This is a genomic window from Streptomyces sp. SX-6 (assembly GCF_059089585.1).
In genome coordinates, this window is the sequence record NZ_JBTHHU010000003.1 from 1 (window position 1) to 56,540 (window position 56,540).

Consider the following 56,540-nt stretch of genomic DNA (forward strand, 5'->3'; position numbering starts at 1 on the left):
CGGGGGACCAGGGGGCGAAGCCCCCGGACAACCGCGCGGAGCGCGGGCCCGGGGGCCCGGGGGCTTCGCCCCCGGAGGAAACGGTGAAAGGGCGGGGCAGGGGCTACTTTCCCTCCCCCGCCCACTCCACATACCCGTCCGGCCGGACGAACAACTCCGTACGGTCCGCATCCGCCCGCGTCACCACCGTGACACCGTCCTCCGCCGCCCCCTCCCCCGCCCGCCCCCGCGGCAGCACCCGCACATACGTCCCCACGCGCAGCGCCTCGTACAGCCGCGTCGGCCCGCCGTCGCGCTCGGCGAGCGGCAGGTCGGGCGCCCGGTGCCCGGTCAGCGGGTGGGAGCCGGGCGGGGCCGGGTAGGCGATGCCCAGGCCCGTCACCGCGAGCAGCGTGCGCCGCGTGACGAACGGCAGGTGCCCGACCGTGGTGAGAGCCGCGGAGAACACGGCCCGCTGAACCGGCGAGGCGATCAGGAACCCGCGCAGAAGCGCACCGCTGAGACGCAGCACCTGCGCCCCGACCGGGTGGCGCTCCCGGTGGTAGCTGTCGAGGAGCGCGCCGTCGGCCCGCCCCTGGAGCACAGCGGCAAGCTTCCAGCCGAGGTTGGCCGCGTCCTGGATCCCGGTGTTCATCCCCATGCCGCCCGCCGGCGAGTGGACGTGCGCGGCATCGCCCGCGAGGAAGACCCGGCCCTCGCGGTACCGCGGCACCTGCCGCTCGTCGCTGTGGAAGCGTGAGGTCCACCGCGCGTCACGCATGCCGAAGTCGGTGCCGAAGAGACGGCGGACGAGACTCCGCACTTCCTCGGCCTCCACAGGCGCACCGGCGGGCTGCGTACTGCCGCGCTCCCACGCGATGACACGGTGCCAGCCGTCGCCGAACGACACGATGAGCGCGAACCCGGCCTCACCGCCCCGGAAGGCGGGCGACAAGGCCGGCGGCGCGTCCAGCCGGACATCCGCGAGCACGACGGATGTGAGGACGGACTTCCCGGGGAAGGGAATGCCGAGCGCCTCCCGCACGGCACTGTGCACGCCGTCCGCCCCGACCACGTACCGCGCGCGCAGCGTACGCGCGGTGCCGTCCGGCTCCTGGACGTCCACGTCGACGCCGTCGGCGTCCTGCCGCAGGCCGGTGCACCGGACGCCACGGCGGATCTCGGCGCCGGCCTTGACCGCGCGCTCCTCCAGGACCCGCTCGGTGTGGTACTGCGGGGTCATCAAAATGCCCGGGAAGCGGCTCGGCAGCCGGCTGAGATCGATGCCCGGCCCGCCGAAGATCCGGACGCTCCCCAGGAACTCGCCGGTGGCGATCAGCTTCTCCGCGAGGCCGCGGGCGTCCAGCTGCTCCAGGGTCCGGGCGTGGACGCCGAAGGCCCGGGTGAGGTTGGAGTCCTCGGCCCGCCGCTCCAGCAGCACGACGCGGACTCCGGCGGCGGCGAGATCCCCGGTCAGCAGCAGGCCCGTGGGGCCGGCGCCGACGACGAGGACATCTGCGGTGACGTCTGCAATGGATTCGGTGCGAGAGGACATGAGGACTCCCGTTGGCTCGCTTGCTGTGCGTCTGCCTGTATCCAGTGCACACCTGCGGCCCCGTTATGTCAACGGGCGTTGAATTTCCGCGCACGTCCCCTCGCCTACGCCGGCACCGCGGCCTCCAGGAACGGCTCCGCCGCCCGCCGCCAGGCGCGCGGCTGGTCGTAGTGGACGAGGTGACCCGCATCCGGCACCTCCGCGTACCGCCCGAGCGGCAGGACGCGGACCATCTCCTGGGCCTCCGCCCGGCCCAGCTCGCCGTCCAGCCCGCGCATGACGAGCGTGGGGCACTCCACCCGCGCCAGCTCCTCCCAGTGCGCGTCATGCGCGTAGCCCTCGCGGGCTTGGAGCATCTGGCGGCGGAAGAAGAGCGGGCGCCAGCCGTCCGCCCGTTCGGCCATGACCTCGGCGTAGAAGTCGCCGCGGCCCGGAACCGGCCGCTCCAGCGTGGGGTCGTCCTCGCCGAACCACTTGCGCACATCCGCGAGGGTGGCGAACGGAACCGGCCAGGACCTGAGCCACTCGCCCCACTGGCGCTGCGTGGCGGCGCCCAGCGCGGAGGCCCGCATGTCGCAGATGACGAGCGCCCGCACGAGGTCGGGCCGGCGGGCGGCGAGCTGCCAGGCCGTCAGCGCGCCCATGGCATGGCCGATGAGAGTGACGGGAGCGAGGCCGAGCTGCTCGATCGCGGCTTCCGCATCGGCCACATACGCCTCACGGGCATACGGACCGCCGACGGGCTTCTCGCTTCGGCCGTGCCCCCGCTGGTCGAGGGCCACCGTGCGGCTGCGCGCGGAGAGCCAGCGCGCGATCTCCGCCCAGTGCGCCGCCCGCCCCATCAGCCCGTGCAGCAGCAGCACTCCGCCCGGACGGCCGCCCCCGGCCCCGACCCCGGCCCCGCCGAACCGGCCCGCCCGCTCTCCCGACGCCCGCTCTCCCGACCCGTCGGCGAACTCCCAGGCGGCCAGCCGCACTCCACCGCTTCCACTGACTTCGATCCGCCGCGCCATGACTCCAGACACCCCCACTTCACCCCCGGACAATTCCACCTTATGGAACCCTCTTTCGAATGAGACGGCTGTCACGCGCAACACCCCTCGTTCGAGTGACCGGGCTCGAGGATTGGCCGTCGGCCCCCAGGGGAGGAATCGACCTGGGCGCGGACCGCTCGGGGAAGAAGGTCCGCGAGGCGCACCTTGGGAGCTCGGGGCCCCGGGGCGCCACGGGGGAAATCCGGGGAGGCGGAGCCCCGGTGTCCGAGAGGGCACCGGGGCTCTTGTCACACCTCATGTGGAGCCCCCTCCCTGGTCGGTGGCGTGTGCGCATATGCCACAACGCCAGCCTGACACGCTCCGCGGACGTCCGCGCCGTTTCCGCCGACTCCGGTCACCGTCACGGCAGTTGACCACACATTCGACCACCGGGAGCCCCGGGCGTCACCGTCGGGTGAACGGCAGCAGGGGCCGGGCGGCGGCTGCCACCCGGCCCCTGCGGACCTCGAACGCGCCGGTCAGCGCTTGGCGACGAAGACGTGCGCCGCGATGTCGGCGGAGAGCTCGGCGGCCTCCCCGCTGCTGCCCACCATCACCCCACCGGGCGACTCCGTCACACTGACCACCGAACCCGGCTGCACCCCGGCCCGGCGCAGCGTGTACATCAGCTGGGCGTCGGTCTGGATCGGCTCGCCGATGCGGCGCACGACCACCGTCTTGCTCTCGGCGCCCGGCGCCAGATCCATCAGGCTGAGCATGTCCTCATTGAGGAACGGGTCCGCCTCGGCCTTCTCGCCCAGCTCCTCCAGGCCCGGGATCGGGTTGCCGTACGGCGACTCCGTGGGGTGGCGCAGCAGCTCCAGCACCCGGCGCTCCACGGCCTCGCTCATCACGTGCTCCCAGCGGCACGCCTCGGCGTGGACCTGCTCCCACTCCAGGCCGATCACATCGACCAGCAGGCACTCGGCCAGGCGGTGCTTGCGCATCACGCGGGTGGCCAGCCGACGGCCCTCCTCGGTGAGCTCCAGGTGACGGTCGCCGGCGACCGTCACCAGGCCGTCGCGCTCCATGCGCGCCACCGTCTGGCTCACCGTGGGGCCGCTCTGATCGAGCCGCTCCGCAATGCGGGCGCGCATGGGGACCACACCTTCCTCTTCCAGCTCCAGGATGGTGCGGAGATACATCTCCGTGGTGTCGATCAGTCCGGACATGCGTGCCCCTCGATACGTAGTGCGCTGGCCCTGGCATCAATTCTGACGCATACCACCGACAACAGCGGTGCCGATCGCCCGGACTCCCCCGGCGTGCGCTCCCCGTATTGACAGGGCGCAGGTCAACAACGCAACGTGAGCCGCGCGCCACCAGACCACCCACCGACGCGAGGGAGCCCCGTGCGATGAGCGGGAACAAGCTGGCCGGGCAGTTCTTCGACGCCGCGATCGGGCTGCTCGAGCGGGCGCGCGACGAGGAGGCGGAGCGCATCGCCGCCGCCGGGTCGATGATCGCCGCCACGGTCGCGGACGGCGGGCGGCTCTTCGCCTTCGGCGCCGGACACTCCTCGCTCCCCGCCCAGGACGCCGTCTACCGCGCGGGCGGGCTCGCCCTGATGAACCTGCTCGCCGTCCCCGGCACGGTCGGCGTCGACATCACGCCCGCCACCCTCGGCAGCGCGCTGGAGCGCGTCGACGGGCTCGCCGGGGCGGTCCTGGACACCAGCCCGGTCGAGGCCGGGGACGTCCTGATCGTCATCTCCGTGTCCGGCCGCAACTCGCTGCCCGTGGAGATGGCCATGAACGCCCGGGCGCTCGGCCTCAAGGTCATCGGCATCACCTCCCTCGCCTACGCCGAGCACACGAAGTCCCGGCACGTGTCCGGCACCTTCCTCAAGGACCACTGCGACCTGGTCCTCGACAACAAGATCGGCATCGGCGACGCGGAGCTCACCGCCGAGGGCATCGCCGCACCCTTCGCCCCCGCCTCCACCGTCGTCACCAGCGCCCTGATGCAGGCCGTCGTCGCCGCCGCGGCGGGCGAGCTCGCCGAGCGCGGCATCGACCCGCCCATGCTGCGCTCCGGCAACGTCGACGGCGGCCACGAGTGGAACGGCCGCGTGCTGCGCGAATACGGCGACCGGATCTTCTTCCGGCACTAGTCGGTTAGTCGGTCGTCGTCACAGCGAGGTCGACCGAGGCCGCGACACGGGTGGCGATGTCCTCCGCGTACGTCGCGTCGGACCGGTCGAAGGCCCGGCGCGAGGGCCCGCGCAGGAAGGTCACCACGCCCATCGTGCGGCCCCTGCTGCGCAGGGCGGTGGACAGCGCGTGCTGGGTACCGGCGGGCCAGCGGTGGCTCGCGGCCCAGTCCCGCGAACGGTCCGAGGCAGCCCGTACGGAACCGCAGCGCTCGACCGCCTGCAGCGCCGGGTGCCCGTCCGCGTACGGCACCGGAAGCGCGCAGCCCGCCGGGGACGGGCTCGTTCCGGCGGGGGTCGTCGCCACCCGCAGCAGCCGCACCGGCAGCCGGGGTTCGGACTGCGGGTCCGGCAGCAGGTCGATCAGGGCGTGGTCGGCGAAGCCGGCGAGGGCGAAGTCCATGTAGAGCGCCGCCGCCTCCATCGGGTCCTCGCACTCGGCGACCGCCCGGCCCGCGCGGTGCAGCTGGCTGCCGCGAAAGCGCAGCCGGGCGCTCTCCTGTTCCGCCAGGCGCGACTTGGTCACGTCCAGGAACAGCCAGGCCACTCCCAGTGGCACCGGTTCCTCCACCAGCGGGGTGGCCAGCCGCATGAACCCGCTGCGCCAGCAGCGCCGTTCGGGGCCGGAGCCGGTTCTGCCCTCGTCGCCCCGCAGCGAGACCCACAGTTCGGACGGCGCGGGCGGGGAGCCCGCGGCCAGGACGTGCTGGAGCGCGCCCTCCAGCTCCTCCACCCCATGCTCGAGCAGGTCGCCCAGGGGGCGGCCGAGCAGGGCCGTGCGGGTCGTCTTCAGCGCGCGGGCGGCCTGGGAGTTGGCGAGGGCCGGGCGCAGGTCGGCGTCGACGAGGACGACGCACCACGGCGCGTCGCCGAACAGCGCCTCGCTCAGCGCGACGGACCGCTCGAGGTCGATCTGCGTGTGCACCTCGCTGAACGCGCAGTACACGCCGGCCGGCCTGCCGTCGGCGCCCGGCACGGCCGAGGACTGGATACGGACGAGGACCCGCCCGCCGTCCTTGGTCACCAGCGCGAATTCGTCGACCTGGCGGCCGGGGGCCTGCATCGCGCCCAGCAGCCGCTTGGTGACCTCCTCGGCGTCCGCCTCGCGCACGGCCCAGCCGGACAGGCCGTGCCGGCCGACGGCCTCCTTCTCCGACCAGCCGAGTATCCGCTCGGCCTCGCGGTTCCAATGGGTGACGGTGCCCTCGGCGTCGAAGGCGCAGAGCGCGGCGTCCATGCCGTCGAGGAGGGCGACGAGGAGGTCGCGGTCGTCTCTGTCCCCGGCAACCGTGTTCGCGTCTGCGTTGCGGGCAGGGCCGGGCTGATGTGGAGCGGTCACGAGATACCCCCAGCTGGACGCGTCTGCATGTCCTGCACGGCGGTCATTCAACTCGACCGGGCGGGGCGGGGCATGGGGTTCCGGGAAATCCATGCGGGTGCGGTGCGGGTGCGGTGGGGGGTGCCTGTGCCCCGGTCCCACCCTTTCACCGTTTCCCGGGGCTCCGCCCCCGGACCCCGTTTCGGGGGCAAGCCCCCGGACCCCCAAACCGCGCTGCGCGCGGTTGTCCTCAAGCGCCGGACAGGCTGACTTTCAGCCCGTCCGGCGATTGAGGACGAGCGGCGAAGCCGCGACAAGCGGGGTCTGGGGCGCAGCCCCAGGAGACGGCGAGAGGGTGGGGCCGGGGCACATCCGCACCCCCACCGCAACCGGCCTACGGCCAGAGCCGCTCCACCCGCCACGCACCCGCGTCCACACCCACACCCGCCCCGCGGACATACCGCAGGCGGTCGTGGAGCCGGTTCTCCCGCCCCTGCCAGAACTCGACCGACTCCGGCGTCACCCGGAAGCCGCCCCACTCCGGGGGAACCGGGACCGGTTCGCCCTCCGGATGCCGGGCGGCCAGCCGCTCGTACGCCGCCTCGATCTCGGCCCGCGACGACGCGACCGCGGACTGCGAGCTCGCCCACGCACCGAGCTGCGAACCGTGCGGCCGCGAGTGGAAGTACTCGGCGGTCTCCTCCCGGCCGACCCGCTCCGCGCGGCCCACGACCGTGACCTGACGGGCGATCGGATGCCAGGGGAAGACCATCGCCACGAACGGGTTCCGCGCGATCTCCATGCCCTTGCGCGAACCGTAGTTGGTGAAGAAGACGAAGCCGCGCTCGTCGAAGCCCTTCAGCAGCACCATGCGCGAACTGGGCCGCCCCTCCGCATCCGCGGTCGAGACGACCATCGCGTTCGGTTCGTGCAGCCCGCTCTCGACGGCCTGCGCGAACCAGCGCGCGAACTGCTCGTACGGACCGGCGGCGAGGTCCGCCTCCACGAGGCCTTCGGAGCTGTACTGCTTGCGCATCGCTGCGAGATCGAACTTTTCGGCGTGGGACACGGCCCCAATCTTGCAGGAGGGGCGACCATTCTGCCCAGGGGCCGTCCCCCGTAACCCTCTCCCCGACGAGATGCACTGTGTGCCGGACATCACCCTTCCCCCCACCCCCACCTCACCGGATATCGTTTCCCGCCCGGCGGGCAGGGTGAACTGCTCCGCCACGGGGCATGACCGGGTAGACCGATACGGACCGCGAGCCGCGACACGCAGCCGCGTAGCCGGTTCGGCCCAGCCACAAGCAGCCGCAGAAGCAGCAACGGACAACGCCAGACATCCCGCTGACCACCGGCCGGGGACACCGGCAGGTCAGCAGTCGCTTTGTCGAACACATCACGAGGAGCCGCCTGATGTCCGACTTCGTACCCGGGCTCGAGGGAGTCGTCGCGTTCGAGACGGAGATCGCCGAACCCGACAAGCAAGGCGGTTCGCTCCGCTACCGAGGCGTCGACATCGAGGACTTGGTCGGCCACGTGTCCTTCGGCAACGTGTGGGGCCTGCTGGTCGACGGATCGTTCAACCCCGGGCTGCCGCCCGCCGAGCCGTTCCCGATCCCCGTGCACTCCGGCGACATCCGCGTCGACGTCCAGTCGGCGCTCGCCATGCTGGCGCCCGTCTGGGGTCTCAAACCGCTCCTCGACATCGACGAGGCCACCGCTCGCGACAACCTCGCCCGTGCCGCCGTCATGGCGCTGTCCTACGTGGCCCAGTCGGCGCGCGGCCAGGGTCTGCCGATGGTGCCGCAGCGCGAGATCGACAAGGCGGACACGATCGTCGAGCGCTTCATGAAGCGCTGGCGCGGCGAGCCCGACCCCAAGCACGTGGCGGCCGTCGACGCGTACTGGACCTCCGCCGCCGAACACGGCATGAACGCCTCGACGTTCACGGCCCGCGTCATCGCCTCCACCGGCGCCGACGTGGCCGCCGCGCTCTCCGGCGCGGTCGGCGCCATGTCCGGCCCGCTGCACGGCGGGGCGCCCTCCCGCGTGCTCGGCATGATCGAGGAGATCGAGCGCAGAGGCGACGCCACGGCCTATGTGAAGCAGCAGCTCGACAGCGGCGAGCGCCTGATGGGCTTCGGCCACCGCGTCTACCGCGCCGAGGACCCGCGCGCCCGCGTCCTGCGGCGTACGGCCAAGGAGTTGGGCGCGCCGCGCTACGAGGTCGCCGAGGCGCTGGAGAAGGCCGCGCTGGAGGAGCTGCACAACCGCCGCCCCGACCGGGTGCTGGCCACGAACGTCGAGTTCTGGGCCGCGATCGTGCTGGACTTCGCGGAGGTCCCGGCCCACATGTTCACCTCGATGTTCACGTGCGCCCGCACGGCGGGCTGGAGCGCGCACATCCTGGAGCAGAAGCGGACCGGCCGCCTGGTGCGGCCGTCCGCGCGCTACGTGGGCCCCGGCCCGCGGACCCCGCGGGAGATCCCGGGCCACGCGGAGATCTCTGGCTGAACGGGCTGAACGGGCTGATCCGGCGCCGTCACGAGCTGATCCGGCGCCGTTCGAGCGCCGCGGCGAGCACCTCCGCGAGGTGTCGGCCGCGGCGCCCGGCGAGCTGTCCGAGCTGCGTACGGCAGGAGAAACCGTCCGCCAGCAGCTCGGCCCCCTCGGGCGCCCGGCGCACCGAGGGCAGCAGCTGCTCCTCGGCGCAGGCGACCGAGACGGCGTAATGCCCGCGTTCGAAGCCGAAGTTGCCGGCCAGGCCGCAGCAGCCGCCGCTCAACTCGCCGCTCAGGCCCGCCTTCTCGCGCAGCCTGCGCTCCGCCCCGTCGCCGAGCACCGCGTGCTGGTGGCAGTGCGTCTGCCCGACGACCGGCCGGTCGAGGCGCGGCGGCTCCCACTGCGGGGCGAGCTCCTCGAGGGCCTGGGCGAAGGTCCGTACCGACGCGGCGAGCCGCGCGGCCCGCGGGTCGCCGGGGAGCAGCTCGGGCAGGTCGGTGCGCAGGGCGGCGGCGCAGCTGGGCTCCGCCACGGTGACGGGCAGGCCCGCGTCGAGCACGGGCCGCATCACGTCGAGCGTGCGCCGCATGACCGTACGGGCGTGGCCCAGTTGCCCCGTCGACACCCATGTCAGCCCGCAGCACACCTGCCCGGGCGGTGTCACGACCCGTAGCCCCGCGGCCTCGAGCACGGTCACGGCGGCCCGGCCGACCGACGGGGCGAAGTGGTCGGTGAAGGTGTCGGGCCACAGCACCACGGCCTGGCCGGTGGCCGCCAGGTGGTTCGTACGCGTCCGTTCCCGCGCCGCGAACCAGCGGCGGAAGGTCTGTGGTGCCAGCGGCGGGATGTCCCGCTCGGGCGCGATGCCGCCCAGCCGTTTCGCCAGCGCCGCCAACGGGGCGTTGCGCATCGCCGAGTTGACCAGCGGGGCGAACGGCTCGGCGGCCCGCAGCCACACCGGCAGCCGGCCCATCGCGTAGTGCGCGGCGGGCCGCAGCCGGCCCGCGTAGTGGCGGTGCAGAAACTCGGACTTGTACGTGGCCATGTCCACCCCCACCGGGCAGTCGCTGCGGCACCCCTTGCAGGACAGGCACAGGTCGAGCGCGTCGCGCACCTCCTCGGACCGCCATCCGTCCGTCACGACCTCGCCCGCGAGCATCTCGTGCAGCAGGCGGGCGCGCCCGCGCGTGGAGTGCTTCTCCTCGCCGGTCACGCGGTAGGACGGGCACATCACGCCCGCATCGGCCGTCGTGTCACGGCACTTGGCGACGCCCACGCACCGCCGTACGGCCGCCGAGAAGTCACCGCCGTCGCCGGAGTACGAGAACTCCCCGTGCACCGGCCGCTTCGGGAGCACCGCGAAGCGCAGGTTCTCGTCGAGGCGGTACGGGCGGACGAGCATCCCCGGATTCAGGCCGCCCGCGGGATCCCACAGGTCCTTGAACTGCCCGAAGAGCCCCACCAGTTCCGGCCCGTACAGCACCGGCAGCAGCTCGGCGCGGGCCTGTCCGTCGCCGTGCTCGCCCGACAGCGAGCCGCCGTGCGCGGCGACCAGGGCGGCCAGCTCGCCCGAGAACTCCCGGTACCGGCGCACCCCGTCCGCGCTCACCAGGTCGAAGTCGATGCGTACGTGCACGCACCCCTCGCCGAAGTGCCCGAACGGCACGCCGCGCAGCCCGTGGCTCCGCAGCAGGGCGCGGAACTCCCGCAGGTACGCGCCGAGCCGGGCGGGCGGGACCGCGCAGTCCTCCCAGCCGGGCCAGGCCTCGCCGCCGTCCGGCAGGCGGGTCGCGGTGCCGGCGGCGTCCTCCCGCACCCGCCACAGGGCGCGCTGCGCCCGGGCGTCGTCGACGATCACGTGGCCGAGGGCGCCGCCCGCCCGGCACAGCGCGGCGGCGTGCGCCCGCGCCTCGGCGGCGCTCGCCCCGCCGGCCTCCACGAACAGCCAGGCGGCCCCGTCCGGGAGTTCCGTGCCCTCCCCGACCAGGTCGGCGGCCATGCCCTCGACCGTCAACGGCCCGTGCGGCAGCAGCAGATGGGCGGCGTCGGCCGCGTCGCTCTCGTCCGCGTATCCCAGCACCGCCAGTACCCGGACCGCCGGCGGCGCCACGAGCCGGACCGTCGCCCGCGTCAGCACCCCGAGCGTGCCCTCGCTGCCCGTGAACGCGCGGGCCACGTCGGTGCGCCGCTCCGGCAGCAGCGCGTCGAGGGCGTACCCCGAGATACGGCGCGGGAGTTCGGGGAAGCCGGTGCGCAGGAGGGCGAGGTTCCCGGCGGTGAACGCCCGCAGCCCGTCGGCGAGTACGCCCGGCACGCCCTCGAGCCCCTGCCCGAGCCGCGCCCGCTCGCCGCCGTAGGTGAGCACCTCCAGTTCGTGGACGTTGTCGGCCGTGGTGCCCCAGGCCACCGAGTGCGCGCCGCAGGCGTTGTTGCCGATCATCCCGCCGAGGGTGCAGCGGGCGTGTGTGGACGGGTCGGGCCCGAAGGTCAGCCCGTGGGCGCCGGCCGCCGCCCGCAGCGTGTCGAGGACCACCCCTGGTCGCACGACGGCGGTACGGGCCTCGGGGTCGACCGCCTCGATGGCGTCCATGTGCCGGGTGAAGTCCAGCACGACCCCCTCCCCCGTGGCCTGCCCCGCGATGGACGTGCCGCCGCCGCGCGCCACCACCGGCACCCCGTGCGTCCGGCAGACCTCCAGGACCGCCGCCACGTCGCCGTCGTCGCGGGGTGCCACGACACCCAGCGGTACGCGCCGGTAATTGGACGCGTCCATGGTCGCGAGCGCGCGGGCGGAGGAGGAGAAGTCCACCTCGCCCCGCACGACGGCCCGCAACTCCTGCCGCAACTCGGCCTGCAATCCGTCAAGATCAGCCATGTTCCGAGCCTGCCGTGCGCCGCCGCCGGCGGCCAGTGCAAAAGGTTGGTCTCATCGGGTGGACACGTCTCGGCCGCCGCTTGACGCAACGTTTAGGCTGCCTGCGTGGCTGATATCCAGATCCCCGCTGACATCAAGCCCGCCGACGGTCGCTTCGGCGCGGGCCCGTCCAAGGTGCGTCCGGAGGCGCTCGCCGCCCTGGCGGCCACCGGTACGTCTCTTCTCGGCACGTCTCACCGCCAGGCTCCGGTCAAGAACCTGGTCGGCCAGGTGCGCGACGGCCTGCGCGAGCTGTTCTCCCTCCCCGACGGCTACGAGGTGGTCCTGGGCAACGGCGGGTCCACCGCCTTCTGGGACGTCGCCACGCACGGCCTGATCGAGTCGAAGTCCCAGCACCTGTCCTTCGGCGAGTTCTCCTCGAAGTTCGCGAAGGCCGCCACGACGGCGCCCTGGCTGGCGGAGCCGACCGTCATCTCCTCCGCGCCCGGCACGCACCCCGAGGCGAAGGCCGAAGCGGGCGTCGACGTCTACGCGTTCACCCACAACGAGACCTCGACCGGTGTCGCGATGCCGATCCGGCGGGTGGAGGGCGCGGACGCGGGCTCGCTGGTCCTCGTCGACGCCACGTCGGGTGCGGGTGGCCTGCCCGTGGACGTCGCCGAGACCGACGTCTACTACTTCGCCCCGCAGAAGTCCTTCGCCTCGGACGGCGGCCTGTGGCTCGCCCTCTTCTCCCCCGCCGCCCTGGAGCGCGCGGCCCGTGTCCACGGCTCCGGCCGGCACGTTCCCGAGTTCTTCTCGCTGCCGACGGCGATCGACAACTCCCTGAAGAACCAGACCTACAACACCCCTTCGCTCGCCACCCTCTTCCTGCTGAACCAGCAGATCGAGTGGCTGAACGGCCAGGGCGGCCTGGACTGGGCCGTCCGCCGGACCGCGACCTCGGCCCGTGCGCTCTACGGCTGGGCCGAGGCGTCGAAGTACGCGACGCCCTTCGTGACCGACCCGGCCAAGCGGTCCGCTGTCATCGGCACGATCGACTTCGCGGACGAGATCGACGCCGCGGCCGTCGCGAAGACGCTGCGCGCGAACGGCATCGTGGACACGGAGCCGTACCGGAAGCTGGGCCGCAACCAGCTGCGGGTGGCGATGTTCCCGGCCGTCGACCCGGCGGATGTCGAGGCGCTGACGGCCTGCGTGGATTACGTGATCGAGCGGCTTTAGGTCGTCGGTAGGGGTTACTGCCCCGGTCCCGCCCTTTCACCGTTTCCCGGGGCTGCGCCCCCGGACCCCGCTGTCGCGGCTTCGCCGCTCGGCCTCAAGCGCCGGACGGGCTTGATTTTCGCGCCCGCGCCGGATTTCGCGCTTGCGCTGAAATCCGGCGCGGGCCGCGAAAACCAGCCCGGCCCAGCACCATCCAGCGCGGCCCGGCGCAATCCAGCCCGTCCGGCGTTTGAGGACCAACGCGGCGGAGCCGCGTTGCGGGGGCCAGGGGGCTTGCCCCCGGATACCGCGCGAAGCGCGGTGCGGGGGTCCGGGGCGGAGCCCCGGTTGTGGGAAGGGGCGGGGTGGGGGAGGAGACCTACCGCGCCGGGACCACGCGGCCCGTCACCTCGCCCAGGCCCACCCGGGAGCCGTTCGGGCCCGGGGCCCATGCTGTGAGGGTGACCTCGTCGCCGTCCGCGAGGTAGGGACCCTTCCCCTTCGTCAGTTCGAGCAGGCAGCCGACCTGGCCGTCCTCCGGGCCGCTGACCGTGCCGGAGGCGAAGAAGTCGCCCGTGCGCAACGAGGCGCCGTTGACGGTCATATGGGCCAGCTGCTGGGCCGCGGTCCAGTACATGGAGGAGAACGGCGGCCGGGTGACCGTCTTGCCGTTGACGGAGACCTCGATGCGCAGATCGATGCCGCCGGGCTCGGCGGCGGAGTCGTCGAGGTACGGCAGCAGCGGATACGTCCGCTCCGGCGGCGCCGTACGCGCGGCGTCGAACGCCTCCAGCGGAGTGATCCACGCGGAGACGGACGTCGCGAAGGACTTGCCGAGGAACGGACCCAGCGGCACGTACTCCCACGCCTGGATGTCGCGCGCCGACCAGTCGTTGACGAGGCACACGCCGAAGACGTGCTCCCGGAAGTCCCCCAGCGGGACAGCCGTGTTGGCGGCCGCCGGGGTGCCGACCACGAAGCCCACCTCGGCCTCGATGTCCAGCCGGAGCGAGGGGCCGAAGGAGGGGCGCTCGTCGGAGGGCGCCTTGCGCTGCCCCTGGGGGCGCACGATGTCGGTGCCGGTCACCACGACCGTACCCGCACGCCCGTGGTAACCGATGGGCAGATGCTTCCAGTTGGGGGTCAGCGGCTCGCCGTCGGGACGGAAGATCCGGCCGACGTTGGCCGCGTGGTTCTCGCTCGCGTAGAAGTCGACGTAGTCGGCGACTTCGAAGGGGAGGTGGAGGGTCACCTCGGCGAGAGAGTAGAAGTGAGGCTCGGAGAGCCAGCCGCGGATCTCCGCGCGCACCGCCTCCCACACCGGCCGTCCCGCGGCCATCAGCGGGTTGAGGACCGGCTGGTCCAGCAGGTCCGCGTACGCGGAGCCGCGCGCGGCGGCGACGGCCGCCACGTCGAGTACGTGGGCGCCGTAACGGACGCCGATCCGGGGGTGGTCCGGGGCGTCGGGGGTGGTGAAGACGCCGTACGGAAGAGTCTCCGCGCCGAAGGGGTCGCCTTCGGGCACGGTGGGAATGTGCTCGGGCATGGGTGTCACTGCCTCGCCTTCTCCTGGACGCTCCTGGCGGCCTGTGGACGGGTTCCACTCGGGTTGCACGCGAGCCACACACTACGTGTCCACGGCCGCCGGGCAAGAGATGTTCGGCTGCTGCCCCTCAGGGCGGAAAAGGGTGGCCAATGTCCGGTAACTCCTTGCTGGAAGCGTCGGTTCCGAAGTAGCGTCCTTTGTCGGGTCACACACAGTGGGGGGCCGCTGAGGCTGGGTGGCCATGGGGGTTGCTGGTGGCGAACAGCAGGAACACGCCCGCGGCGGACCGATCCGTCCCAGGGCTGATTGTCAAATTCGGCGACTATCCACTCCACCACGGCGGCGTCGGAGCCATCCGCAGCCTCGGCAGACTCGGCGTTCCCATGTACGCCGTCACCGAGGACCGTTGGACTCCCGCCGCCCTGTCGCGCTATCTGACGGCCGGCTTCGTCTGGCCGACGACCGGCACGGAGCCTGCCGAGGAGCTGGTCGCCGGCCTGCTGAGGGTCGGGGAGCGGATCGGGCGCCCGGCCGTGCTGCTGCCCACCGACGAGGAGGCCGCGGTCCTGATCGCGGAGCACTCGGCGGAGCTGGCGGGCCCCTTTCTCTTCCCGCCCGTCGAGCCGGAGCTGCCGCGCAGACTCGCGAGCAAGCAGGGCCTGCACGAGCTGTGCGTCGAACACGGGGTGCCTTCGCCGTCCGCGCTGGCCCCGCAGTCGTACGAGGAGATCGAGAAGTTCGCGGCGACCGCGGCCTTCCCGCTGGTGGCCAAGAACCGCGAGGCGTTCGAGCGGCGCCTCCGCCCGGCCGTGCCGGGCACGACGCGGATCGCCGGCCCCCGTGAACTGCTGGACATGGCGCGCGACTGGGGCTCGCCGCCCGGAGTGATCCTCCAGGAGTACCTGCCCCGCGAGGAGGCCGAGGACTGGATCGTCCACGCCTACTTCGACAAGGACAGCTCCCCCCTGGCCCTGTTCACCGGGGTCAAGGTGCGCTCGTGGCCGCCGCACGCGGGCATGACGGCCAACGCGTACATCGTCGACAACCCCGAACTGGCCGCCATGGCCGCCCAGTTCATCAAACAGATCGGGTTCAGCGGCATCATCGACCTGGACTGGCGCTTCGACCGGCGGGACGGCCAGTACAAGCTGCTGGACTTCAACCCCCGGATGGGCGCACAGTTCCGCCTCTTCGAGAACGAGGCGGGCATCGACGTCGTACGCGCCCAGCACCTCGACCTCACCGGGCGCAAGGTGCCCGAGGGGGAGCAGCTCGCGGGCCGGCGCTTCATCGTGGAGAACATCGACCTGCCCGCGCTCGCCGCCTACCGGCGCAGCGGCTACACCACTCCGCACGCGCCGGCGCGGGCGAGCGGCACGGAGCTGGCCTGGGCCGCCCGTGACGACATGAAGCCGTTCTTCACCATGCTCGCCCGGTTCGTGCGACCGGGCGCGCGACACCTGTGGCAGATGTGGCGCTCGCGGCGGCGTGCCGCGGCGGCTGCCGCCGCACGGCGCTGACGATCCGGTACACCCAGTCGAGTCGGCCGACGGGCCGAGCAACGCCCTGGGAGGGGACACGTGACACTTCCGGTAGCAGTCATCGGGGCCGGTCCGTACGGCCTGTCGACCGCAGCGCATCTGCGGGCACGCTCCATCCCGACCCGGGTCTTCGGCTCGCCGATGGTGAGCTGGCGCGAGCAGATGCCCGCCGGAATGCTGCTGAAGTCCACCCCGATGGCCTCGAGCATCGACGCCCCGCAGCCGGGGCACACGCTGTTCGACTTCTGCCTGGACGTGGGGGAGCGGCGGTTCGAGTCGGACTGGGACACCATCCCGGTGGAGACGTTCGCCAGTTACGGCCAGTGGTTCCAGCGGCGCCTGGTCCCGGACCTCGAGGAGGTGCGGGTGGTGTCCGTGGAGCGCCGCGACGCCGGCGGGGGCTTCGAGCTGAAACTCGACTCCGGCGAGCAGTTCGCCGCCCGCGCCGTGGTCGTCGCCACCGGGCTGAGCGGATTCGCCCGGGTGCCCGCCGAGCTGGCCTCGGCCGTACCGGACGGACCGTCGGCGACCGGGCCGGTCTCGCACAGCTCGCACCACCGCGACCTGTCGGGCTTCGCCGGCAAGGACGTGGTCGTGGTGGGCGCCGGGCAGTCGGCGCTGGAGACCGCGGTGCTGCTGGCCGACGCCGGGGCGGCGTCGGTGCGGGTCGTCGCCCGGCGGCGGGGCGCGGTGCGCTTCGGCGCGGCCCCGGACGGGCAGTCGGCGCTCAAGCCGGACACGCCCTTCGGGCGCGCCTGGTCGCTGTACGCCTTCTCGTACCACGCCGACCAGTTCCGGCGGCTGCCCCCGCGCACCCGGGAGTACTTGGTGAAGCGGGTGCTGGGGCCGCTCGGGGCGTGGTGGCTGCGGGACCGGTTCGTGGGGCGGATCCAGGTCACCGAGGGCAAGCGGATCGCGCGGGCGCGGATCGTGGAGGGCCGGCCCGTGCTGACGCTCGCGGACGCCTCGGGGGCCGAGAGCGAACTCGGCGCGGACCATGTGATCGCCGCGACCGGCTACCGGGTCGACATCGCCGCGCTGGACTTCCTCGGCGCGGGAGTGCGCACCCGGGTCGCCGTCGGGGCGGGCGGCCCGCGGCTCGGGGCCGGTTACCGCTCGTCGGTTCCCGGCCTTTTCTTCACCGGGCTCCCGGCCGCGGCGAGCTACGGACCGGTGATGCGGTTCGTGTGCGGGACGGAATACGCGTCACCACGGGTGGCACGGGGGGTGGCAGGGATGTAGCGGGTGAAGGAAGGCGGTAGGCGGCCACGGTGATCGACAGTCGACCGGATACGCTGACTTTCGGTAGAGACAGCGACACATCGACAATCCCCGTGTTCGCAGGCAGACAGGAGTACCCCTCGTGACCGTCGTCGGGCCCTTCGGGCTGAGCGTGCGGGACCAGGCTCTTGAAGCCGATGTCCAGGCCGGGTTGGCCGCTGTCGAGGAGGGCCTCCTGGAGGCCTGCAAGAGCGATGTGCCCTTCATCACCGAGGCCGCACAGCACCTCGTGCGCGCGGGCGGCAAAAGATTCCGCCCGCTGCTGGTGATGCTCGCCGCGCAGTTCGGCGACCGGTACGCCCCGGGCGTGGTGCCCTCCGCGGTCGTCGTGGAGCTCACCCACCTGGCGACGCTCTACCACGACGACGTCATGGACGAGGCCGACGTGCGCCGCGGCGTGCCCAGCGCCAACGCCCGCTGGGACAACTCCGTGGCCGTCCTCACCGGCGACTTCCTCTTCTCCCGCGCCTCGCGGATCCTCGCGGACCTCGGCCCGGAGGCCGTCCGCATCCAGGCCGAGGCGTTCGAACGCCTCGTCACCGGGCAGATCCTGGAGACGGCGGGCCCGCGCGACGGGCGCGACCCCATCGAGCACTACCTCGACGTCATCGCGGGCAAGACCGGCTCGCTGATCGCCGTCTCGGGGCGGTACGGGGCGCTGATGTCCGGCGCGGACGAGCGCGTCGTCGACATCCTCACCCACTACGGGGAGCGGCTGGGCACCGCCTTCCAGCTCGCGGACGACGTGCTCGACATCGCCAGCGACTCCCACGAGTCCGGCAAGACCCCCGGCACCGACCTGCGCGAGGGCATCCCCACGCTGCCCGTTCTGCACCTGCGCGCCCGGGCCGCCGCCGGGGGCGACCCGGCGGACCTGGAGCTGTGCGAACTGCTCGACGGCGACCTCACGGACGACGCCCGCCACGCCGAGGTGCTGCGCCGTCTGCGTGCCCACCCGGCGCTCGAGCAGGCGCGGCGCGACACGATCCGCTACGCCCAGGAGGCGCGGGCCACGCTGGCGCCGCTGCCGGAATGCTCCGCGAAGACCGCGCTGGAGGAGCTCTGCGACGCGGTCGTCCACCGCGCCGGCTGAGGGCGGCTCTCAGCCGTACGTAAGGGTGTGTCATACCCGAGAGGTACGCGGAGTTGATTCCGTCGGCTGATGACGGCGCCTGGCGTTGTTGGTGCAATAGGTGGTGACTTCCCGGGGGGAGAGCCTCCGGACTCCGACGCGGAGGTAAAGCACATGGCACGGATCCAGCGCAAGGCCGTCCGGTACGCGGTGCCGGTCGCGGTGGCCGGTGTCGCCGCGGCGACGATCGGGATCGGCTCGGCCCTGGCGAGTTCGGGCGACCCGGACCTTCCGAAGATCAGCGCGCAGGACCTCATAGCCAAGATGGCGAAGTCGGACGTGCAGCAGATGTCCGGCACGGTGCGCATCAATGCGGACCTGGGCCTGCCCTCCCTGCCGTCCGGCATGTCGCTCGCCCCGGGCGGGGCGCACGGCGGCAAGGACGGCAGCGCCGCCGCGCCGGACGGCAAGCTTCTCCAGCTCGCCTCCGGCGAGCACACGCTGCGGGTGGCCGCGGACGGGCCGGACAAGCAGCGGGTGTCGATCATGGAGCCCTCCGCCGAGTACAGCCTCATCCACAACGGCGACCAGGTGTGGGCGTACGACAGCAGCAGCAACTCCGCCTATCACTCGACGGCCCCCAAGGGCCGGGAAGCGGCCGGGCAGAAGCACGAGGCGCCCGAGGATCTGAAGAACGCCACGCCGCAGGAGTTCGCCAAGAAGGCGCTCGCCGCGGTGGACGACACCACGTCGGTGGCGGTGGACGGCACGGCCAAGGTCGCCGGCCGGGACGCCTACCAGCTGACGATCAAGCCGAAGCAGGACGGGACGACGGTCGGCTCCGTGCGGATCGCCGTCGACGCGAAGAACGGCGTGCCGCTGAAGTTCACGCTCACGCCGAAGGGCGGGGGCAAGGCGGCCGTCGACGCCGCCTTCACCAAGGTCTCCTTCGACAAGCCGAGCGCGTCCTCCTTCACCTTCACCCCGCCGAAGGGCGCGAAGGTCACGGAGGGCAAGCCCGGTCATGAGAACCGCGGGAAGGAGCAGCACCAGGGCGCGGCCAAGCCGAACGTCATCGGCAAGGGCTGGACCTCGGTCGTCGAGCTCTCGGGCGGCGGCAAGGGCGAGATGCCCAAGACGAAGGCGGGCAAGGCGAGCCCGCTGGACAACTTCGGCTCCAAGGTGTCCGGTTCGTTCGGCTCCGGCCGTCTGGTGAGCACACGGCTCGTCAACGTGCTGATCACGGATTCCGGCAAGGTCTACGCCGGTGCGGTCACCAAGGACGCGCTGCTGAAGGCCGCCGAGGGCAAGTAGCCGATCCGGCTGCCCGTTTCCGTGCGTATGGCCCCGGCCACCGGCCCGGGGCCATACGCGGTGCGGGAGGGACGACGAAGGGGAAGGCCGTGGAGGACACCTCCGCATCGCCCGCGGTGATCGAGACGCGCGGGCTCACCAAGCGCTACCGCGGCGGTCAACTCGCCGTGGCGGGACTGGATCTCGTGGTGCCGCGCGGCAGCGTGTTCGGCTTCCTCGGTCCGAACGGTTCCGGCAAGACCACGACCATTCGCATGCTGATGGGGCTGATCGAGCCCACCTCGGGGCTGGCCCGGGTGCTCGGTGAGCCCATGCCGAAGGCTTCCCGGCGCGTGCTGCCCCGGGTGGGGGCGCTCATCGAGGGGCCCGCGCTCTACGGCTTCCTCTCCGGCCGCGAGAACCTCGTGCGGTACGACTCCGCCGACCCCACCGCCGATCCGCGCACCCGCGCGGCCCGGGTCGACGCGGCGCTGGAGCGTGTCGGGCTCACCAGTGCCGCGGGCAAGAAGGCCCGTGCGTACTCGCTGGGCATGAAGCAGCGTCTCGGGCTTGCCGCTGCGTTGCTCCAGCCGCGCGAGTTGCTCGTCCTGGACGAGCCGACGAACGGGCTGGACCCGCAGGGCATGCGCGAGATCCGGTCCCTGGTGCGGGGGTTGACGGCCGAGGGTACGACCGTCTTCCTCTCCTCCCATCTGCTCGACGAGATCGAGCAGGTCTGTACGCATGCGGCCGTCATGGCGCAGGGGCGGCTGCTGACCCAGGGGACCGTGGCCGAGCTGGCGTCCTCCACGCGTGGCCGGCTGGCGGTCACCACCCCCGACACGGCGGACGCGATCCGCGTCCTCAAGGAGCACGGTGTGAACGATCTCGTGGCCGTGGACGACCGCGTCACGGGCGAACTTCCCGTCGACGGCCCGGTCGCCGACCTCGCGGACCTGAACGCCGCGCTCGTCCGGGCAGACATACGGGTCCGCGCCTTCGGTACGGAACGGGCCTCGCTGGAGGACGCGTTCGTGGCACTCACGGGGGAGGGTTTCGATGTCGCAGGCTGAGGTGGCTGTGCTGGCTCGTCCGGTGAGCCCGTTGTGGACGCTGTCCCTGTTCCGCAGCGAGGTGGTGACCCTGTTCCGGCGTTGGCGGACGCTGGTGCTGCTCGGGGTGCTTGCCGCGGTGCCGATCGTGATCGGGATCGCCGTGAAGATCGAGACGGGTGGGAGCGGGAGTGGGGGCGGCCCGGGTGGTGGGGGCGCCGGTCCGGCGTTCATCAGCCAGATCACCAACAACGGCCTGTTCCTGGTCTTCGCGGCTCTCGCCGCGACCCTGCCGTTCTTCCTGCCGATGGCGATCGGTGTGGTGGCCGGTGACGCGGTCGCGGGTGAGTCGGCGAGTGGGACGCTGCGTTATCTGCTGGTCGCCCCTGCCGGGCGGACCCGGCTGCTGCTGGCCAAGTTCGCTGCCACGATGGTGTTTTGCGTTGCCGCCACGTTGGTCGTGGCCGTATCGGCGCTCACGGTGGGAGCGTTGCTCTTTCCGGTCGGTGACGTCACGCTGATCAGCGGGACGAGCGTGTCCTTCGGGGAAGGGCTGCTGCGGGGGCTCGCGATCGCGGGCATTGTGGCGGTGTCGCTGCTCGGTATCGCGGCGTTGGGGTTGTTCATCTCCACGCTCACCGGGAGTGGGATCGCGGCGATGGCCACGACGGTGGGGTTGCTGATCACGGTGCAGATTCTTGATCAGTTTCCGCAGTTGCATGCGATTCAGCCGTATCTGTTTCCGCATTACTGGCTGAGCTTCTCGGATTTGCTCCGGGATCCGGTGTACTGGGATCAGATCTGGCGGAATGTGGGGTTGCAGGTGTTGTACGCGGCGGTGTTCGGGTCGGCGGCGTGGGCGAGGTTCACGTCGAAGGACGTGACGGCGTAGGGGGTGTTTGTGCCCCGGTCCCGCCCTTTCACCGTTTCCCGGGGCTCCGCCCCCGGACCCCGTTCAGGGGCTCCGCCCCTGGCCCCCGCTCCGGGGGCTGCGCCCCCTGGTCCCCCGCAACGCGGCTCCGCCGCGTTGGTCCTCAAACGCCGGACGGGCTGGATTGTGCCGGGCCGCGCTGGAAGGTACCGGGCCGCGCTGGTTTTTCGTGCCCGCGCTGGTTTTCAGCGCAAGCGCGAAATCCGGCGCGGGCACGAAAATTAAGCCCGTCCGGCGATTGAGGACGAGCGGCGGAGCCGCGATAGCGGGGTCTGGGGCGCAGCCCCAGGAGACGGGGAGAGGGCGGGACCGGGGCGCAACTCCCACCCACCCCCACCCCCACCCGAGGTCAGGCGCTCAGGCTCCACACCGCACTGGCGATGGCGGAGCTGTTCGTCCCCAGGGCCGTGTTGTCGAGGTTGCCGTTCGTGTCGCACGACTGGTGGTAGCAGGCGTCGAAGGCCTGGCCTGCCGTGCCGCCCCACTTCTGGGCCTGGTCATCGGTCTTGATGTAATCCGCACCGCTGAACAGCCCGCCCACCGGTATGCCGGCCCGCTGGAAGGGGGCGTGGTCGGAGCGGCCGTCGCCCTCCGTGTCCACCTCCGTGGCGATGTTCTTCGCGGTGAACCAGTTCTCGAAGAGGCTCTTCAGCTTCTGGTCGTAGCCGTACACGAAGTAGCCCGGGTTCGGCGAGCCGATCATGTCGAAGTTCAGATACGCGTCGATCTTCGAACGGTCGCCGGAGGACAGGCTGTTCACATAGTGGCTCGAGCCGCGCATGCCGAGCTCCTCCGCGCCCCACCAGGCGAACCGCAGGTGCTTCGTGGGCTTGTAGCCCTGGTGGGAGACGGCGAGGGCGACCTCGAGGATGCCCGCCGAGCCGGAGCCGTTGTCGTTGATGCCGGGGCCGGCGTCGACCGAGTCGAGGTGCGAACCGGCGAAGACCACATGGTCGGTGTCGCCGCCCGGCCAGTCGGCGATCAGGTTGTAGCCGGTCGCGCCGTTGGTGCTGAACTGCTGGACGGTCGTGGTGAATCCGGCGGCGTCCAGCTTGCTCTTCATGAAGTCGAGGGACGCCTGGTAACCGCTGCTGCCGTGCGCGCGGTTGCCGTTGTTGGCGTCGGCTATCGCCTGCAACTGGTCGAGGTCGGCTCTGACGCTCGCGGCAGGTATCTCGGGTGCGGCGTCCCGGACGGTGGTGGTGGGGGTCGCGGCGACGGCGGGAAGGGTGGGGACGCCGAGCAGGGCGGCAGCGGCAAGGGCTGCGACAACGGTGACTCGACGCCTCTGGGTGAGAACGGACATGTGGGGGGCTCCCAACTCCATTTGACGTGGGCATGATGTTGGGGGCCCCTCGGAGTCACGTCAAGAGCGCGATTCGGACACGGAGTTCCGGTCATCGGACACCGGGCGCGAGGCGGTGCGCTCCTGCGCCGCGTTCAGCTCGGCCCTCGCGAGGCGGGCCGTACGCAGCGCGTCCCAGGTGAGCAGCACCAGCGCCAGCCAGACGAGCGCGAACCCGGCCCACCGCTCCGGCGGCATGGCCTCGTGGAAGACGAACAGCCCCAGTGCGAACTGGAAGACCGGGGCGAGGTACTGGAGCATCCCGAGCACCGACAGCGGCAGCCGCACCGCGGCCGCGCCGAAGGAGACGAGCGGCAGCGCGGTGATCAGGCCGGAGGCCGCCAGCAGCAGGGCGTGCCCGGTTCCCGCGCTCGCGAAGGTGCTCTCGCCCCGCGCGCCGAGGAAGATCAGGAAGCCGAGCGCGGGCAGGAACTGCACGGCGGTCTCGGCGGCCATCGACTCCAGGCCGCCCAGCCCGACCTTCTTCTTCACCAGGCTGTACGTGCCGAACGTGGCGGCGAGTCCCAGCGCGATCCACGGGAGCTTGCCGTAGCCGACGGCCAGGACGGCCACGGCCGCCGCGCCGACCCCGACCGCCGTCCACTGCATGGGGCGCAGCCGCTCGCGCATGACGATGACGCCGAGGGCGATCACGACGAGGGGGTTGATGAAGTAGCCCAGCGAAGTCTCGACGACATGGCCGGAGTTGACGGCCCAGATGTAGATGGCCCAGTTCACGGAGATCATGGTGGCGCCGAGGGCGATCATGGCGAGCCGCTTCGGCTGGCGCAGCAGCGGCCGGATCCAGGCCCAGCGCCGGGTGACGGCGAGGACGGCCACGACGGTGACGAGCGACCAGACCATGCGGTGGGCGAGGATCTCGAAGGCGCCGGTGGGTTTCAGGAGCGGCCAGTACAGCGGGAAGAGGCCCCAGATGCCGTAGGCGGCCACTCCGTAGAGGAACCCGCTGCGTATCTCGCTCTGCGGTGCGTCGGGTTTCACTGTTCCTCCCGGAAGTGGTGCGGTGGTGCGGTGTGGCGACCTGGCGACGGTAGCGCCACCCGGGGGGATGTGTCATGCGTGTACCGCATGACGGTCATGTCGATGCGGAGGAGGCGGAGGAGTTCGCTGCCCGCAGGAGGGCGATCGCCTTGGTGACGTCGAAGGGGAGGACCGTCACGACGACGTTGGGCAGGTGCTCGAGCGTCTTCGCCATCTGCTCGCCGGTGTCGCGGTGCAGCAGCCGGCCGAAGGGTGTCGAGTAGGTGCGGCGGGGGATCAGCAGGGTCAGCGCGGTGGTGCCGTCGGCGGTCTTGCGGCCCGCGAGCTGGGCGACGGCGTGCCGCAGCCGGCGGTCCGGGCAGTCGATCAGCTCCAGCGGGACGTCGGTGCCGGGCGTCCGTTCCCAGCGGTCGCGCAGCCGCCGGGCGCGGGTCTCGTCGATGACGAAGTGCAGGGCCCGCACCTCGTCCGGCCGCAGCTCGTGGGCGTAGCGCAGTGCCTTGACCGCGGTCAGGTCGAGGTTGTCGACGAGGATGTACACCAAGTGCCGCCGCCAGTGCGGCCGTTCGGTGGTGAACGCCGGGACGTTCTCGAGCGCCTCGGCCTCCTCGCGGTAGCGGCGGTTGATGCCGATCAGGGCCCAGACGCCGAGCGGGAAGACCACCACGACCAGCCAGGCGCCTTCGGTGAACTTGGTGATCGCGAAGATGATCACGACCAGGGCGGAGGTCACGGCGGCGGCGAGGTTCACCCCGATCTTCAGCCGGCGGTGGGGTTCGTCGCGGCGCCAGTGGTGGGCGGTCATCCCGGCCGCCGCCATGGTGAAGCCGGTGAAGACGCCGATCGCGTAGAGCGCGACGAGCTTGTCCACGCTGCTGCCGGTCACGAAGAGCAGCGCGAGCGAGACGACGGTGAGGCAGATGATGCCGTTGGAGAAGGCGAGGCGGTGGCCGCGCCGGGTGAGCTGGCGGGGCAGGAAGCGGTCCTCGGCGACGAAGCTGGCGAGGAACGGGAAGCCGGTGAACGGGGTGTTGGCGCCCGTGTAGAGGATGAGCGCGGTGGCGAGCTGGACGTAGACGAGGCCCGCCGTGCCCAGCCAGCTGTCGCCGAAGATGAGGTGGGCCTCCTGCGCGATGACCGTCGGGTTGCCGGCGGTGTAGGGGATCGCGTGGGTGAAGTGGGCCAGGGTGGAGACGCCGAGCACCATGACGCCGAGGATGATGCTCATCGTGGTGAGGGTGCGGCGGGCGTTGTCCCCCTGCGGGTGGCGGAAGGCCGAGACGCCGTTGGAGATCGCCTCCAGGCCGGTGAGCGAGGAGCCGCCGTTGGCGAAGGAGCGCAGCACCATGAACAGCGAGGTGCCGTACAGCCAGCCGTTGCCCGGGGTGCCGAGCGGGATCGCGCCGTGCGCGTGGACGTCGGCGTGCGGGAGCCCGGTGGTCAGGGCGCGGACGAGGCCGATGCCCAGCATCAGGGCGACGGCGACGATGAACAGGTAGGCCGGTGCGGCGAAGGCCCGGCCCGCCTCGCGGATGCCGCGCAGATTGCCGTACATCAGCAGCACCACCACGCCCACGGTGATGGGCAGGCTCAGGTGGTCGATGCCGGTGTAGCCATGGCCGAGCAGGTGGGCCAGCGAGATCAGGGCGTCGGTGCCGGCGGCGGCCTGCACGGCGACCGTGACGATGTAGTCGACGAGCAGTGCCACGGCGGCGATCTGGGCGACACGCGGCCCGAAGTTCTCGCGGGCGACGACGTACGACCCGCCCGCGCGGGTGTAGACGGAGACGACGTCGCGGTAGGAGAGCGTGAGGAGCAGCAGCACCAGCAGGATCGCGCCGGTGACGGGCATCAGCAGGGTGAACGCGGCGGTGCCGACGACGGGCACCAGGATGCGCAGCATCTCCTCGCTGCCGTACGCGGTCGAGGAGATGCAGTCGGAGGCGAGCACGCCGAGAGCCATCGGGTTGGACAGCTTCTCCTGGGCGAGCTGCTCGGTGACGAGCGGCGGGCCCAGCAGACGGCACTTGAGTCGGTAGCGGAGCCGGTCGCGGACGGGGGGTTCGGCTTCGGTGGCGGCCATGGCCATATCTGACCGGTTACCCATCCGGCCCCGGGCATAGACGCACCGGCCGGACACCCGATCGGTGCCCGGCCGTTCGTCGTGGACTCAGTGGACTCAGCCCACGACCGTCCAGGTGTCGTTGCCCGCGAGGAGGGCACCGAGGTCGCCCTTGCCGTGCTGCTCGACGGCGGCGTCGAGCTGGTCGGCCATGAGCGTGTCGTAGACGGGCCGGTCGACGCTGCGGAGGACGCCGATGGGCGTCTGGTGCAGCGTGTCGGGGTCGGCGAGGCGCGAGAGAGCGAAGGCGGTGGTGGGGGAGGCGGAGTGCGCGTCGTGGACGAGGATGTGCGCCTCGTTCTCCGGGGTCACCTCGACGACCTTCAAGTCGCCCGTGGCGAGGTCGCGTACGACACCCTTCGAGAGCTCCGCGCCGAAGCGGATCGGCTGCCCGTGCTCGAGGCGGATGACCGCCTCCTCGGCCTGCGTCTTGTCCTTCAGCACCTCGAAGGCGCCGTCGTTGAAGATGTTGCAGTTCTGGTAGATCTCCACCAGCGCCGTGCCCGGGTGCTCGGCCGCCTGGCGCAGTACCTCGGTGAGGTGCTTGCGGTCGGAGTCGACCGTACGGGCCACGAAGGACGCCTCCGCGCCGAGCGCCAGCGACACCGGGTTGAACGGGGCGTCGAGGGAGCCCATCGGCGTCGACTTGGTGACCTTGCCGAGTTCCGAAGTCGGGCTGTACTGGCCCTTGGTGAGGCCGTAGATCCGGTTGTTGAACAGCAGGATCTTCAGGTTCACATTGCGGCGCAGCGCGTGGATGAGGTGGTTGCCGCCGATGGAGAGCGCGTCGCCGTCACCGGTGACCACCCAGACGGACAGGTCGCGGCGCGAGGTGGCGAGGCCGGTGGCGATGGCCGGGGCGCGGCCGTGGATGGAGTGCATCCCGTAGGTGTTCATGTAGTACGGGAAACGGGAGGAGCAGCCGATGCCGGAGACGAAGACGATGTTCTCCTTGGCCAGGCCGAGTTCGGGCATGAAGCCCTGGACGGCGGCGAGGATCGCGTAGTCGCCGCAGCCGGGGCACCAGCGCACTTCCTGGTCGGACTTGAAGTCCTTCATCGTCTGCTTGGCTTCGGCCTTGGGCACCAGCTTGAGCGCCTCAGTCATCGATGGCCTCCTTGAGCACGGTGGCGAGCTGCTCGGCCTTGAACGGCATGCCGCTGACCTGGGTGTAGGAGCGGATGTCGACGAGATGGCGTGCGCGCAGCAGGGTGGCGAGCTGGCCGAGGTTCATCTCGGGTACGACGACCTTGCGGTACCGCGCGAGGACCTCGCCCAGGTTGGCCGGGAACGGGTTGAGATGGCGCAGGTGCGCCTGGGCGATCTGCCGGCCCGTACCGCGCACGCGGCGCACCGCGGCGGTGATCGGGCCGTACGTCGAACCCCAGCCGAGCACCAGCGTGTCGGCCTGTCCGGTGGGGTCGTCCACCTCGAGGGCGGGGACGTCGACGCCGTCGACCTTGGCCTGGCGGGTGCGGACCATGAAGTCGTGGTTGGCCGGGTCGTAGGAGATGTTGCCCGTGCCGTCCTGCTTCTCGATGCCGCCGATGCGGTGCTCGAGACCGGGCGTGCCGGGCACGGCCCACGGGCGGGCGAGGGTCTCGGGGTCGCGCTTGTACGGCCAGAACACCTCGGTGCCGTCGGCGAGTTCATGGTTGGGCGAGGTGGCGAACTGCACTCGCAGGTCGGGGAGTTCACCGGTCTCGGGGATGCGCCAGGGCTCGGAGCCGTTGGCGAGGTAGCCGTCGGACAGCAGGAAGACCGGGGTGCGGTAGGTCACCGCGATCCGGGCGGCCTCGAGCGCGGCGTCGAAGCAGTCGGCGGGGGTGCTCGGGGCCACGATCGGCACCGGGGCCTCGCCGTTGCGCCCGTACATGGCCTGGAGCAGATCGGCCTGTTCGGTCTTGGTCGGCAGCCCGGTGGAGGGGCCGCCGCGCTGGATGTCGACGATGAGCAGCGGCAGTTCGAGCGAGACCGCGAGCCCGATGGTCTCGGACTTCAGCGCCACACCGGGCCCGGAGGTGGTGGTCACGGCGAGCGAGCCGCCGAACGCCGCGCCCAGCGCCGCGCCGATGCCGGCGATCTCGTCCTCGGCCTGGAAGGTGCGCACGCCGAAGTTCTTGTGCTTCGACAGCTCGTGGAGGATGTCGGAGGCCGGGGTGATCGGGTACGAGCCGAGGTAGAGCGGCAGGTCCGCCTGGCGGGAGGCGGCGATCAGGCCGTAGGACAGCGCGAGGTTGCCGGAGATGTTGCGGTAGGTGCCCGCCGGGAAGGCGGTGGTGGCCGGGGCCACCTCGTAGGAGACCGCGAAGTCCTCGGTCGTCTCGCCGAAGTTCCAGCCCGCGCGGAAGGCCGCGACGTTGGCCTCGGCGATCTGGGGCTTCTTCGCGAACTTCCTGCGCAGGAACTTCTCGGTGTTCTCCGTCGGCCGGTGGTACATCCACGACAGCAGGCCGAGGGCGAACATGTTCTTGCTGCGCTCCGCCTCCTTGCGGGAGAGCCCGAACTCCTTGAGCGCCTCGATCGTGAGCGTCGTCAGGGGAACGGGGTGGACGTTGTACGCGTCCAGCGAGCCGTCCTCGAGCGGGCTGGTGGCGTAGCCGACCTTGGCCATCGGGCGCTTGGTGAACTCGTCCGTGTTGACGATGATCTCCGCGCCGCGCGGTACGTCGGCGAGGTTCGCCTTCAGCGCCGCCGGGTTCATGGCCACCAGGACGTTGGGCGCGTCGCCGGGGGTGAGGATGTCGTGGTCGGCGAAGTGCAGCTGGAACGAGGACACACCCGGCAGGGTGCCTGCGGGGGCGCGGATCTCGGCCGGGAAGTTCGGCAGGGTCGACAGGTCGTTGCCGAACGAGGCCGTTTCCGAGGTGAAGCGGTCGCCGGTGAGCTGCATGCCGTCACCGGAGTCGCCCGCGAACCGGATGATCACCCGGTCCAGTCGGCGCACCTCCTTGGCGGTGCCGCTCTGTGAGCCGGGACCGCGCTGTCCGGTGAGGAGCGAGGTCCCGTCCCCGGACGGCGGTGGGGAGGAATCTGGCTGCGGTGCGGAATCGGCCTGCTCGGCCGGGCTGCTGACCTGGCTGGTCACTGCTTCGGACCTCCCTCATCGCGGCGGTGCGCGCCCGGTGATGAAGACCGGGCGTTCCCACGGGCCATCGTACGGGGCAGGGGTTCGAGGACCCCTAGAAGATCGGTGCCGCTCTACGACTTTGGTCCTGGGTCCTTGGTCCCGCCGGGCCCTACGACCGAAGGTAGGTCAGCACCGCCAGAACGCGGCGGTGATCCCCGTCACTTGGCGACAGGCCGAGCTTCAGGAAGATGTTGCTGACGTGCTTCTCCACGGCTCCGTCGCTCACCACCAGCTGCCGGGCGATGGCGGAGTTCGTCCGTCCTTCGGCCATCAGGCCGAGCACCTCCCGCTCGCGCGGGGTGAGTCCGGCGAGGACGTCCTGCTTGCGGCTGCGGCCCAGCAGTTGGGCGACGACCTCGGGGTCGAGCGCGGTGCCGCCCCGGGCGACCCGCACCACGGCGTCCACGAACTCGCGCACCTCGGCGACGCGGTCCTTGAGCAGATAGCCGACGCCCCGGCTGCTGCCGGCCAGCAGCTCGGTGGCGTACTGCTCCTCCACGTACTGCGAAAGGACCAGAACACCCAGGTCCGGGTGGTCCTTGCGCAGCTGCACCGCGGCGCGCACGCCTTCGTCGGTGTGGGTGGGGGGCATCCGGACGTCCGCGACCACCACGTCCGGCAGGGTGCCCGCGTCCGCGAGTTCCCCGACGACCTTCACCAGCGCCTCGCCGTCGCCGACGCCGGCCACGACCTCGTGCCCGCGGTCGGTCAGCAACCGGGTCAGGCCCTCCCGGAGCAGTACCGAGTCCTCGGCGATGACGACGCGCACCCTGTCTTCCACGGCTTCCGGCCCCCTGGCTGGCTCTAGCTGACGGCTACGCGTCAAGCATCGCAGCAAACGGCGCGGGGGCCGGAACCGGCGCGGTCGGCCGCGGGTCAGCCGCGGTCGCGCCAGGGCAGTTCGGCGGTGATCGTGGTGGGGCCGCCGACGGGGGAGTCCACGATCAGCAGGCCGTCGACGGAGCCGAGCCGTTCGGCGAGTCCGGCGAGCCCGCTGCCGGATTCGGTGGAGGCGCCGCCCTTGCCGTCGTCCCAGACCTGGAGCAGCAGCCGGTCGTCCGAGCGCCATACGTCCACACGTGCGTTGCGGGCCTGGCTGTGTTTGCTGATGTTCTGGAGGAGTTCGGAGACGGTGAAGTAGGCGATGCCTTCGATGGCGGGTGCGGGGCGGGTGTCGAGGTCGGCGGTGACGTTGACGGGGACGGTGCAGCGTCCGGCGACGGAGGAGAGGGCGGCGTCGAGTCCGCGGTCGGTGAGGACGGCGGGGTGGATGCCGCGGGCGAGGTCGCGTAGTTCCTGGAGGGCGAGTTTGACCTCGCCGTGGGCCTCGTCGACCATCTTCGCCGCCGCGTCCGGGTCCTCCGTCAGCTTCTCCTTGGCCAGGCCGAGGCCCATGGCGAGGGCGACGAGGCGGGCCTGGGCGCCGTCGTGCAGGTCGCGTTCGATGCGGCGCAGGTCGGCGGCGGCGGTGTCCACGACCACGCCCCGGTCCTGCTCCAGCTCGACCACCCGGGCCGCCAGCCGGGACGGGCCCAGCAGCGACGTCACCAGCAGCCGGTCCACCGTCGCCATGGCGTGCATGATCCACGGGCCGGTGAGCACCATCACCAGGCCGACGGCCGAAGTGACGGTGATCGCCAGGGGGGTGTCGAGGTAGATCTGGTGGTCCGGGGTGCTGAAGACGGCCATCCCCGGCCGGCCGTCCCACATCGGATACGTCCACTGGTACAGCGGGTACAGGAACAGCGCCCAGCCGACGACCCACAGCAGCAGCGACCCGACGAACGTGCAGATCGCCCACGGGAAGAGCAGCAGCGAGTAGAGCACGTGCCGCCACGAGGCGCCGCTCTTGAACAGCGCCGACGCCCAGCCGACCAGGCCCCCCTTACGGTTCTCCGCCTGCACCGGGTGGGGCGGTTCGACGTCCAGGCCCAGCAGCACCCGGGCCCGGAAGCGCTCGACCGACCCCAGCATCCGCGCCCCGTACAGGGCGGCGCCGAGGATCGGCACGCCGACGAAGGTGATCAGCAGGCCCAGGCCGACCGAGCCCATGATCACGGTCCACAGGAAAGCGGCCAGCGCGATCGGGAAGTTGAGCTGGAGGTGGATGAACTCGCGCCAGGTACGGCCCGCGACGGGTGCGCGCAGCAGCAGGGGCAGCCGGTGGAGACGCTGTTGGTGGTGCTCGTGTTGTCCGTACCCGACGGCCATGTCCTCGTCCTTCACGTCGTGTTCGCAAGGGTTGCGCAAGGGGTGTGCGCAAGGGGCGTCCTCTGGCCTCCAGCCTTCCGTGCGGCGGAGGGCGAGGCCATGCGGGGAGTGGGTGTCCTGGGGGTGGGGTTTTCCCCACCCCGGCGGAGTCAGCGATTCCGCCAGGGCAGTTCGGCGGTGATCGTGGTGGGGCCGCCGACGGGGGAGTCCACGCTCAACAGGCCGTCCACGGAGCCCAGTCGCTCCGCGAGACCGGCGAGCCCGCTGCCGGTCTCCGTGGAGGCGCCGCCCTTGCCGTCGTCGCGCACCTGGAGCAGCAGCCGGTCCTTCCTCCGCCACACCTCGACCTCCGCCGTACGGGCCTGGCTGTGTTTGCTGATGTTCTGGAGGAGTTCGGAGACGGTGAAGTAGGCGATGCCTTCGATGGCGGGTGCGGGGCGGGTGCCGAGGTCGACGGTGACGGCGACAGGGACGGTGCAGCGTCCGGCGACGGAGGAGAGGGCGGCGTCGAGTCCGCGGTCGGTGAGGACGGCGGGGTGGATGCCGCGGGCGAGGTCGCGCAGTTCCTGGAGGGCGAGTTTGACCTCGCCGTGGGCCTCGTCGACCATCTTCGCCGCCGCGTCCGGATCCTCGAGCACCTTCTCCTTGGCCAGGCCCAGCCCCATCGCCAGGGCGACGAGGCGGGCCTGGGCGCCGTCGTGCAGGTCGCGTTCGATGCGGCGCAGGTCGGCGGCGGCGGTGTCCACGACCACGCCCCGGTCCTGCTCCAGCTCGACCACGCGCCGCTCCAGCTCGCTCGACGGGCCCAGCATCCCCCGCACCATCGCCCGGTCCACCAGCGTCAGCCCGCGCGCCACATGACCCAGCAGGGGCCACAGGAGGATCAGCGACACCACGGTGACGAGGAACGTCAGCAGCCCCCACGGCAGCCGGATGAAGGCGTAGAGCGTGGTGCGCCAGGCCACGGTGTCCCCCAGGACCAGCCGCAGCCGGGCGAGGAACCCGCGGTGTCGTACGCCCTGCGGCAGCGGGCTCGGCTCCTCGACCCGCACGTCCAGCAGCGAACGGGCCCGGGAGCGGGCGAGGCGCCCCAGTACCCGGGTGCCCGTGAGCCCCGCCGCCAGCAGCGGCAGACCGATCACGGTCACCGACAGCGCCAGGCCGGGAAGCAGCCACAGCACCACGAAGACGAACCCGGCCAGCCCCTCCACCAGGTTGAGGAGCAGGTGGCCGACCTCCCGCCAGGTCCGGGCGTCGTACGCGAAACGGGGCGGCGGCAGCCGGTCGTCGTCCGGATCGGACCCGAACGGGCGGCGGCCGGACTGGATGCGGGTGGTGCGGGCGGTCATGGTCCAAGCCTGCCTGTCTCATACCGGGCCCCGCCATGGGGGCCGTGGGGTGCGGCAGGTGGGGATAACCCCACCACCGGCCGTAGACTCCCGGGGGTACATATCGTCGATTGTCGAATTGCGGACAAACAGCCGCACAGGGAGCGAGGGGCCGGACGTGCTGCCGGAGGCAACCGCGCGCACCGTGGAGAGCTCCGTGGAGAGCTCCGCCTACTTCGACGGCTACGGCACGGTGGGCCTGCTCGCCGTCATCGGCGTGCTCTTCGTCGCCGTGGCCTTCGGTGCCGGGCGGCTGCTGCGACCGGTGGTACCGACCCCCGAGAAGCTGCTGACGTACGAATGCGGCGTCGACCCCGTCGGCGAGGGCTGGGCGCACACCCAGGTGCGCTACTACGTCTACGCCTTCCTCTACGTCGTCTTCGCGGTGGACTCGATCTTCCTGTTCCCGTGGGCCACGGTCTTCGCGGCACCCGGCTTCGGCGGTGCCACGCTCGTCGAGATGTTCGTCTTCCTCGGCTTCCTCGCCGTGGGCCTGTTGTACGCATGGAAGAAGGGCGTCCTGGAGTGGACGTGACACCCCGCCTCGGCACGCTGGCGAGGCTCGCCCCCGAGCCGATGAAGGTCGTCCTCAACTGGGGCCGCCGCTACAGCCTCTGGGTCTTCAACTTCGGACTCGCCTGCTGCGCGATCGAGTTCATCGCCGCCTCCATGGCCCGGCACGACTTCATCCGCCTCGGCGTCATCCCGTTCGCCCCCGGCCCCCGGCAGGCGGACCTCATGATCGTCTCGGGCACGGTGACCGACAAGATGGCCCCGGCCGTCAAGCGGCTGTACGAGCAGATGCCCGAGCCGAAGTACGTCATTTCCTTCGGCGCCTGCTCCAACTGCGGTGGCCCGTACTGGGACTCGTACTCCGTGACCAAGGGCGTCGACCAGATCATTCCGGTGGACGTGTACGTACCGGGCTGCCCGCCCCGGCCCGAGGCGCTGCTCCAGGGCATCCTCAAGCTCCAGGAGAAGATCGCGAAGGAGTCGCTCGGCGAGCGGTACGGCTCCGCCGGGGCGTCAGTGCCTGAGCTCCGCAGCGGCCTGGTGAACCCTCCGGAGGGCGCCCGATGAGCTGGCTGCCCGCTCCGGTCGAGGAGTTGTTCGGCGAGGGCGCCACGGCCGAGGAGGCGTACGGCCTGCTCACGGTCGACGTGCCCGCCGGGACGTGGCTCGACGCGCTCGGGACGGCCCGCGACCGGCTGGGCTGCACCTTCTTCGACTGGCTGAGCGCCGTCGACGAGCCCGGTACGGGCTTCCGCGTCTGCGCCCACGTCGCCGCGCTCGCACCGGGTGCGGTGCGGAGCCTGCTCGTACGGACCACCGTGCCGCACGAGGCGCCCGCCCTGCCCACCGCGATCGGCGTCTACGCCGGTGCGGCGTGGCACGAGCGCGAGACGCACGAGATGTTCGGCATCGACTTCACGGGCCACCCGCACCTGGTGCCGCTGCTCCTGCCGGAGAACTTCGAGGGCCACCCGCTGCGGAAGGACTTCGTCCTGGCGGCGCGGGTGGCCAAGGCGTGGCCGGGTGCGAAGGAGCCGGGGGAGTCCGAGCACGGCGGGCCGAAGCGGCGCCAGATGCTGCCGCCGGGCGTCCCCGACCCGAACGAGTGGGGCCCGCTCAAGGGCCAGCTCCCCGCCGCCCCGGCCCGCCCGGCGCGGGGTGCGCGTGCGGGTGCCGCTGGCGCGGCTGGTGCCGGCGAACGGCCGGTGCGGCGTGCGCGGAGTGCGGGCGAGGGTTCCGCCAGCCAGGCGGCTCCGGCGGCCGAGGGCTCCGCTCCCGCCCCGCGGCGTACGCGCAGCGCGAGCGAGGGCTCCGCGAGTCAGCAGGCGGATGGCACCGCTCCGGCAGCCGAGGGCCCTGCGGGCCAGGCCGCTCCGCCGCGGCGTGCGCGTAGCGCGGCCGACGGGTCGGCGAGCCAGCAGGTAGAAGGCTCGACTCCCGCTCCGCGGCGTACGCGGAGTGCGGGTGAAGGCTCCGCGAGCCAGCAGGCCGAAGGCGCGGCTCCGACGCCACGGCGTGCGCGCAGTGCGAGCGACGGCTCGGCGAGTCAGCACCCGGAGCGGGCGCGGCCCGCGCCGCGCTCGGCGGACGCCCCGTGGCACCACGCGCGCCCCGCGTTCGACGAGGACGCGTCGGCGAAGCCGGCCCCCGCGGAGCGGGAGGCCCCGGGCGAGGAGCCCGCCCCGGGCGGGCCCGGCGCAACCGGTGCGCCCGCCGAAGGCGAACCCCCCACGGGGGGACCCGAAGACCCCGACACCCCCGCCGGAGGCGACACCGCATGAGCAGCGACACACTCGACGTGGTGCTGCGCCTCGTGGCCGTGTTCGCCGTGTTCCTGGTGCTGCCGCTGGTGATCGGGCAGACCGAGCACAAGGTGATGGCCCATATGCAGGGCCGGCTCGGGCCGATGTACGCCGGCGGGTTCCACGGCTGGGCCCAGCTCGTCGCGGACGGTGTGAAGTTCGCGCAGAAGGAGGACGTCGTCCCCACGGGGGCCGACCGGAAGATCTTCCAGCTCGCGCCCGCCGTCGCACTGCTCCCGTACCTGCTGGTGCTGGTCGCGATCCCGGTCGGGCCGGGCAACGCGGTCGGCCGGTTCATCGACGCGGGCATCTTCTTCGCGCTCGCCGTCATGGGCGTGGGCGTGCTCGGCTCGCTGATGGCCGGCTGGGCGTCGGCGAACAAGTTCTCCCTGCTGGGCGGCCTGCGTACGGCCGCGCAGCTGATGGCGTACGAACTGCCGATGCTGCTCGCGGCGGCGTCCGTCGCGATGGCGGCCGGCACGGTCTCGCTGCCGGGGATCGTGGACGCGTTCCACTGGTGGTGGGTGCCCTGGCAGATCGTCGGGGGGCTGGTGTTCTTCACCGCGGGACTCGCGGAGCTGCAACGGCCGCCGTTCGACATGCCGGTGGCCGACTCGGAGATCATCTTCGGCGCGTACACCGAGTACACGGGGCTGCGGTTCGCGATGTTCCTGCTGGCCGAGTACGCGGGCATCGTCGTGCTCTGCGGCCTGACCACCGTGCTCTTCCTCGGCGGCTGGCACGGCCCCTTCGGGGCCGACGGGCTGGGCTGGCTGTGGACGCTGCTCAAGACGATGGCGCTGGCGTTCGTCGTCATCTGGCTGCGGGTCAGCTACCCGCGGCTGCGCGAGGACCAGCTGCAGAAGCTGGCCTGGACCGTGCTCATTCCGCTCGCGCTCGCGCAGATCGCGCTGACGGGTGTCGTCAAGGTGGTGATCCAGTAGTGGGCCTTCCCGGTTCCGGTCTTGCCAAGGGGCTGGCCGTCACGCTCCGTACGATGACGCGCCGGGCGCACACCGCCCAGTACCCGGACGTCCAGCCCGAGCTCGCGCCCCGCACGCGCGGCGTGATCGGTCTGTTCGAGGAGAACTGCACCGTGTGCATGCTGTGTGCGCGCGAGTGCCCGGACTGGTGCATCTACATCGACTCGCACAAGGAGACGGTGCCCCCGGCCGCGCCGGGCGGGCGGGAGCGCAGCCGCAATGTGCTGGACCGCTTCGCGATCGACTTCGCGCTGTGCATGTACTGCGGCATCTGCGTCGAGGTGTGCCCCTTCGACGCGCTGTTCTGGTCGCCGGAGTTCGAGTACGCCGAGACCGACATCCAGGAACTGACCCACGAGCGCGACCGGCTGCGCGAGTGGATGTGGACCGTGCCCGAACCGCCCGCGCTCGACCCCGCGGCCGAGGAGCCGAAGGAGATCGCGGCGGCGCGCAAGACGGCGGAGAAACTGGCGGCCGCGCAGGCCGAACAGGCCGCACAGGACAAGGAGCAGGAGGGCGGGTCATGAACACGGCCGCGCACGGCTTCCTCTCGCCGACCGGGGTCGAGGTCGCCTTCCTCCTGGTCGGCCTCGTCACGCTCGGGGCGGCGGTCGTGACCGTGACGACCCGGCAGCTGGTGCACGCCGCCCTGTGGCTGGTGGTGGCGCTCGGCGGCATCGCCGTCGAGTACCTGCTGCTGACCGCGGAGTTCATCGCCTGGGTGCAGGTGCTGATCTACGTGGGGTCCGTGGTCGTCCTCCTCCTCTTCGGGCTGATGCTCACCAGGGCGCCCATCGGGCCGTCGCCCGACGCGGACTCGGGCAACCGCTGGCCCGCGCTGGCGGTGGCCGTCGTGGCGGCCGGCGCGCTCGTGTGGGTCGTCGCGGACGCCTTCCGTGCGACCTGGATCGACCTGCGCGGGCCGGTGCAGGGTTCGACGAAGGTGTCCGGCGAGATGCTCTTCCGGTACTGGGTGCTGCCCTTCGAGGCGCTGTCCGTGCTGCTGCTCGCGGCGCTCGTCGGCGCGATCGTCCTGTCCCGCAAGAGAGCGAACGAGAGCGCGAACGAGAGAGCGAAGGAGGGCAAGAACTGATGCACCTCGTCTATCCCGCGGTCCTCGCCGCCCTCCTCTTCTGCACCGGCCTGTACGGCGTGCTCGCCCGGCGCAACGCGATCCTGGTCCTGATGTCCGTCGAGCTGATGCTCAACGCCGTCAACCTCAACCTCGTGGCCTTCGACGTATGGCTGCGCGACAAGCTCCACGGCGGCCAGGCCCTCACCCTCTTCACCATCGCCATCGCCGCCGCCGAGATCGGCATCGGCCTGGCGATCGTCCTGCTCGTGTACCGCAACCGCGGCACCGCCGACATCGACCGGCTGCGCGACCTGAGCGAGGACGCACCCGACCCCGGAACCCAACCCGCCGCGCGCGAGGACGAGGCGGAGGCCGCCGCGTGACCATCACGACCACCGCGCTGCTCGTACCCCTGCTGCCCTTCCTCGGTGCCGTCGGCGGCATCCTGGCGGGCCGCCGCGCACCCGGCTTCGTCCGGCCGCTCGCGCTGCTGCCGACCCTGGTCGCCGCCGTGCTGGCCGTCGTGGTCGCCTGGCGGCAGGGCGGGGGACAGGCCCTCGACGCCGCCACCCGGCTCACCCCGACCGGCTCCGTGCCCGTCGACCTCGCCCTGCACCTCGACGGCTTCGCCGTCCTCGTCGCGGTGCTCGTCGCCGTCGTCGCGAGCTGCGTGCAGCTCTACTCGACCGCCTATCTGCGCAACGACCCGCGTTACGCCTCCTACGCGGCGCTCGTCTCCCTCTTCACCGCGGCGATGCTGCTGGTCGTCTACTCCGGCGACCTGATGGTGCTGCTGGTCGGCTGGGAGGTCATGGGCATCTGCTCCTACTTCCTGGTGGGCCACTACTGGGAGACGCAGGCCGCGCGCTCCGCCTCCCTCAAGGCCTTCCTGGTCACCAAGCTCGGCGACGTCCCCTTCCTGTTCGGCATCTTCGCGCTGGCCGCCGACGCCGGTACCTTCCGGATCACCGGCATCCTCACCGCCGTGTCCTCCGGCGATATCGCGCACCCGACGCTGATCGCGCTGCTGCTCCTCGCCGGAGTGGCGGGCAAGTCCGCCCAGTTCCCGCTGCACACCTGGCTGCCCGACGCGATGGCGGGCCCGACGCCCGTCTCCGCGCTGATCCACGCCGCGACGATGGTCGCCGCCGGCGTCTACTTCGTGGCCCGGCTCCTGCCCCTCTTCGCCGCCTCCACCGCGGCGCTGGTGGTGCTCGCCGTGATGGCCGCGGTCACCATGGTGGGCTCGGCGCTCGCCGCGCTCGCGCAGGACGACATCAAGCGCGTCCTCGCCTACTCCACCGTCGGACAGCTCGGCTACATGACCGGCGCCCTGGCCGTCGGCGACCGCGGGGCCGCCGTCTTCCACCTGATCACCCACGGTGCGTTCAAGGCCCTCCTCTTCCTCGGGGCGGGCGTGATCATCCACGCCGCCGGGACGAACTCCCTGGCCGCGATGGCCCGGATGGGCGGGCTCGCCCGGCGCGTCCCCGACGCCTACTGGACGATGACCGTCGCCCTCCTCGCCCTCGCCGCGATCCCGCCGTTCAGCGGCTTCTTCTCCAAGGAGGCCGTGCTGGGCGCGGCCGAGCACGCGGCCCACGGCGAGGCGCCCGGCATCCCCGGCGCGGTCGGCTGGACCGTCCTCGTCGCGGGGCTGGTCACCGCCCTGCTCACCGCCGGGTACGCCACCCGGCTGTGGCTCCTGGCCTTCCACGGCAAGGACCCCGAGGCCGCCGACCACGGCCGCGAACCCGCCGCCATGACCGGCGTGCTGTGGGTCCTGCTCGTGCCCACCGCCGCGCTCGGCCTGGCCGCCTGGAAGCTCCCCGCCTGGTTCGACGGACGCTCCCTCACCCCCGGCCTGACCACCTCCCTCCTGTCCACCGGCTGTGCCCTCGCCGGCGTGCTCGTCGTCTCCCTGGCCTGGCGCCGCACCGGCGCCCTCGCCCTGCGCACCCCCATGGGCGCCGTCGCCGCCGACCCCGACGAGGCCCCGGCCGTCTCCGAGGAGGAGGCCATCGCCACCCACGTGCTGGCCTACGGCAGCATCGCGGGCGCCGACGACCCCGCCGACCCGGGCCGGCTCCTGCTCGGTCCCCTGCACCGGCACGCCGAGGTCGGCTTCCACCTCGACGCCGTGTACTCCGCCCTGTTCGTCCGCCCCGTGCGCGCCGCCGCCCGCCTCGCGCGCTTCCTCGACCGCGAGGTCGTCGAGGCCTACGTACGCGGCGCGGGCACCGCACCCCGCCTGCTCGGCGCGGCCGTCCGCCGCGCCCAGACCGGCAATGTGCAGACCTACCTCAGCGTCCTGTTCGCGGGCTCCGTCGTCCTGGCCGTCGCCGCCGTTCTCGTCGCCACCGGAGCCTGAAGATGAGTCACCTCACCCTGCAGATCCTCCTCATCGCGGTCGTCGTCCTCCCCCTCGTGGGCGCGGTCGCCGCCCTGCTCCCGGCCCCGCCCGGCCTCAAGGGCCGCAGCCCCGAACAGGCCGTTCTGCGGCACGGCGTCACCGTCACAGGCGCCGTGCTCGCGCTCTCCATCGCCCTCGCCGCCGGCTTCGACCGAGGTCACCCGGCCCGGATGCAGGGGACCACCGACGTCTCCTGGATCCCCGCCCTCGGCATCCGCGTCCACCTCGGCGTGGACGGCGTCTCGCTGCCTCTGCTCGTCCTGACCGCGCTGCTCACCTTCCTCTGCGCTCTCTACAGCTACTACCGAATGCCCGACGGCCCGTCACCCAAGGCATTCGTCGCGCTGCTGCTCCTCCTCGAGTCCGGCACCCTCGCGACCTTCGCCGTCCTCGATCTGATGCTGTTCTTCCTCGCGTTCGAGATGGTGCTGATCCCGATGTACTTCCTCATCGCCCGCTGGGGCGGCGAGGGCCGGGAGCGCGCCGCGTGGCGCTTCGTGCTCTACACCGTGCTCGGCTCGGTGGTCATGCTGCTCGGCCTCCTCCTCATCGGCATCAAGGGCGGCACGTTCGACATGGTGGCACTCGCCACTGACAACGGGTCCGGCCTCAGCCACTCCACGCAGGTCATCGCGGTACTGGCCATCGGCATCGGACTGGCCGTCAAGGCCCCGATGTGGCCCCTGCACAGCTGGCTCCCCGACGCCCACACCGCCGCCCCGACCGTCGGCTCGGTGCTCCTCGCGGGCGTCCTGCTGAAGATGGGCACCTACGGTTTCGTACGCATCGTCCTGCCCATCACCCCCGACGGCGCGCACACCTTCGCGCCCTACCTCGCGGCCTTCGCCGCCGTCGGCATCGTCTACGGGTCGCTGGTCTGCCTCGCCCTCGTCCGCCGCGGCGCCAAGGGCGACCTGAAACGGCTGATCGCCTACTCCTCCGTCGGGCACATGGGCTTCGTCCTGCTCGGCATCGCCACCCTCACCCCGACCGGCGTCAACGGCGCGCTGTTCGCCAACGTCGCCCACGGCCTGATCACCGGCCTTCTCTTCTTCCTGGTCGGCGCCATCAAGGACCGCTACGGCACCAGCGACCTCGACAGCCTCGCCGGCCCCACCGGCGCCGCCCTCTACGGCAGGGCCCCGCGCCTCGGCGGGCTCCTCGCCTTCGGCGCGGTCGCCTCGCTCGGGCTGCCCGGACTCGCCGGGTTCTGGGGCGAGATGCTCGCGATGTTCGCGTCCTTCCGCCCCGCCGACGGGCTCGGCCGCCCCGCCTACCTCGTCTTCATGGCCCTGGCCGGCCTCGGCACGCTGCTCACCGCCGCGTACCTGCTGGTCGTCGTCCGCCGCGTCTGCATGGGCGGCGACGGCCCCGACCACCTCGAGCCCGTGCCGGCGCTCACGGACGTCCGTCCGTACGAGTTCGCCGCCTGGACCCCGCTCGTCGCCCTCACCGTCCTCGCCGGACTCTGGCCCGCGGCCCTCCTCGGCCTCACCGACCCGGCCGTCCAACAGCTGCTCGGAGGAGGCAACTGATGGTTCTCCTCGCCGGGGGCGCCGTCCAGTCCGTCGACTGGCTCGCCATCGCCCCGCCCGTCATCACCGCCGTCGCGGCCCTCGTCGTCCTCGTGGCCGACCTCTTCCTGCCCGCGGAGAAAAAGCCTGTGCTCGGCGGGATCGCCCTCACCGGCCTGCTGTTCGCGGGGCTGGCGCTGATCCCGCTGCGCGACGGCGAACGGGAGACCTTCTGCCTGACCTCGGGCAGCAACGCGTGCAGCTACACGGCCGACCACTTCACGCTCGTCATCCAGTTCCTGGTGCTCGGCGGCGCGCTGCTGACAGCCCTGCTGTCCCTGCACACCGTCCGCGAGCAGGAACTGCCCGCCGGCGAGTACTGGTTCCTGCTGCTGTCCTCCGCCGCCGGTGCCGCCCTGCTGCCCGCCTCCCGCGACCTCGCCACCCTCGTCGTGGCGCTCGAGGTCGCCTCGCTGCCCGCCTTCGCCCTCGTCGGCCTGCGGCGCGGCGACCGCCGCTCGTCCGAGGCGGCGCTCAAGTTCTTCCTCTCCTCGGTCACGGCCACCGCCGTCACCCTGCTCGGCGTCAGCCTCGTCTACGCGGCCACCGGCAGCCTGCACCTCACCGACGTGGCCCAGGGCCTCGACCACGTCGACCCGCAGCTCGCCGTCCTCGCCAGGACGGGCGTCGTCCTCACGCTCGTCGGCTTCGCCTTCAAGACGGCCGCCGTCCCCTTCCACTTCTGGGTGCCCGACGCCTACACGGGCGCGCCCCTGCCCGTCGCGGCCTACCTGTCCGTCGTCGGCAAGGCCGTCGGCTTCACCGGCCTCATCCTGGTGACCGTCGTCGCCTTCCCGTCGTACGCCGACGTCTGGGGCCCCGCCCTCGCCGTGCTCGCCGCGCTCACCATGACCGCGGGCAACGCCGCCGCGCTGCGCCAGCGCCCGGACCGGGAGCGCAGTGCCGTACGCCTGCTCGCCTGGTCCTCGGTCGGGCAGGCCGGCTATCTGCTCGTCCCGATCGCGGCTGCCGGGTACACCGACGACCCGGCGCGGGCCATCGGCTCGACCGTCGCGTACGCCCTGATGTACGCCGCCGTGAACCTCGGCGCCTTCGCGGTCGCCGCGCTCGTCGCCCGGACCAGCCCCGCCAACCGCATCACCGACTATCGCGGCCTGTTCGCGTCCCGCCCGCTCGCCGCCCTCGCCATGGGCTTCTTCCTGCTCTGCCTGGCCGGGCTGCCACCGGGCATCATCGGGCTGTTCGCCAAGGTCACGGTGTTCTCGGCGGCGGTCGACGCGGGACTGGGCTGGCTGGCGGCCGTCATGGCCGTCAACGTGGCGATCGCGCTCTACTACTACCTCCAGTGGACGGCCGTCCTCTTCCGTCCGGCGGACACGGCTCCGCAGGAGAAGCCGCGCGTCCCGGCCGCGCTGACCACGGCCATCGCCGTGGCGGCGGCGGTCGGCGTGGCCCTGTCGGGAGCCCCGCAGCTCGTCCTGCGCTTCGCCTCCCACACACTGCTGTAGGGGCGCGCGTCACCCGAACGGAGCACCGGCGGTGCGCGTGCGCAAGGGAACTGGCGGACCCTGTCTGGCGTTGACCAGTTCGAAAGGTTCCACTGGTTCAAGGGTTCCCCTGCCGCACCATTTGGAGGGCGTACCGTGCACCGCCGGCACAACGGGCTCAGGACTGCCGTGCTCCTCGGGGGGCTGTCCGCGCTCATCATCGTCATCGGCAGCGTCTTCGGTCGTACGGGCCTGATCGTCGCCGTCCTCGTGGCCCTCGGCACCAACGCCTACGCCTACTGGAACAGCGACAAGCTCGCCCTGCGGGCGATGCGCGCCCGGCCGGTGAGCGAGTTCGAGGCCCCGCAGCTCTACCGCATGGTCCGCGAGCTCTCCACCACCGCCCGGCAGCCGATGCCGCGGCTGTACATCTCGCCGACCGAGGCCCCCAACGCCTTTGCCACCGGCCGCAATCCGCGCAACGCGGCGGTCTGCTGCACCGAGGGCATCCTGCGCATCCTGGACGAGCGCGAGCTGCGCGGCGTCATCGGCCATGAGCTCAGCCACGTCTACAACCGCGACATCCTCATCTCGTCGGTCGCGGGCGCGCTCGCCTCGGTGGTGATGTTCCTGGTGAACTTCGCCTGGCTGATTCCCATCGGCAGGTCCGAGGACGACGAGGGCCCCGGCCTGGTCGGCATGATCATGATCATGCTGCTGGGCCCCATCGCGGCCTCCCTCATCCAGCTCGCCGTCAGCCGCTCCCGGGAGTACGAGGCCGACGCCTCCGGCTCCCGCCTCACCGGCGACCCCCTCGCCCTCGCCTCGGCGCTGCGCAAGCTCGAGGCCGGCACCCGGCAGCTGCCCCTCCCGCCCGAGCCCCGCCTCGAGACCGCGAGCCACATGATGATCGCGAACCCGTTCCGGCCGGGCGAGGGCATGTCCAAGCTCTTCTCCACCCACCCGCCGATGGCCGAACGCATCAGCCGCCTCGAGCGGATGGCGGGGCCCGGCCGCGGCTGAGACGCCGATGGCCGCCGCACGCAACCAATGGCCTGGGCATCGCCGTCTCAGTGGCCAGAGAATCGGGCGCGTGAAAGGCTGTCACACATGAGGTTCATCCTGAATGTCATCTGGTTGGTCCTCTGTGGGCTCTGGATGGCCATCGGCTACGCCATCGCGGGCCTGATCTGCTGCATCCTCATCGTCACCATCCCCTTTGGCATCGCCTCCTTCCGGATCGCCTCCTACGCGCTGTGGCCCTTCGGCCGGACGACCGTGGAGCGGTCCGACTCCGGAGCGGGGTCCTGCATCGGCAACGTCATCTGGTTCGTGTTCGCGGGCTGGTGGCTGGCGCTGGCGCACATCGTCACGGGCATCACGCTCTGTCTGACGATCATCGGCATCCCGCTGGGTGTCGCGAACTTCAAGCTGATCCCGCTGTCGCTGATGCCGCTCGGCCGCGAGATCGTGTCGACGGAGGACGCCTACGCGGGGTACCGCTGGTAACTCCCCGGCGGAGGGGCGGATTTCGGCCAAGGTCCCGTCAATCCCTGCCAAAGGGTCGGGAGCACACCAGAGTTGGGGAGCCGCGCACCGCGCGGCGCCGCCCCGGCCGGCCGTGCGCCGGGCCCGACGGAAGGGAAACGCCCACCGTGCTCACCACCAAGCCCCGGCTGCGCGCAGCGGCCGTGACGGCGGCCGCCCTGGTCGCCGTGGGAGCGCCCACCGCGTACGCCACCCTTGGCACCGACACCGACACGGCGCCGTCCGCACAGGCCGCCGCGACCCGCGGCAAGCCGTACATCGGTACGCACCTGTACTTCGGCACCGCCCGTCCCAAGGGCGGCCCGGCCGTCACGGACAAGGAGTTCCTCGACTTCGTGTCGAAGCGCGTCACCCCGAAGTTCCCCGACGGGCTGACCATCGAGAACGCGCGCGGGCAGTGGCGGGGGCGCAACGGTGCCGTCGTGCGCGAGCGTTCGTACGAACTGACCGTGGTCTACCCGAAGTCCGAGACGAGAGTGCGGGACCGCGACATCGAGGCGATCCGCACCGCCTACAAGCGCGCCTTCGGCCAGGAGTCGGTCATGCGCGCGGACGAGGTCGAATCGGTCGACTTCTGAGGGCTGCTTCTGAGGGCTCTGCCCGTTCAGCGGGAGCCGTAGGGCAGCAGCGCCATCTCGCGGGCGTTCTTGACCGCCAAGGCGATACGGCGCTGCTGCCGCGGGGTCACGCCGGTCACCCGGCGGCTGCGGATCTTGCCCCGGTCGGAGATGAACTTCCGCAGCAGGTCGGTGTTCTTGTAGTCGATGTACGTGATGCCGGCGGCCTCGAGGGGATTGCCGCGGCGCTTGCGGCCGGCGGCTGCTCGACCGGGTGTGGGACGGCGGGACACGGCAAAGAACCTTTCAGTGGGCGAGGAACTGGTCGAAAACGGGCGGAAGCTGCTGCCAGGCGGACGGGCCGGCCGCGTACTCGGCGTCGGTGAGCAGGCAGGAGTCGAGGAGTTCCCGCAGCCCCTCGCGGTCGAGGCCGGGCGAGGTGAAGGCCAGGTGCTGGCAGCGGTCGCCGTGTTCGGGGTGCCAGTCGAGGGCGGCGGCGACGCGGCGTTCGGCCGGGACCATCTCCCAGGCGGCCTCGGGCAGGGCGGCCAGCCAGGGGCCGACGGACTCCATGCACAGCGCGCCGCCCGCGGCCTCCCAGGTCAGCAGGGTGTCGGGGCGGTCGGCGAGCCAGAACCGGCCCCTGCTGCGCGCGGCGACGCACGCGAGGTCCTCCAGCGCGGCGTAGAGCCGCTGCGGGTGGAAGGGCCGTTCGCGGTGCCAGGCGAACGTGGTCACGCCGTGGTCGTCCGCCTCCTGCGGCAGCAGCGCACAGGACGGGTGCTGCCGCGCCGCGGCCGCGGAGAGGTCGAAACCGGCCAGCAGGGCCGCACCCAGCCTGCCGTCGCCCACTCTCAGCCGGGTTGCCGTCGGCGTGAGTTGGGCGAGCAGCTCACGGTCCGTCCCGTCCGCCTCGTCCTCTCCCTCGGCGAGGGCGAGGACCGTGGGGTACTCGAGCTGCCGGGCGAAGGTGTCGGCGACCGTACGCCGGTCGGTGGGCGCGGCGGCGAGACCGCTCTCGGCGAGGTCGTCGCCGTTGGCCAGGCAGGGCAGTACGAGCGCCGGGTCGACCGCGGTGGCCACCCCGGTCAGGGCGAGTTCCTCGCCCCCGGCGACGGCGACGACGCTTGCCATCGCCTGCGGCTCGACGGAGTCCCACAGTTCGACGACGGCCAGCCGGTACGTCCCGGCCGCCGCGATCCGCAGCAGTTCGGGCACCAGGTCCTCGCGCAGCGCGCAGCAGGCGCAGTCGTTGACCAGCGGCGCGTGGCCGCTGTCGACCGGCCCGGCCAGATCCCGGACGGTGCGGTGCACCGAGCCCTGCTCCGCCGCTGACAGGTCGTGGTGCAGGACGACGGTGCCGGGCACCGTACGCAGGATCTCGTCGACCGCCGCCCGTCGTGCGTCGGCGCACAGCCCGCCGACGATCGCCACGGACAGCGGGGCCGCCGCGCCGCTCACCGGCCGTCCTGCCCGTAACGGCGCCGGAAGCGCTCGACGCGGCCGGCGGTGTCCAGGACGCGCTGGGTGCCGGTGTAGAAGGGGTGGCTCGCGGAGGAGATCTCGACGTCGATGACGGGGTAGGTGTTGCCGTCCTCCCACTCAACGGTCTTGTCACTGGTGGCGGTTGACCGGGTGAGGAAGGCGAAGCCGGCCGCGCGGTCGCGGAAGACGACGTGCCGGTACGGCGGGTGGATGCCGGGCTTCATGGGTCAGCGCTCCTCTCGGAAGTCGACGTGGCGGCCGGCGACCGGGTCGTACTTGCGCAGGGTGAGGCGGTCGGGGTCGTTGCGGCGGTTCTTGCGGGTCACGTAGGTGTAGCCGGTTCCGGCGGTGGACCTGAGCTTGATGACCGGGCGCAGTTCGTTGCGGGGCATGGCGCACAGAGTACACGGAATTGGTTATCGTTTTCATTAGCGGCTACGGTGGTGCCGGTACCGCATCGACGACCCAGGGAGGAAGAGGATGTCCGCGCACTGCCAACTCACCGGCCGGCAGCCGGGTTTCGGCCATAAGATCTCGCACTCGCACCGGCGCACCAAGCGCCGCTTCGACCCCAACATCCAGCGCAAGCGCTACTGGCTGCCGAGCGAGGGGCGTTACGTCCGGCTCAGGCTCAGCGCGAAGGGGATCAGGACCGTGGACGTGATCGGCATCGAGGCCGCCGTGGCCCGCGCCCGTGCGCGAGGGGAGAAGATCTGATGGCGAAGAAGAGCAAGATCGCCAAGAACGAGAAGCGGCGGCTGACCGTCGCCCGCTATGCCGTCCGCCGTGCCGCCCTCAAGGCGGTCATGGCCGACCCGCGCGCGTCCGTCGAGGAACGCCTCGCCGCGCAGCGCGAGTTGAGCCGCCAGCCGCGCGACGCCAGTGCCACGCGGGTGCGCAACCGCGACGCCGTCGACGGCCGCCCGCGCGGGCACTTCCGCGCCTTCGGCCTCTCGCGCGTCCGGCTGCGCGAAATGGCGCACGCGGGCGAACTGCCGGGCGTGCGCAAAAGCAGCTGGTAGCCGGGCCCTTCGGGGGAGGGCGGCCCCGCCCTCCCCCGAACAGCCCTGGAATCAGCGGTAGTTCACGAACCGCCCGCATGATCCACTGACCTGCGCTGATCCATGGAAACCCCGGTTGACGTGCGAAAACTACGTTCAGTAGTTGCCGCCGTTTTCCGGGGTCTTCCTGGGTCTTGTGCCCTGGGTGTGCCCTCGAGGGCACAGGGTGCAAAGGCTTCCCTGCCCCACTACGGGCATGGGTACCGTTCTGGGGGATGAGCCCGAACGGATGGAGCCACGATGCCCTGCCGACCGCTTGAGCACAGCAGCCCCGCCGCAGCGTGGGAGGTGCGCTGATGTTGGAAGAAGCCGAGGAAATCGGCCGCCGCGCACGCAGGGCCCGCCTGCGGCTCGGCATGCCGCAGGCCGATCTCGCCGCCGCCCTGGGCAAGTCTCAGGGGTGGGTGTCCAAGATGGAGCGCGGCCAGATCGAGATAGACCGGGTCGGCCTGCTCAACCTGCTCGCCGCCGAGCTGCACGTGCACCCCAACGACCTGATCGGTCGCCCGTACACCAGCAGCCCGGCCGAGAACCAGTGGCAGGTCGCCGCGGCCTCGATCCTGCGGGAGCTGCGCCGCTACGACCTCACGCCGGTGTTCGACGGAACGCCCCGCCCCTCTGGTGAACTGTGGCGGGAGATGACGCGCCTGCACCGGCTGCGGGACACGGCGGCCAACGTCGCGATCCTGCGCGTCTTGCCCGACCTGCTGCGCGAGGCCCGCGCGCTCGCCGAGGTGGCCACGGGCCACGAGCGCGAGGAGGCGTACGCGGTCTACGCGGTCGCCTGCAAGTTCGCCCACACCGCCGCCCACGCTCTTGGGCACCCCGAGCTCATCGCCATGGCTGCCGAGCGTGCCGTGTGGTCCGCCCGTCTGTCCGGCGACCCCGTGATGCCCTCCCTCGCCGACTGGATGCGGGTATGGGACATGTGGGCGACTGCCGACTGGGCCGACTCGCTCGCGCTGTCGGACAAGGCCCTCGCCAACATCCAGGACGACTACGACCGCGGTGCCCCGCTCGCCGTGCGCATGTGGGGTTCGCTCCAGCTTCGGGCCGCTGTATCAGCCGCACGTGCGGGGCGGCCGTCCGAAGCCGAGGACCGCATCGGATACGCGCGCAGCGCCGCCGACCGTATGCACGATCACCAGGGGCCGCCGATCTACGACCGGCACTCGGTGACGTTCTCCCCTGGCAACGTGCAGATCCACGCGATCAGCATCGCTCTGGAGACGGGCGAGCAGACCAAGGCCCTGGCCATAAACCGCCGCACCAGCCCCGAGCTGGTCGCCGCCCTCCCCGGCTCCCGTCAGGGGCACCACCACATGGACCTCGCCCGCGCGTGGCTGTGGGACGGCAACCGCGACAAGGCGCTCGCCGAACTGGAGACCGCCGAGCGGATCGCTCCCCAGCTCGTGCGCAACCACCCCATCGCCCGGGCCACGCTCCGGAGCATCGTCTACGCCGAGCGAGCCGCGACGCGGGAGAAGCTGCGGCGCATGTCCGACCGCTTCCACCTGGACGGATGAGGGCCATATTCCTCCCATTCATATTCGCCCCCTGACGCGCTCCTAGCGTCGGGGGCATGACTGGACGACCGGCCCAACCCCGTTCGTTAGGCGCCGAGTTACTTGCGGCAGCCCCCTTCTTCCCCCGGCTCGGCGACCTCGCCCGCGACACCGCCCGCGACGGGCGGATCGGCGTTGTGGTCGCCCTGCCCGGCCAGGGAGCAGCGACCTACCACCTGCGCCCGCCCGGCGGCGGCGCCGAGTGGTCCGCCCCGGCCGACGGAACCACCCTGCGACCGGTCCCGGCACAAGCCACTCACGTCACGCCCATGAAGCGGGACGCGGTCTACGACCACCGTGCGCAGCAGGGCACCGTGCCCGTCCAGATCCACTATGAGGACGGCGGTACGAGCGAGGCGCTCCTCGTCCTCACCCCCGATCAGATGGAGCTCTACCACTACCAGGTAGGGCGCATCATCGCGCTGCGCGGGAAGGCTCGTGAGGGCGCCTCATGAGCGCACGCCACGCCCACGCCGCCCGCTCGCCGCGGAGCTCTGACCCTTTGGGTCTTGTCCTGGGCTGGCTGTGGGCCCTGGGCACGCTCGTCGGGTTCGTCTGCCTCGGCGCCATTGTCGGCAACGGCCTCGGCGACAGGGGAGACACCGGGCCCGCGCTGGCTGTCCCCGATTCCGCCCCTCCGGCGGTCTAGAACTCCCCGCCCGGTCGGCTGGACACGCCCCGGCCGGGCGGGGATCACGAAGTACGTCCTACGCACCACCGAATCAAGGAGGCAAAGGACCGTGACCGTAGTTCAGGAACGTTCCGTGACCGACGCGCGAACGCTGCTCAGCGCCGACCTGCGGGCAACCCTCGCAGCCAACATCCGCGCCAAGTTCCCGGACATGACCGAGGACAAGGCGCACCGCGGCATCGGGCAGATGCTCGCCTTCCTCGCCGCGGGCGTCCACAGCTCCGTACCGCTCAGCCCATCCCCGCTCGTTGATGACTTCTGGCACGCCTTCCTGCTCCACACCAAGGCGTATCAGGACTTCTGCGCGCAGACGCTCGGGAAGTTCGTGCACCATCAGCCCGGCTTCCTCGACAAGGAAGAGCACGGTGGCGGCAAGGCCCTGCGGGTACGCACGGTGGACGCCATCACTGCCGCCGGCTTCGTGATCGACATGGAGTTCTGGCCGGAGCTGGACATCGCCGACTGCTCGCAGTGCCACGCGAACTGCCACAACAGCCCCAAGCACGCCTGACAGTTCCCTGCGCCGGTCCTCCGCTTGTGCCACGCTGTGGCCGAGCCGGGGACCGGCTTCTGTTCGCACGAGGAGAGACGCGGGTGGATCGAACGCCATGGCATGAACTCCCGCCCGCCGCACGGCACGCCGTCGAGGCGCACACGGGTCCGGTCGAGTGGGCGGAGACCGCCGACAAGGGTGTGATGTCGCCTGTTGCCTGCGTCCTGCGCACCGGTTCGGGCCGCGTATTCGTCAAGGGCATCCGGCTCGACGACCCATCGGCATGGATGTACCGCAGCGAAGCGCGGGTGACCGATCGCGCACCGCTCGCTCCGCGCCTGCTGTGGCAGGTGGAGGCGGGCGAATGGCTGCTCGTGGGGTACGAGTACGTCGACGGTCACCACCCCGATCTCTCACCCGGCTCCGCCGATCTCGCCCCGCTCGTCGACGCGCTCACCGCGATGTCTGCTGCTCCGTGGCCCGAGGCGGTGCGTAAGAAGCCGCTGCACACCCGATGGGGCGCGCTCGTCCCGGCCGGCCACGCGCACGGCCTCGAGGGCCGGGCACTCGTTCACACGGACATGTCGCCGTTGAACATGCTGGCCACGGCCGACGGGCTCGTTCTGGTCGACTGGGCGCTCGCTTGCCCGGCGCCAGACTGGGCCGACACCGCATTCACCGTGCCGCGCCTCATCCACGCAGGACACACCCCTCATCAGGCCGAAACCATCGCCCGACGGGTTCCGGCATACCGCGCGGCCTCGTCTGACGCTGTCGACACCTTCGCGCGCACCCTGCACGCGGTCTGGGAGAGCAGAGAACGGACAGACCCGCTACCGCACAGAGCGCCGCTCATCGCTGCCGCCGGAGCCTGGGTTGAGCACCGGGCTCTCGCCATGGCCTGAACCGGGATTGGAGTAGGCGGCGCTCGCGCGCGTGGGGAAGGCATCGACCGGTCGCGGCGAGTGTGTACCGGCCTCGTCTGTGGGCGCTGCGCAGCAGCAGCCGAGCGGACGATGTCAGTAGGCCGCTGTATTCGCGCGCGCCCGCGCGCAAGACACGACCGGTCGCGACGCGGACATTCAGCAGCTTCGGATGGGGACGGCGGGGACGCTATCACTGGGCTCCTCTTCCCCTTCTCCGTTCTCTGCCGCTGGGACAGAAGGGAAAGGGGTCTGAAGCGTCCCCGACGTCCCCCACGCTGGGTGGTGTAGGTGTTCCAATGGAATGAACGTGGCTCTGTGGGGGATGCTTTGTGGTGCGAAGCGCGTCCCCTGAGCGTCCCTGGCTGCCGTGAATGGCGGTACGTGTCGACCGCCCCCGCCACAAGCCGGGCTCGTGTCGCACCAACCTCCGACCTAGCGTGCCTCGGTAGAATTCCCCCCCGGCTAATTGACGAGGGCCTTAAACCTGCGGAACAAGAGTGGGTACCCTTCCACCCTCGGCGGAGTCTCCGGCTCAGTTTGAGGCTGCTCCGAAGGTTTCCAATTAATGGCTTCGATTACATCAGAAACGATCTCTCGGAGATCGTTATCATCCAATGCGATGACGTACCCTCGATAATCTAGGGCCGTATCCCTGCACCTCTTCAGGAACCGATCCTTGTCGTCGAAGGAACGACAGGCGAGTATTCCAAACTGCCCCCGAAGCGGCGAGAAACGCGAAGATAGCTGATCCAGCTCTGGATTCCCCACCTCTTTCCCGTAATTCTTGCACTCGATCATTATGTACGTGGACTTGATTTTGTGGCGCCCAAGGAATCGGAAGAATCCGTCTTGAGCGACGTTCGTGTACGAGATGTCGACCCGTTTGCGCCCGTTATGTATTTCTTCTTCCAGCTCTGGCATCGTTAGAGACGGGTAAAAGAGAGCGGTGAGCAGTGCTTCGATTCGGCGGTGATACTTGCCCGCATCGGCTTTGCCTGCCGGGGTCTCAAGGACATCTGCTAGTAGCTTCTCGTAATCTGGAAGCGACGTGCGGTTGGCTTGACTGAGCTCCTCGTGCGAGATCGGTGGCGGAGCGATATTCCTCTTGATGCTCCTGTAGTTTGCGTAGACGTCAGGGCGAAGCAAAGATTCGCGTGTGATGTCAGTCTTTGAGCTCCCGTAACGCTCTTGGATGTCCCGTGCGTACACCCTCTTGCTGCCATTCTTGAGGGTTTTGACGAGGCTGCTGCTCGGGTTGTCTAGCTCCTCTGATTGAAGTGTCGGTACAAGGTGATTTCGGTAGTACTCCGCGCGCGACAGGTACATGTCTCGGCGCACTATCACCTTAGGGACCAGTAGTAGCTTATGGTTGCCAGGTATGGGGAGGCGTGTATACCCATTTTCCCACTCGAGGGTGTGGGGATTCCAGACGGGTCCGCTGGCCACGCCTTCATCGAGTGGGATTCCGAATATCGAAGCCATCTGTTGCGTGTAGGCGATAAGAGGCCCGCGGATTATGTTGGTCGTGACATCTGAGACTATGTCCCTACCCACTTTGTCGATGAAGAAGGCTGTATCTTCGAGATCCTCAATCAAGCCGGTCTGAGCGGCTTGACTTACTGCCAATTTCTCGGCAAGGAGATCACCCATCTGTCCGCCAAAGCCGCGGCCGGCACTCCTGCCTGAGGAAAATCCGAGATGGGTCTCGTTAGGCTCGCCGAGGTTCCCTAGAAGGCGCCTGGCTCGGTTTTTGTCTCCTGAGCGCACCGCATCCAGGACGCTGTCGAAAAAAGTGGTGAGCATGATGAGGCATTCCTTGCCCCAATCATCGGGTAGGTGCCTAATCATGCCCGGATCTATATAGACTGGCACGTCGTCAGTTATGTCGACATCAACAAAATCAAGAGTTCCTTGGCTTCGGCCGATTTTGTAGAACTCTGAAACTCGCACGAACCCCACCCCGCGTTCGCTAGACCTGATAGCGGACCATCTGGTCCGTCCTACCCCACTTCGCCTGGTCTGCAAACCAAGATGGAGTATGTCTGATACTCCAATCTGCTGCCTCCTCTGTAGGAACAGCCTCGGCTGCTTCGCGACCTGTGGAGGCGGAGGTCGTGGGCATCCCATCTGCGGGAAATCATCAGAGTTACCTGGCCAGGGAAAGTCCGGCCGTTGATGGCCGAGGATCACGGGTCACGACGGGGTGCGGGGGTGGGTCAGATTGCTGGGGTGTGGGTGACGGCCCACACTTTGCCGTTCTTGTTGCTGCCTGAGGTGCGTGCTACGTGGATGCCGCGGGCACGGAGCGCAGGGGCAACCTGGCGAACGCGGGCGCTGAGAACGCCGGGCGTCTTGGGCCAGCCGTCCGCGAGGCCACGCCCGTCACTGCCAAGCAGCCGGTGCAGCTCGGTCATGGTCCCTTGCCAGCCGCTGGGCGGGAAAGCGGGCGAGGCGGTCCACTCGCGCAGCGCAGCGGCGACCGGGTGACCGTCGAGGACTGTGTCGTTCAGCGCGTCCTGGGTGGCGTTGAAAGCATCGAGGCTGCGCCAGCCGGTTACGCGGTCGAGGGCGTGCAGCAGCTCGGCGAAGTCGGCCAGCCGCGGGCGCTCGGCGAGGTCGGCGGCGGCGTGGGGCAGGTCTGCCCACACGACAGCGGCGAGGTCGAGCAGCGCGCCGAGGATGCGCGGGTGTGCCTGCTCGTACGCGTTCCACAGAGCGCCTGCGGTGCGCCGCTTGTGCTTGGAGATGGGGGCGAGTTCGAGCGGCAGCATGCGCTCGGCGAGGTCGTTGCGCAGCGCACCGAGGTCGATGCCGGTGAGCAGGACGGGGCGTTGGTAGGTGAGGACGTTCACGTCATCGTCGGTGTACAGGGCGCGGGTCACCTGCGCGTCGCCTGTGACCACGCGGCAGAGGGCATCGGAGAGCCAGCCGGGCAGGCCCGAGAGGTTGTCGAGCGCGAGCACCCATCCGGCGGCGGTGGTCGGTCCGAGGTCGCGCAGAGTCTCGGGAGCCTGCCGCAGTGGCGCGCGGGCGCCCTCGATCACGCCTGCGAGCATCTGGCCCGACGTGCTCTTGCCCGTGCCTTGCTCGCCGGTGAGGTAGGCGATGGGGCGCGGGATGCCGGGGCGCAGCGCGGCCAGCAGCCAGCCAACGGCGAGCGGCAACGTCTCGGGCGTGAACGGCAGCAAGGCGGCGAACTCCTCGAGGCCCGCGCGCCAGCCGCCCGCCACCCGGTCCGGGCGCGGCAGGGGGCGAACCAGCTTGCTGCGCCGCCATATCGGTCCGGCCTCGGGGTCGGGGTAGGTCAGTGCCCACCCATCGGGAGCGAGACGCACCGACTCCCCGTCGGGGCGCCCGAGGTCGAGCCAGGACACGGCAGGGTCGTCGGGGTCCGGAGCCACGCGCAGGTACAGCTCGGTCTCGGGGACGCGCATGGCGAGAGCGTCGAGCGCGGCCAAGGCATCGGCGAGGGCCGTCTGCGAGGGCGTCCGGTTGTGCTCGGTCACGTACGCGAGCGTGAGGTGCTGGCGCAGGCTCCCGGTGCCCGTGTGGGCGGTGGCGCGCAGCGGTACGGCGATGGGCGGGCCGTCGTACGGGACGGCGTACGGGGCACCGTTGTGGTGCAGGTACCGGAAGCGGTTCTGCCCGAGCACGCGCAGCACTTCGGCCTGCGGTGGCTGGCGTTCCTGCTTCGGCGCACGCGGCTGCTCCGTGCTCGCTTCCTGCCGGGGAAAAGGGACGACGGAGCGCGCGGCGGTGGCCGGGTTGAAGGCGGGGGCGTATGTCATGCTGCGGCTCCGGAGAGAGTGCGCGGGTGCCGCTCGCCTGCGGAGAGGCCCGAGCGTATTGCCGCATCGGCTTCGTGTTCGGGCAATCCGGCGTGCCGGGCGGCGTCACGCAGGACGTCGGCGAGCTGGTCGTGCTCGAGGCGCCCCGCGGCGCACAGTGTGCCGAGGCTGAAGGCGGCGCGGTTGAGCGTGGCGTTGCGGGCGCCGGGCTGCGCCTCGGCGACCGCGCGCAGCTCGTTCTCGACGGCGACGGCAACGTACCCACTACCCACGCTGCGGGAGCGCCAGGGCAGCGCGACGCGGGGCCGCTTGGGGCGTACGCGGTGCCCTGTGCGCTCGAGGTCGCGGGCAAGCCACACGGGCAGCTCAGCGACCGTGCGGCAGTCCCCGAGCACGGTGTACGCGCCATCGCGGGTGACCGTGCCCGGCGCCACGGCGTACGACGATCCGGCGCGCACGTCCAACTGCCAGCCCAGCGCCCCCGCCTGCGGACGCCAGAACGTACCGGTGGGAGCCCGGAACCAGTAGTGAAATCCTCCCGAGGGCGTGCGCACGGTGAGGGTTTCCGGGGCGCAGCCGGGGAGCGTGGCGCGGCGTACCTCGACGAGCAGCGCAAGCACGTCGCGGCCGTCGAAGACGCTGCCCGGGACGATGTCGTTGGGCAGTTCGACGCCGGGCAGCATCCGCTCGGGGTCGGTCGGCACGTCGCCTCCGTGGCAGTCGACGTCGAGGATCACCAGTCCGGACGGCCCGGTGGCGACGCCAACCCCGGCGGTGGGTGTGCGCGCCCACCATCCGGCGATGTGGTCGGGGTCGGTGGTGGCAGCCAGCACCCCATGACAGGGGCGCCCGGCGGCGTGGCACGGGCAGGCGTGCCCGTCGTGCTCTACATAGGTGGGGTTGGGGCGCTCGGCGGTTCCGGGTGAGCAGCGGTCGCAGCCACGTACGGGCACCTTCAGCCCTGGGGCAAGAGGGTGCACCGCGTAGCCCAGGGCGGCCAGCCACTGGGCGACGCGGAGCGGATCGGGGGTCGGGATGGTCAAGCCGTCGTCGCCCTTCACGCGGCGCTGTCGATGGTCTGCGCGTCGAGCCACTGCTCGACGTCTTCCCAGCGGGCGCGAAGGTGGCGGCCGACCTTGATCAGACGGGGGCCGCCGCCGCGGTGGCTCCACTGGTAGACGGTGGCCAGCGGCACGCCGCAATAGTCGGCGAGCTCGCGTGCGGTGGCGAGCTTGCGGCGGGTTGCGTCGGCGGTGCCGAGGGCTTGGGCGCGGGGCACGATCTCACTCCTCTGTCGTTCCGACATCTGGGCTTGTCGATAAAGCTGATCTTGGGCAACCTTGCCGACGCCGCGCATCGCATGTCAATCTTGCTTACGGATTTGTCGTATCGACATAGAGGTGAGTCGTGAACAACCATCATTCGGCGAGCGACGTCGTCGCCGAACGGGTCCAAGACCTACGGAAACGCCAGGGACTCACAGCCAAGGACCTGGCCGAACGTTGCAGGTTGATCGGGGCGCCGGGGCTGACAGCGTCAGTGATCGCCAACATCGAGAGCGGCAGGCGTGACCTGCAAGGCCGACGGCGGCGGCAGGTCACCCTCGAAGAGTGGCTGATCTTGGCGCAGGCGCTGCACGTGGCGCCGATTCACCTCATGGTCCCGGTTGACGACAACGCCCGCTTCGAGCTGACTCCGGAGCCTCCGACGCCGCCGCATGGTCTCAACCGTGAGGGTGTCGGGTGGGTCCGTGAGTGGATCAGAGGCGAAGCGCCGCTGACCTTCACGAATGAGCGCATCTACCGCGCCGAGGTACCGGCAGAGGAATGGAAGTCCCGCGAGCGTCGCCAGCGAGAGGGGCACGAGGCCAACAAGAAGCTCTTGGAAGCCCTCGAAGCTGCTGGCTGGCGGCCGATGGCGAACGACGGCGCAGACCGCGAGGGGGAAGAGGCGGAGTCGAATGGCTGAGGTCTACGACCGGTGGCACAAGTCCCGTCCGTTAGACGGTGATGAGCCGTGCGCCGAGCACACCAGCAGGACGCGCAAGCTGGTGCCGAGCGGCGAGCACGGCAAGGGGAAGCGG

General features: G+C 71.2%; 54 protein-coding genes (1 of these 54 running past the window's edge). 31 read left to right on the top strand and 23 right to left on the bottom strand.

Annotated elements, in window-relative coordinates; translation table 11 throughout:
- Positions 1-103: 103 nt before the first annotated feature.
- From ACV530_RS04025 to ACV530_RS04035, 3 genes are all read right to left on the bottom strand, one after another.
- Positions 104-1,534: an FAD-dependent monooxygenase gene (locus ACV530_RS04025; RefSeq protein WP_494330830.1), complete on the bottom strand. Its 1,431-nt coding sequence runs from the start codon at positions 1,532-1,534 to the stop codon at positions 104-106.
- Between the two features lie 104 nt (positions 1,535-1,638).
- Positions 1,639-2,547, bottom strand: a complete 909-nt coding sequence (locus ACV530_RS04030; RefSeq protein WP_494330831.1) for an alpha/beta fold hydrolase — start codon at positions 2,545-2,547, stop codon at positions 1,639-1,641.
- Between the two features lie 500 nt (positions 2,548-3,047).
- Entirely contained in the window at positions 3,048-3,740 is a 693-nt protein-coding gene (locus ACV530_RS04035; RefSeq protein WP_494330832.1) for an iron-dependent transcriptional repressor DtxR, read from the bottom strand.
- 185 nt (positions 3,741-3,925) lie between these two features.
- Between ACV530_RS04035 and ACV530_RS04040 the strand changes: the two genes are divergently transcribed.
- Entirely contained in the window at positions 3,926-4,681 is a 756-nt protein-coding gene (locus tag ACV530_RS04040; protein ID WP_494330833.1) for an SIS domain-containing protein, read from the top strand.
- Positions 4,682-4,685: 4 nt separating this feature from the next.
- Here ACV530_RS04040 and ACV530_RS04045 read toward each other — a convergent pair whose 3' ends face one another.
- Both ACV530_RS04045 and pdxH read right to left on the bottom strand, forming a co-directional pair.
- Positions 4,686-6,059 carry a PAS domain-containing protein gene (locus tag ACV530_RS04045; RefSeq protein WP_494330834.1) on the bottom strand — a complete coding sequence of 458 codons (1,374 nt, stop codon included), beginning with the start codon at positions 6,057-6,059 and terminating at the stop codon, positions 4,686-4,688.
- Positions 6,060-6,432: 373 nt separating this feature from the next.
- Complete coding sequence (gene pdxH / locus ACV530_RS04050; RefSeq protein WP_494331148.1) at positions 6,433-7,074, bottom strand: pyridoxamine 5'-phosphate oxidase; 642 nt, start codon at positions 7,072-7,074, stop codon at positions 6,433-6,435.
- Between the two features lie 380 nt (positions 7,075-7,454).
- Here pdxH and ACV530_RS04055 point away from each other — a divergent pair, with 380 nt between their 5' ends.
- Positions 7,455-8,555 (top strand): citrate synthase 2, encoded by a 1,101-nt coding sequence (locus tag ACV530_RS04055; RefSeq protein WP_494330835.1) that lies wholly within the window; start codon positions 7,455-7,457, stop codon positions 8,553-8,555.
- Between the two features lie 28 nt (positions 8,556-8,583).
- Here the strand turns inward: ACV530_RS04055 and ACV530_RS04060 are convergent, their stop codons facing one another.
- On the bottom strand, positions 8,584-11,418 hold the full coding sequence (locus ACV530_RS04060) for an FAD-binding and (Fe-S)-binding domain-containing protein (RefSeq protein ID WP_494330836.1): 2,835 nt from the start codon (positions 11,416-11,418) through the stop codon (positions 8,584-8,586).
- A 105-nt stretch (positions 11,419-11,523) separates the two neighbouring features.
- Between ACV530_RS04060 and serC the strand changes: the two genes are divergently transcribed.
- Positions 11,524-12,642 (top strand): phosphoserine transaminase, encoded by a 1,119-nt coding sequence (serC, locus tag ACV530_RS04065; RefSeq protein WP_494330837.1) that lies wholly within the window; start codon positions 11,524-11,526, stop codon positions 12,640-12,642.
- Positions 12,643-13,000: 358 nt separating this feature from the next.
- On the opposite strand, the gene fahA is transcribed toward serC, so the two are convergent.
- Complete coding sequence (fahA, locus tag ACV530_RS04070; protein WP_494331149.1) at positions 13,001-14,167, bottom strand: fumarylacetoacetase; 1,167 nt, start codon at positions 14,165-14,167, stop codon at positions 13,001-13,003.
- 254 nt (positions 14,168-14,421) lie between these two features.
- Between fahA and ACV530_RS04075 the strand changes: the two genes are divergently transcribed.
- From ACV530_RS04075 to ACV530_RS04100, 6 genes are all read left to right on the top strand, one after another.
- Positions 14,422-15,687, top strand: a complete 1,266-nt coding sequence (locus tag ACV530_RS04075; protein ID WP_494330838.1) for a carboxylate--amine ligase — start codon at positions 14,422-14,424, stop codon at positions 15,685-15,687.
- A gap of 60 nt (positions 15,688-15,747) precedes the next feature.
- Complete coding sequence (locus ACV530_RS04080) at positions 15,748-16,950, top strand: NAD(P)-binding domain-containing protein (protein ID WP_494330839.1); 1,203 nt, start codon at positions 15,748-15,750, stop codon at positions 16,948-16,950.
- Between the two features lie 121 nt (positions 16,951-17,071).
- Positions 17,072-18,082, top strand: a complete 1,011-nt coding sequence (locus ACV530_RS04085) for a polyprenyl synthetase family protein (protein WP_494330840.1) — start codon at positions 17,072-17,074, stop codon at positions 18,080-18,082.
- 153 nt (positions 18,083-18,235) lie between these two features.
- Positions 18,236-19,375: a LolA family protein gene (locus tag ACV530_RS04090; protein WP_494330841.1), complete on the top strand. Its 1,140-nt coding sequence runs from the start codon at positions 18,236-18,238 to the stop codon at positions 19,373-19,375.
- Positions 19,376-19,464: 89 nt separating this feature from the next.
- Complete coding sequence (locus ACV530_RS04095) at positions 19,465-20,427, top strand: ABC transporter ATP-binding protein (protein WP_494330842.1); 963 nt, start codon at positions 19,465-19,467, stop codon at positions 20,425-20,427.
- Positions 20,414-21,298 (top strand): ABC transporter permease, encoded by an 885-nt coding sequence (locus tag ACV530_RS04100; RefSeq protein WP_494330843.1) that lies wholly within the window; start codon positions 20,414-20,416, stop codon positions 21,296-21,298. The genes ACV530_RS04095 and ACV530_RS04100 overlap by 14 nt, the downstream gene beginning before the upstream one ends.
- 388 nt (positions 21,299-21,686) lie before the next feature.
- Here the strand turns inward: ACV530_RS04100 and ACV530_RS04105 are convergent, their stop codons facing one another.
- The 8 genes from ACV530_RS04105 to ACV530_RS04140 all read right to left on the bottom strand — a co-directional run bounded on the left by ACV530_RS04105 (position 21,687) and on the right by ACV530_RS04140 (position 32,496).
- Positions 21,687-22,643 (bottom strand): M28 family metallopeptidase, encoded by a 957-nt coding sequence (locus ACV530_RS04105; RefSeq protein WP_494330844.1) that lies wholly within the window; start codon positions 22,641-22,643, stop codon positions 21,687-21,689.
- A gap of 60 nt (positions 22,644-22,703) precedes the next feature.
- Positions 22,704-23,684, bottom strand: a complete 981-nt coding sequence (rarD, locus tag ACV530_RS04110) for an EamA family transporter RarD (RefSeq protein ID WP_494330845.1) — start codon at positions 23,682-23,684, stop codon at positions 22,704-22,706.
- A 94-nt stretch (positions 23,685-23,778) separates the two neighbouring features.
- Complete coding sequence (locus ACV530_RS04115) at positions 23,779-25,767, bottom strand: APC family permease (RefSeq protein WP_494330846.1); 1,989 nt, start codon at positions 25,765-25,767, stop codon at positions 23,779-23,781.
- A 96-nt stretch (positions 25,768-25,863) separates the two neighbouring features.
- Positions 25,864-26,913, bottom strand: a complete 1,050-nt coding sequence (locus ACV530_RS04120) for a 2-oxoacid:ferredoxin oxidoreductase subunit beta (RefSeq protein WP_494330847.1) — start codon at positions 26,911-26,913, stop codon at positions 25,864-25,866.
- Positions 26,906-28,894 carry a 2-oxoacid:acceptor oxidoreductase subunit alpha gene (locus ACV530_RS04125; RefSeq protein ID WP_494330848.1) on the bottom strand — a complete coding sequence of 663 codons (1,989 nt, stop codon included), beginning with the start codon at positions 28,892-28,894 and terminating at the stop codon, positions 26,906-26,908. Before ACV530_RS04125 ends, ACV530_RS04120 begins: the two co-directional genes overlap by 8 nt.
- 151 nt (positions 28,895-29,045) lie before the next feature.
- Positions 29,046-29,705, bottom strand: coding sequence for a LuxR C-terminal-related transcriptional regulator (locus ACV530_RS04130; RefSeq protein ID WP_494331150.1), 660 nt, complete (start codon positions 29,703-29,705; stop codon positions 29,046-29,048).
- 107 nt (positions 29,706-29,812) lie between these two features.
- The gene (locus ACV530_RS04135; RefSeq protein ID WP_494330849.1) at positions 29,813-31,147 is read right to left on the bottom strand and encodes a sensor histidine kinase; all 1,335 of its coding nucleotides are present in this window, start codon (positions 31,145-31,147) and stop codon (positions 29,813-29,815) included.
- 149 nt (positions 31,148-31,296) lie between these two features.
- Entirely contained in the window at positions 31,297-32,496 is a 1,200-nt protein-coding gene (locus tag ACV530_RS04140; RefSeq protein ID WP_494330850.1) for a sensor histidine kinase, read from the bottom strand.
- 160 nt (positions 32,497-32,656) lie between these two features.
- Between ACV530_RS04140 and ACV530_RS04145 the strand changes: the two genes are divergently transcribed.
- From ACV530_RS04145 to ACV530_RS04205, 13 genes are all read left to right on the top strand, one after another.
- The gene (locus tag ACV530_RS04145; protein WP_494331151.1) at positions 32,657-33,070 is read left to right on the top strand and encodes an NADH-quinone oxidoreductase subunit A; all 414 of its coding nucleotides are present in this window, start codon (positions 32,657-32,659) and stop codon (positions 33,068-33,070) included.
- Positions 33,040-33,615 (top strand): NADH-quinone oxidoreductase subunit B, encoded by a 576-nt coding sequence (locus ACV530_RS04150; protein WP_494330851.1) that lies wholly within the window; start codon positions 33,040-33,042, stop codon positions 33,613-33,615. Before ACV530_RS04145 ends, ACV530_RS04150 begins: the two co-directional genes overlap by 31 nt.
- Positions 33,612-34,829, top strand: coding sequence for an NADH-quinone oxidoreductase subunit C (locus tag ACV530_RS04155; protein ID WP_494330852.1), 1,218 nt, complete (start codon positions 33,612-33,614; stop codon positions 34,827-34,829). Before ACV530_RS04150 ends, ACV530_RS04155 begins: the two co-directional genes overlap by 4 nt.
- The gene (locus ACV530_RS04160; RefSeq protein WP_494330853.1) at positions 34,826-35,794 is read left to right on the top strand and encodes a complex I subunit 1/NuoH family protein; all 969 of its coding nucleotides are present in this window, start codon (positions 34,826-34,828) and stop codon (positions 35,792-35,794) included. The genes ACV530_RS04155 and ACV530_RS04160 overlap by 4 nt, the downstream gene beginning before the upstream one ends.
- Positions 35,795-35,847: 53 nt before the next feature.
- A complete protein-coding gene (locus ACV530_RS04165) occupies positions 35,848-36,360 on the top strand; it encodes a 4Fe-4S binding protein (protein ID WP_494330854.1) in 513 nt (170 codons plus the stop codon).
- A complete protein-coding gene (locus ACV530_RS04170) occupies positions 36,357-36,926 on the top strand; it encodes an NADH-quinone oxidoreductase subunit J family protein (RefSeq protein WP_494330855.1) in 570 nt (189 codons plus the stop codon). The genes ACV530_RS04165 and ACV530_RS04170 overlap by 4 nt, the downstream gene beginning before the upstream one ends.
- Complete coding sequence (gene nuoK, locus ACV530_RS04175; RefSeq protein ID WP_494330856.1) at positions 36,926-37,291, top strand: NADH-quinone oxidoreductase subunit NuoK; 366 nt, start codon at positions 36,926-36,928, stop codon at positions 37,289-37,291. The genes ACV530_RS04170 and nuoK overlap by 1 nt, the downstream gene beginning before the upstream one ends.
- On the top strand, positions 37,288-39,279 hold the full coding sequence (locus ACV530_RS04180) for an NADH-quinone oxidoreductase subunit 5 family protein (protein WP_494330857.1): 1,992 nt from the start codon (positions 37,288-37,290) through the stop codon (positions 39,277-39,279). The genes nuoK and ACV530_RS04180 overlap by 4 nt, the downstream gene beginning before the upstream one ends.
- 2 nt (positions 39,280-39,281) lie before the next feature.
- On the top strand, positions 39,282-40,856 hold the full coding sequence (locus ACV530_RS04185) for a complex I subunit 4 family protein (RefSeq protein WP_494330858.1): 1,575 nt from the start codon (positions 39,282-39,284) through the stop codon (positions 40,854-40,856).
- On the top strand, positions 40,856-42,364 hold the full coding sequence (locus tag ACV530_RS04190; RefSeq protein ID WP_494330859.1) for an NADH-quinone oxidoreductase subunit N: 1,509 nt from the start codon (positions 40,856-40,858) through the stop codon (positions 42,362-42,364). The genes ACV530_RS04185 and ACV530_RS04190 overlap by 1 nt, the downstream gene beginning before the upstream one ends.
- Before the next feature lie 135 nt (positions 42,365-42,499).
- Complete coding sequence (gene htpX / locus ACV530_RS04195; protein ID WP_494330860.1) at positions 42,500-43,366, top strand: zinc metalloprotease HtpX; 867 nt, start codon at positions 42,500-42,502, stop codon at positions 43,364-43,366.
- 87 nt (positions 43,367-43,453) lie between these two features.
- Entirely contained in the window at positions 43,454-43,852 is a 399-nt protein-coding gene (locus ACV530_RS04200; protein ID WP_494330861.1) for a YccF domain-containing protein, read from the top strand.
- Positions 43,853-43,998: 146 nt separating this feature from the next.
- A complete protein-coding gene (locus ACV530_RS04205) occupies positions 43,999-44,469 on the top strand; it encodes a DUF3574 domain-containing protein (RefSeq protein ID WP_494330862.1) in 471 nt (156 codons plus the stop codon).
- A 26-nt stretch (positions 44,470-44,495) separates the two neighbouring features.
- Here ACV530_RS04205 and rpsR read toward each other — a convergent pair whose 3' ends face one another.
- Genes rpsR through rpmG form a run of 4 tightly spaced genes read right to left on the bottom strand, consistent with a single transcriptional unit; the run spans position 44,496 to position 46,325 of the window.
- Positions 44,496-44,741, bottom strand: coding sequence for a 30S ribosomal protein S18 (gene rpsR / locus ACV530_RS04210; protein WP_494330863.1), 246 nt, complete (start codon positions 44,739-44,741; stop codon positions 44,496-44,498).
- 13 nt (positions 44,742-44,754) lie between these two features.
- The gene (locus ACV530_RS04215) at positions 44,755-45,909 is read right to left on the bottom strand and encodes a CobW family GTP-binding protein (protein WP_494330864.1); all 1,155 of its coding nucleotides are present in this window, start codon (positions 45,907-45,909) and stop codon (positions 44,755-44,757) included.
- Entirely contained in the window at positions 45,906-46,157 is a 252-nt protein-coding gene (locus ACV530_RS04220) for a type B 50S ribosomal protein L31 (RefSeq protein ID WP_494330865.1), read from the bottom strand. Before ACV530_RS04220 ends, ACV530_RS04215 begins: the two co-directional genes overlap by 4 nt.
- A 3-nt stretch (positions 46,158-46,160) precedes the next feature.
- Entirely contained in the window at positions 46,161-46,325 is a 165-nt protein-coding gene (gene rpmG, locus ACV530_RS04225) for a 50S ribosomal protein L33 (RefSeq protein ID WP_030606219.1), read from the bottom strand.
- 88 nt (positions 46,326-46,413) lie between these two features.
- Between rpmG and rpmB the strand changes: the two genes are divergently transcribed.
- The 7 genes from rpmB (at position 46,414) to ACV530_RS04260 (ending at position 50,648) form a co-directional block, all read left to right on the top strand.
- On the top strand, positions 46,414-46,650 hold the full coding sequence (gene rpmB, locus ACV530_RS04230) for a 50S ribosomal protein L28 (protein ID WP_494330866.1): 237 nt from the start codon (positions 46,414-46,416) through the stop codon (positions 46,648-46,650).
- On the top strand, positions 46,650-46,955 hold the full coding sequence (rpsN, locus tag ACV530_RS04235; protein ID WP_494330867.1) for a 30S ribosomal protein S14: 306 nt from the start codon (positions 46,650-46,652) through the stop codon (positions 46,953-46,955). Before rpmB ends, rpsN begins: the two co-directional genes overlap by 1 nt.
- Positions 46,956-47,290: 335 nt before the next feature.
- Positions 47,291-48,520: a helix-turn-helix domain-containing protein gene (locus ACV530_RS04240; RefSeq protein WP_494330868.1), complete on the top strand. Its 1,230-nt coding sequence runs from the start codon at positions 47,291-47,293 to the stop codon at positions 48,518-48,520.
- A 56-nt stretch (positions 48,521-48,576) separates the two neighbouring features.
- Entirely contained in the window at positions 48,577-49,014 is a 438-nt protein-coding gene (locus tag ACV530_RS04245) for a hypothetical protein (protein WP_494330869.1), read from the top strand.
- Complete coding sequence (locus ACV530_RS04250) at positions 49,011-49,208, top strand: hypothetical protein (protein ID WP_494330870.1); 198 nt, start codon at positions 49,011-49,013, stop codon at positions 49,206-49,208. The genes ACV530_RS04245 and ACV530_RS04250 overlap by 4 nt, the downstream gene beginning before the upstream one ends.
- Positions 49,209-49,323: 115 nt before the next feature.
- On the top strand, positions 49,324-49,761 hold the full coding sequence (locus tag ACV530_RS04255) for a glycine-rich domain-containing protein (RefSeq protein ID WP_494330871.1): 438 nt from the start codon (positions 49,324-49,326) through the stop codon (positions 49,759-49,761).
- 83 nt (positions 49,762-49,844) lie between these two features.
- Positions 49,845-50,648 (top strand): aminoglycoside phosphotransferase, encoded by an 804-nt coding sequence (locus ACV530_RS04260; protein WP_494330872.1) that lies wholly within the window; start codon positions 49,845-49,847, stop codon positions 50,646-50,648.
- Between the two features lie 483 nt (positions 50,649-51,131).
- On the opposite strand, the gene ACV530_RS04265 is transcribed toward ACV530_RS04260, so the two are convergent.
- The 4 genes from ACV530_RS04265 to ACV530_RS04280 form a co-directional block, all read right to left on the bottom strand.
- Positions 51,132-52,619, bottom strand: a complete 1,488-nt coding sequence (locus ACV530_RS04265) for a DUF8370 family protein (protein ID WP_494330873.1) — start codon at positions 52,617-52,619, stop codon at positions 51,132-51,134.
- Between the two features lie 266 nt (positions 52,620-52,885).
- A complete protein-coding gene (locus ACV530_RS04270; RefSeq protein WP_494330874.1) occupies positions 52,886-54,457 on the bottom strand; it encodes an AICE element replication initiation protein in 1,572 nt (523 codons plus the stop codon).
- Positions 54,454-55,500: a bifunctional DNA primase/polymerase gene (locus tag ACV530_RS04275; protein WP_494330875.1), complete on the bottom strand. Its 1,047-nt coding sequence runs from the start codon at positions 55,498-55,500 to the stop codon at positions 54,454-54,456. The genes ACV530_RS04270 and ACV530_RS04275 overlap by 4 nt, the downstream gene beginning before the upstream one ends.
- Positions 55,501-55,514: 14 nt before the next feature.
- Complete coding sequence (locus ACV530_RS04280) at positions 55,515-55,736, bottom strand: helix-turn-helix transcriptional regulator (RefSeq protein ID WP_301886614.1); 222 nt, start codon at positions 55,734-55,736, stop codon at positions 55,515-55,517.
- Positions 55,737-55,864: 128 nt separating this feature from the next.
- On the opposite strand from ACV530_RS04280, the gene ACV530_RS04285 reads away from it, so the two are divergent.
- Both ACV530_RS04285 and ACV530_RS04290 read left to right on the top strand, forming a co-directional pair.
- The gene (locus tag ACV530_RS04285) at positions 55,865-56,425 is read left to right on the top strand and encodes a helix-turn-helix domain-containing protein (RefSeq protein WP_494330876.1); all 561 of its coding nucleotides are present in this window, start codon (positions 55,865-55,867) and stop codon (positions 56,423-56,425) included.
- Positions 56,418-56,540, top strand: the start of a protein-coding gene (locus tag ACV530_RS04290) for a tyrosine-type recombinase/integrase (RefSeq protein ID WP_494330877.1). It continues 1,209 nt past the right edge of the window; 123 of the gene's 1,332 nt are visible here — the first part of the coding sequence; it begins with the start codon at positions 56,418-56,420; its stop codon lies beyond the right edge, outside the window. Before ACV530_RS04285 ends, ACV530_RS04290 begins: the two co-directional genes overlap by 8 nt.

Excerpts from the sequence above, each read along its gene's own strand:
- fahA (WP_494331149.1), bottom strand. The coding sequence starts at position 14,167 with ATGCCCGAGCACATTCCCACCGTGCCCGAAGGCGACCCCTTCGGCGCG.
- ACV530_RS04155 (WP_494330852.1), top strand. The coding sequence starts at position 33,612 with ATGAGCTGGCTGCCCGCTCCGGTCGAGGAGTTGTTCGGCGAGGGCGCC.
- nuoK (WP_494330856.1), top strand. The coding sequence starts at position 36,926 with ATGCACCTCGTCTATCCCGCGGTCCTCGCCGCCCTCCTCTTCTGCACC.
- ACV530_RS04140 (WP_494330850.1), bottom strand. The coding sequence starts at position 32,496 with ATGACCGCCCGCACCACCCGCATCCAGTCCGGCCGCCGCCCGTTCGGG.
- ACV530_RS04105 (WP_494330844.1), bottom strand. The coding sequence starts at position 22,643 with ATGTCCGTTCTCACCCAGAGGCGTCGAGTCACCGTTGTCGCAGCCCTT.
- rpsN (WP_494330867.1), top strand. The coding sequence starts at position 46,650 with ATGGCGAAGAAGAGCAAGATCGCCAAGAACGAGAAGCGGCGGCTGACC.
- ACV530_RS04185 (WP_494330858.1), top strand. The coding sequence starts at position 39,282 with ATGAGTCACCTCACCCTGCAGATCCTCCTCATCGCGGTCGTCGTCCTC.
- ACV530_RS04170 (WP_494330855.1), top strand. The coding sequence starts at position 36,357 with ATGAACACGGCCGCGCACGGCTTCCTCTCGCCGACCGGGGTCGAGGTC.
- ACV530_RS04135 (WP_494330849.1), bottom strand. The coding sequence starts at position 31,147 with ATGGCCGTCGGGTACGGACAACACGAGCACCACCAACAGCGTCTCCAC.
- ACV530_RS04100 (WP_494330843.1), top strand. The coding sequence starts at position 20,414 with ATGTCGCAGGCTGAGGTGGCTGTGCTGGCTCGTCCGGTGAGCCCGTTG.
- ACV530_RS04025 (WP_494330830.1), bottom strand. The coding sequence starts at position 1,534 with ATGTCCTCTCGCACCGAATCCATTGCAGACGTCACCGCAGATGTCCTC.
- rpmG (WP_030606219.1), bottom strand. The coding sequence starts at position 46,325 with ATGCCCCGCAACGAACTGCGCCCGGTCATCAAGCTCAGGTCCACCGCC.
- ACV530_RS04115 (WP_494330846.1), bottom strand. The coding sequence starts at position 25,767 with ATGGCCGCCACCGAAGCCGAACCCCCCGTCCGCGACCGGCTCCGCTAC.
- rpmB (WP_494330866.1), top strand. The coding sequence starts at position 46,414 with ATGTCCGCGCACTGCCAACTCACCGGCCGGCAGCCGGGTTTCGGCCAT.
- ACV530_RS04240 (WP_494330868.1), top strand. The coding sequence starts at position 47,291 with ATGTTGGAAGAAGCCGAGGAAATCGGCCGCCGCGCACGCAGGGCCCGC.
- ACV530_RS04120 (WP_494330847.1), bottom strand. The coding sequence starts at position 26,913 with ATGACTGAGGCGCTCAAGCTGGTGCCCAAGGCCGAAGCCAAGCAGACG.
- ACV530_RS04220 (WP_494330865.1), bottom strand. The coding sequence starts at position 46,157 with ATGAAGCCCGGCATCCACCCGCCGTACCGGCACGTCGTCTTCCGCGAC.
- ACV530_RS04030 (WP_494330831.1), bottom strand. The coding sequence starts at position 2,547 with ATGGCGCGGCGGATCGAAGTCAGTGGAAGCGGTGGAGTGCGGCTGGCC.
- ACV530_RS04035 (WP_494330832.1), bottom strand. The coding sequence starts at position 3,740 with ATGTCCGGACTGATCGACACCACGGAGATGTATCTCCGCACCATCCTG.
- ACV530_RS04040 (WP_494330833.1), top strand. The coding sequence starts at position 3,926 with ATGAGCGGGAACAAGCTGGCCGGGCAGTTCTTCGACGCCGCGATCGGG.
- ACV530_RS04200 (WP_494330861.1), top strand. The coding sequence starts at position 43,454 with ATGAGGTTCATCCTGAATGTCATCTGGTTGGTCCTCTGTGGGCTCTGG.
- ACV530_RS04190 (WP_494330859.1), top strand. The coding sequence starts at position 40,856 with ATGGTTCTCCTCGCCGGGGGCGCCGTCCAGTCCGTCGACTGGCTCGCC.
- ACV530_RS04160 (WP_494330853.1), top strand. The coding sequence starts at position 34,826 with ATGAGCAGCGACACACTCGACGTGGTGCTGCGCCTCGTGGCCGTGTTC.
- ACV530_RS04250 (WP_494330870.1), top strand. The coding sequence starts at position 49,011 with ATGAGCGCACGCCACGCCCACGCCGCCCGCTCGCCGCGGAGCTCTGAC.
- ACV530_RS04055 (WP_494330835.1), top strand. The coding sequence starts at position 7,455 with ATGTCCGACTTCGTACCCGGGCTCGAGGGAGTCGTCGCGTTCGAGACG.
- ACV530_RS04150 (WP_494330851.1), top strand. The coding sequence starts at position 33,040 with ATGGAAGAAGGGCGTCCTGGAGTGGACGTGACACCCCGCCTCGGCACG.
- ACV530_RS04270 (WP_494330874.1), bottom strand. The coding sequence starts at position 54,457 with ATGACATACGCCCCCGCCTTCAACCCGGCCACCGCCGCGCGCTCCGTC.
- ACV530_RS04090 (WP_494330841.1), top strand. The coding sequence starts at position 18,236 with ATGGCACGGATCCAGCGCAAGGCCGTCCGGTACGCGGTGCCGGTCGCG.
- ACV530_RS04060 (WP_494330836.1), bottom strand. The coding sequence starts at position 11,418 with ATGGCTGATCTTGACGGATTGCAGGCCGAGTTGCGGCAGGAGTTGCGG.
- pdxH (WP_494331148.1), bottom strand. The coding sequence starts at position 7,074 with ATGCGCAAGCAGTACAGCTCCGAAGGCCTCGTGGAGGCGGACCTCGCC.
- ACV530_RS04245 (WP_494330869.1), top strand. The coding sequence starts at position 48,577 with ATGACTGGACGACCGGCCCAACCCCGTTCGTTAGGCGCCGAGTTACTT.
- ACV530_RS04165 (WP_494330854.1), top strand. The coding sequence starts at position 35,848 with ATGACGCGCCGGGCGCACACCGCCCAGTACCCGGACGTCCAGCCCGAG.